This is a genomic window from Pseudomonas acericola (SeqCode), from assembly GCF_053456465.1.
This window is the reverse complement of sequence record NZ_JBRFJB010000010.1, coordinates 113786-168258: the sequence shown is the minus strand read 5'-3', so window position 1 is coordinate 168258 and position 54473 is coordinate 113786. Positions and strand designations below refer to the sequence as shown.

Here is a 54473-nt window from a genome sequence, read left to right as displayed (position 1 = left end):
CTTCAACAACTTCAACCACTTGCGCTTCAGATCTCTCATCAGCGGGAGGCGAATTCTACAGCGTTACACGCTGCTGTCAACACCTCTTTTTCAACTTCCTGATCACTTCGATAAACTGAAGCAACCCGCTGCCGAAACCTACATAACTCATTGTTTGCCAAAGAGTTTTCCGTTTCGACTGCGCCGGAAGTGGGGCGAATTATAGACAGTTACAATTCGCCGTCAACCTCTATTTTCACCTTTCTACGGGCCCCATCCCTGTAGCCCCGCAATTGCTGGCTCAGAACGTGTATTTAAAGCTGGTCATCACGTTACGGGGCGCACCGTAGACGCTCCAACTGTCCGCATAAGCGTAATAGCTGCGATCAAACACGTTGTTCACGTTCAACGTCGCGCTCAGATTACGGCTGATGTCATACCGCGCCATCAAGTTGGTCAACGCGTAGCTGCCCTGCTCGAACGTATGCAAGTCCATTCCGGTCTTGCTCTGCCAGTTCACCCCACCGCCCACGGTCACCTTGTCGAGCACGCCCGGCAGGCGATAGGTAGTGAAGGTCTTGAGGCTGTGACGCGGGCTGGTGGTGACGATGCGCTGATCATCGGCATTGGTACTCACGCTATAGGCGTAACCGGCGGACGCTTGCCAGCCATCACTCAACTCACCGTTGAACTCCAGCTCCACGCCCTTGGTGGTAGTGCCCTGCTCCGCACGGTAGATGTCCGGGTCACCCACAAACACCGGCAAGTTGTCCTGGTCAATCTTGAACAGCGCCAGGCTCGCGTTGAGTCTGTCGTCGTTGAAGCTGCCCTTCACCCCGACTTCATAGCCGGTGCCTTCCTGCGGGTCCAACGCCTTGTAACTCGCATCATGAATGCCGTAGGCCTGCGGGTTGAAGATCTTGGTATAGCTGGCATACAGCGACCAGGTGCTGTTCAAGTCATACACGATACCGGCATACGGCAGGAACACGCCGTTGCGGGTTTCCTTGCTCTCGGTGTTCTGGCTCGGGTCGGCATAGGTCACCACTTCATTGCTGCGTTTCCAGTCAGTTACCCGGCTGCCGAGGATCACCGCCGTATTGTCGGTCACATGCAAACGTGACGTCAGGTACGCCGCATACTGGTTCTCTTCTATATGTGTCTTACCCACAGGCGTGGTGTTCGGAACATGCGCGCCGCTGCCACTCCAATTGAAGATGTTCGGCACAGTACCGTCGTAACCAGTCCAACTGCCAAACCAGCCACCATGGCTTGGCGTGTTTTCGTGGTAGCGCGACATCGTCACGCCAGCGATCAACTCATGCTCACGCCCAAACAGGCTGAACGGCCCAGTCAGATACGCATCAAGGTTGTTCTGACGCGGCGTGCCCGACCAGCGATTGGGATAGAGATAAGCCCCCGACCCCGTATCCTGGTCGATGCTGCCATTCATATAGTTGATCAGCTCATCGAATTGGTTCTGCGTGTGGCTGACTTCAACCTTGCCGCTCCAACCACTATCGAACTGATGCTCGATCGAGCTGAACACATTGGTCTGCTTGCGATCGTTATAGGCCCAATCCGGCGCGCTGTTGGCCGAGCGGCTGAAGGTGGTGCGGTTGCCGTTGCTGTAGAACATCGGGAAACCGGTGCGCAACGGGTCATTCACCTGGTTGTTGATATAGCTGAAGCCCACCGTCAGCATCGTCGCATCGCTCAGGTCGAACTCGGAAATCCCGTACACCATCTGCGAATCGGTGTTGACGCGATCCACCCAGGAGTTCTGCTTCTTATAGTCCACCACCAAGCGCCCGCGGATATTGCCACTGTCCGTCAGCGGCCCGGACACATCGAACCCCGTACCATAACGATCCCAACTACCGGCCTCCCCCGTGATACTGGCCTGCGCCTCGGCCGTCGGGCGCTTGCGGATCAGGTTGATCGTCGCCGACGGCGTGCCCGACCCACTGATCAACCCCGTGGCACCGCGCACCACTTCAACACGGTCGTACATCGCGGTGTTCTGCGTGGTGTTATCCAGGCGCGCCGAGGTCGGCACGCCGTCGATCTCGAAGTTGTTGATCTGGAAACCACGGGACCAGTAAGTATCGTTCTCCGCACCAACGCCGACCCGCAGCACCGTAATCCCCGGCGTGGCCTCCAGCACTTCGGTGAGGTTGGTAAGTCGCTGGTCATCGAGACGCTGGCGGGTGATCACCGTCACCGATTGCGGCGTTTCTTTCTGAGTCAGGTTCAGCCGCGTCGAACTGCTCGACGAATAGGTGGTGTAAAGGCCAGTGCCTTCCGTGGTCGAACCCGGCGCCATGCCGGAAATCGAGATTGCGCTCAGTTGCACAGCGCCGCCCGCGCCCGGCTGCAATTGGTAGCGCCCGTCGCCGGTCGGCACCACCGTCAACTCGCTGCCCGCCAGCAGCACCTGCAACGCCTGGTCCACCGTGTAGCTGCCATGCAGCGCCGGGCCGGTCTTGCCGGCGGTGAGCGCAGCATTGCCCGCCAGATACACACCGCTTTGGGCGGCGAGCTGATTGAGCTGATCGGCCAAGGCGCCAGCGGGCAGGTCGAAGCGCTGGACGGCCTGTTCAGCGGCAGCCGCCAGGGGAGCAAAGCTCAGGCTGGCGGGCACGGCCAAGGCCAAGGCAATCGCCAGGGCCAAAGGTTGGGGGGCGTTACGCAGGAATAAAGGCATAAAACAGTTCCGGTCGAAGGAGGCATCAAGCCGTTGTCCTTCTCTAATTCGAATGAGAACGCAAAACCGGAAGCACAATTGAAAAAATCAGCGCGGCACCACGTTGACCCACCAGGCAAACGGCCGCTCGATGCGCACCGGCAATACCTGCTCAAGCATGGCCAGCGCCTGATCGGTGTCTCGCAACGGGTACGTGCCCATCACCCGAAGGTTGGCGACCTGAGGATCAATCCCCAAATGCCCATGACGATAGCTGGCCAACTCAGCGACAAAGTCCGCCAGGCGCATATCGTTGGCCATCAACACACCTTTCGCCCACGCCTCGCGCCCGGGTTGCGCAGGGTGCAGCGCCGACAGGCTCTGGCGGTCAAAGCCCACGCCCTGCCCCGCTGGCACGATGCGCGTCTGGCCGCTGTCGCCACACGCGGCTTGCACACGGCCTTCATACACATTGAGCTGCGTGCGGCCATCTTGTTCACGCACGCTGAACCGCGTCCCCAAAGGCCGTAGGCGACCTTGCGCGGTCTCCACCACAAACGGACGACTGTCGCTGCCGGTGTTGATCAGGATTTCACCGCTGTAAAGCCTCAACTCGCGCAGCCCGGCACTGAAGTTGACGTCCAGCGCCGTGCCGCTGTTGAGCCAGATACGCGTGCCGTCGGCCAACAACTGTTCGCCCAGCGGCACAACACTGGTGTGGAAGTCGCGGGTCCGGGCGCCCCGTTGCTGCCAACTGCCCCAGCCCAGCAGCGCGCCGCCCATGACAATCGACAGCCCACGCAACACTTGCCGCCGCGAGCGCTGCGAACCGCGCAGGTGTGCCAACGTCTGGTTAGCCCCCGGCACATCCTCCTGCAACGGCGCGAACCGCTGGCTCACCCGCGCGACATAACTCCAGGCCAACGGGTTGACCTCGTTGCGCCCATGCCACTGGCGCCACGCGTCATGCAAATGCCGCGCATCCGGCTCGGCACTCAGGCGCGCAAACCAGTCAGCGGCTTGTTGCAACGCGGCATAGTCCAGGCCACCAGAGCGAGTGCTCACGACAAGGCGCCGTCCAGCTCGGCTTCCAGCACCATGCACTGAAACATGGCCTGCCCGATGTACTTGGTCACCGTGCGCTCGCTCACGCCAATGCGCAGCGCGATCTCGCGGTAACTCAAGCCATCGATCTGCGCCAGGCAGAACGCCTCGGACACCTTCACCGGCAAGCGATCCAGCATCGCCTGCAAATGCACCAGTGCTTCCAGCACCAGCGCCCGGTGTTCTTCCGACGGTGCACAGTGCTCCGGCCGGCTCGCCAACACTTCAAGCCACGCCTGCTCCACCTGCTTGCGGCGGAAAAAATCCACACAGACGTTACGCGACAGCGTGCTCAAGTACGCCCGCGCGTGCCCGTCGCTGCCGAACTCTCGTGGATGGGTCAGCAAACGTACAAACACATCGTGGGCCAATTCAGCGGCGTCACTGACATTGCCGAGTTTTCGCGCCAGCCAGCGTTGAATCCAACCGTGATGGGCCGAATACAAGCTGCCAACGTTGAAGGGTGAGGGCTCGGGAAGCGGGGGCATGGGCAGCCCTACGAATAAGAATTGTTCCCAATGGTAATAAGAAAAGATAACCACCACAACGGGGAAAAGTTACCGACAGCCCGACTCAAGCGTTGTCCCGCTGCGTGCGCCCATCCGGCCCATACAACCGGTCACCGCCCACGCTGTTCAAAAACCCGACAATTTTCTGATTACACGCCATGCGCTGCTTGATCGCCCCACCATTCGCCAGGTTGAGCTGCCGCGCCCGTTGCGCCAACGCCTGCACCTGCCGCCACGCCGCCAGGCAGTCGGCATCTTCGGCTGCCTTGAATGCACCATGGCGGCCGCTGCCATAACCAAGCTTCGATTGCGCGCCGCTGCGGATCGCTTCCAGCTGCTCCAGCTTGAGCAACGCCGCCTGCTTGCTCGCCGTCAGTTCCTGCAAGCGTTCACCCTCGACCTTGGCCTGGGCCAACGCCAACCTTTCCTGCTCCAGCAACTGCACCAACTGCTCAATCGCCTGCTGCTGCAATTGCAGATGTTTGCCCAGGCTCATAGGCACCTGCACCTCATCGGCTCGCGCTCATTCGACGGTTTCACCCACGCTGGCGGCGAGGCCGTCGAAGATCGAATCGGCGCTGACCTGATACGTCCCACCGGCAATCGCCTGGCGCACGGCCGCGACTTTATCCATATCCACATCCGCCGAGCTCTCAACACGAGTTTCGGCACTGCTGCTGGAAACCTGCACGCCATCATCCACGGTCGCTTCCAGCGGCAGCAGTTCGATCCGCTGATTGCCGGCCGCCTGGCTGTCGACGGGCGCCGGGGTGTTGGTCAGGTTCGCACTTATGATTTTCACGTTAGAGGCTTCATCTGCTGTGGGGTTGGGTCAACTATCGGCAATCGCAAAGGCAAACTTTGACCGTTGATCGAAATAACTCAGTAACGCAGCCGCAACGCGTTCTGGCCCACCACTTGGGCGCTGAGCATTTTGCCGTCGCTGCCCATGACCCGCACGGTGCTGCCCAGGCTGCCATTGTCCAGCGCCTTGCCCTCGCGGCTGATGGTGAAACCCGCGCCTTCGGCCTGCAACGTCACCTGCTGGTTGCGCTCCACCAGCCAACGCTCGCGCACACTGTTCTGGGTCAGCACCACATTGCGACTGAGGTTACGGCTGGCCTGGCGTCCGATGATCTGCGCGGTATCGAACAGCACGCCCTTGGGTAACCGCTCCAACGGGCCGCGCTTGGTTTCCAGCATCGGCGCCTTGATCACCTCCCCCGCCGTGATGCGTTGGCGCGCAACTATATAGTTGCCCACCACCCGCACACTGACTTGCAGGTAACCCGCCACCTCACTGCCACAGCGCACGCCCATCGCCACCCGGCCGAACGCGTTTTGCTCGGGATGGACCAGATACGGTCGCGGCTCTGCGCACTCCACGATGCGCGCCGCCGGCTGGCCGAGGTCCATCGCCATCAGTTGCGCATGCGCCGGCAAACGTGGGCTGATCACCGCGCGCACCTTGTCCTCCAGGCCATCCGCCTGGGCCAGGGCGCTGCACAGCAAACACACCAAACCGCCTAATCGCCACGTCATCCGCCCTGCCCTCCGAACTGCCCAGCGCCGAATTCTAGTCGTCCTCCCCTCCGGGCAAGGCCGGAATTAGTCGCCAAATAGCCGCCTGTTTCGGCCTTTGCCCGGGCAGCCTTGGGACTAACCTGCGAGCCGTTCATTTATTTGATGCACAGGTCCGCAACCATGATCGACAAGCTCGACAACGAGCTGCGCTTTCAGCAGGACGCAATGAGTTTGCGGGCTGAGCGCCAGCAGGTATTGGCCAACAACATCGCCAACGCCGACACACCGAACTTCCGCGCGCGGGACTTCGACTTCTCCACCGAACTGGCCAGCTCCCTGCAAAAACAGCACATGGGCAGCGGCATGGCCCTGGCCACCACCTCGGACCGCCACCTGCAAGCCTCGTCCCAAAGCCTGTCCAGCCGCGAGTTGCTCTACCGCGTGCCCGACCAGCCCAGCCTGGACGGCAACACCGTGGACATGGACCGCGAACGCGCGCAGTTCACCGACAACGCCGTGCGCTACCAGGCCAGCCTCACGTTCCTGACCAGCCGCTTGCAGTCGCTCAAGACCGCCATGCAGTCCGAATAACCCAGGGAAAGCACCATGTCGATGTTCAGCATTTTCGATATCGCCGGCTCCGCGCTCAGCGCCCAGTCCCAGCGCATGAACGTAACCGCCAGCAACCTGGCCAACGCCGACACCACCAGCGGCCCGGACAACGCTGCCTACCGCGCGCGCCAAGTGGTCTTCGAATCCCAATACCAGGCCGGCAGCAACATCGGTGGCGTGCGCGTCAGCCAAGTGGTCGAGGACGGCTCGCCGATGCGCCAGGAATACCGCCCCGGCGACCCGCTCGCCGACGAATCCGGCTACGTGACCATGCCCAACGTCGAGCCCGTGGGCGAAATGGTCAACATGATTTCCGCCTCGCGCTCTTACCAGGCCAACGTCGAAGTCATGTCCACCAGCAAGGAAATGATGCTGAAAACTTTGACCTTAGGTGAGGCGTAAACCATGACCAGTACGATTGCCAGCTCGGTTCTGTCGAGCATGAACAGCACCAGCACCACCGCCGACAGCACCACCTCGGCGGCGGATGATTTGCAGGACCAGTTCCTAACCCTGCTCACCACCCAATTGCAAAACCAAGACCCCACCGACCCGATGGACAACAGCGAGATGGTCACCCAGCTCGCGCAGATCAGCACCATCAGCAGCATCGAAAACGTCACCTCGACGCTGGAAGGCATCTCCAGCCAGATCAGCGCCGCCGAAACCCTGCAAGCCTCGGCGCTGGTGGGCAACGGCGTGTTGATCGACGGCAACACCATCCAGGTCGGCGACGGCGTGGCCACCACGTTTGGCGTAACCCTCGACAGTGCCGCCGATGACGTCACCGTCACCATCAAGGACAGCACCGGCACCGTGGTGCGCACGATTGATGAAGGCAGCATGAGTGCCGGCACCCAGGCGCTGTCATGGGATGGCCTGAACGATGACGGCAGCACCGCCGCCGACGGCGCCTACACCTTCGCCATCAGCGCCACCGCCAGCGACGTCGCCGTCACCAGCACGGCGTTGAAATACGCCCTGGTCACCGGCGTCACCACCGACAGCAGCAACCAGGTCGCCCTGGACCTGGGCGGCGTCAACGACAACGTCGCGCTCAGCGACATCAGCCTCGTCCTCTGACTCGCCTACTTATATAAAGGAGAAACACCATGGCTTTTTCCCAAGCGCTCAGTGGCCTGTCAGCGGCGTCCACCGACCTCAACGTGGTCAGCAACAACATTTCCAACTCCCAGACCGTGGGCTTCAAAAGCTCCACCACGCAGTTCGCCGACGTGTATTCCGGCGCGGATGTGGGCCTGGGCACCCAGGTTTCGGGCGTGGTGCAGAACTTCGAATCCGGCAGCCTGACCACCACCGACAACTCCCTGGACCTGGCGATCAACGGCGACGGTTTCTTCACCTTCACCGACGGCACGCAAACCGTGTACTCGCGCAACGGCCAGTTGACCCTGACGGCCGAGGGCTACCTGGAAAACGCCGCCGGCGACCAACTGCTCGGCGTCAACGGCGTGATCCAGATCCCCACCACCGGCCTGCAAGCCAGCGCCAGCACCGAGCTGGATGCCGAGCTGAACCTGGACGCCAGCGAAGACACCATCACCGCCACCTTCGACCAGACCGATTCGTCCACCTACTCCTATTCCACCAGCGCCACGCTCTACGATTCCCTGGGCATCAGCCACACCAGCACCCTGTATTTCAGCAAGACCGCCGACAACACCTGGGAAGTGCACACCGCCATCGACGGCAACCTGCTCACCGAGACCCAGACCGTCGGCTTCAGCTCCAGCGGCCTGATCACCAGCGGCGAAACCGGCACCTACACCTACGACCCGGCCAACGGCGCCGCCGAGCTGTCGATCACCCTCGACCTCACCGGCACCACCCAGTTCGGCAATGACTCGGCGGTGTCCGATATCTCGCAGAACGGCTACACCTCCGGCAGCCTGGTGAGTTTCAGCATCGACGAAACCGGCACCGTGGTCGCCACCTACTCCAACGACCAGACCAAGAACATCGACCAGATCCAGCTCGCCACCTTCAGCAATGAAAACGGCCTGAAAGCCAATGGCGACAACACCTGGCTGGCCACCTCCTCGTCCGGCCAGGCCTTGCTCGGCGTGGCCGGCAGCGGCTCGTTGGGCTCGATCCTCAGCGGCACCACCGAAGATTCCAACGTCGACCTGACCGCCGAGTTGGTAAACCTGATCATTGCCCAGCGCAACTTCCAGGCCAACGCCAAGTCGGTGACGGCGCAAAGCGAAGTCTTGCAGCAAGCCGTGAACATCGGTTCCTGACCCTATGGACCGCATGCTTTTCACCGCCATGAGCGGCGCCAACCAGGCCCTCGAACAACAAGCCGTGGTCGCCAACAACCTGGCCAACATCGTCACGCCAGGGTTTCGTGCGCAACTGGTGGAGATGCAGTCTTCGCCCGTTACCGGCGAAGGTTTGCCGACCCGCGTTTCGGTGGCGGCCAACGGCATCGGTGTCGATTGGAGCCAAGGCCCGGTGGTGCACACCGACCGCGCACTGGACGTGGCCCTGGGCGAAAACGTCATGCTCGCGGTGCAGGCCGGCGACGGCAGCGAGGCCTATACCCGGCGCGGCGATTTGCAGGTGGACGGCACCGGCGCCATGAGCGTGGGCGGCCGCCCGGTGATCGGCGACGGCGGCCCGGTCACCGTGCCGCTGGGCAGCGAAGTCACCCTCGGCAGCGACGGCACCATCAGCGTGCGTGAACTGGGCATGAGCCCGCGCGGCTTGAGCCCGGTGGGCAAATTGAAGCTGGTCTCGGCCTTGCCCGGCACCTTGCAGCCCGGCACCGACGGCCTGTTCCGCACGGCCAACACACAACCGCTGCCCGCCGACGACACCCTTCGCGTCGCCCCCGGCGCCCTGGAAGGCAGCAACGTCAGCCCCACCAGCGCCATGGTCGCGATGATCGACAACTCGCGCCGCTACGACATGCAGATGAAAGCCATCAGCACCGCCGACGAAAACGCCAAGAGCGCCAACAGCCTGCTGTCCCTGAGCTGAGCGCACCGTTGCACCGACAAGGAACCAAACGATGATCCGCTCACTGTGGACGGCCAAGACCGGCCTCGAAGCCCAACAAGGGCAAATGGACGTGATCGCCAACAACCTGGCGAACGTCAGCACCAACGGCTTCAAGCGCTCGCGCGCGGTGTTCGAAGACCTGGTGTACCAGAACGTGCGCCAGCCCGGCGCGCAGAGCAGCACCGACACGCGCCTGCCGTCCGGCTTGCAGGTCGGCACCGGCGTGCGCGAGGTCGCTACCGAGCGCCTGCACACCCAAGGCAACCTGGAACAGACCAGCAGCTCCAAGGACTTGGCCATCAACGGCCTGGGCTTTTTCCAGGTGGACATGCCCGATGGCAGCACCGGCTACACCCGCGACGGCAGCTTCCAGCTCGACTCCAACGGCGAGATGGTCACCTCCAACGGCTACAAACTCTCGGCCGGCGTGACCATCCCGGCCAACGCCACCGCGATCACCATCAGCACCGACGGCATCGTCTCGGTGACCACGCCGAGTGCGTCCACCTCGACCCAGGTCGGCCAGCTCAACCTGGCGTTGTTCATCAACCCGGCCGGCCTGGAAAGCATCGGCCAGAACCTCTACCTGGAAACCGACGCCTCCGGTTCGCCCACCGAAACCACCCCAGGCCTGAACGGCGGCGGCACCTTGTCCCAGGGTTACGTAGAGACGTCCAACGTCAACGTGGTGGAAGAAATGGTCGGCATGATCCAGACCCAGCGCGCCTACGAAATCAACAGCAAGGCCGTCGAAAGCTCGGACGAGATGCTCCAGCGTCTGACCCAGCTCTGAGCGAGATCCCCACCATGGCTCACAAGTATCTACTCGCCTGCGTACTCGCCCTCGCCGGTTGCGATCAACTGCCGCACAAACCGGTGGTGCCCGAAGAAGACCTGCCGGCACCGGTCTACCCGTTGCGCCAGGCCAACGGTTCGATCTACCAAGGCAGCCTCGGCTCCCAGCCGCTGTTCGAAGACCGCCGCCCGCGCCGGGTCGGCGACACCCTGACCATCCAGCTGGAAGAACAGGTCAGCGCCAGCAAGAACTCTTCATCCAACGCCAGCCGCGCTGGCTCCATGGGCCTGAAGTTCGCCACCACCTCCGCGCGTGCATCCCAGATCGGCTCCTTTGGCATGGACGCCTCCACCACCCATGACTTCATTGGTGCCGGCGGCTCCCAGGCGAACAACTCGTTCACCGGGACCATCTCGGTGACGGTGATGCAAGTGATGCCCAACGGGCACCTGCGGGTGCGCGGCGACAAACAGATCGCGATCAACCAGGGTACCGAGTTCATCCGTTTCTCCGGGCTGGTCAACCCGCGCAGCATCACCGGCGAGAACACTGTGTCCTCGACCCAGGTGTCCCAGGCGCGCATCGAGTACGTGGGCGATGGCTATATCAACGAAGCGCAGCGCATGGGCTGGCTGCATCGCATCCTGCTGAACGTTTCACCATTTTGAGTGACCCTGCCATGTTCCTAAGAGCCGTCAGAATCCTGCTGCTGAGCTGCCCACTGTGGCTCTGCGCAACGGCGCACGCCGAGCAGATCCGCGACATCGCCGACTTCGCCGGCATCCGCCCCAACAGCCTGGTGGGCTACGGCCTGGTGGTGGGCCTGGACGGCAGCGGCGACCAGACCACCCAAAGCCCGTTCACCGAACAGGGCCTGACCAACATGCTCTCGCAACTGGGCGTGACCCTGCCCGCCGGGGCGAACATGCAAATGCGCAACATCGCTGCCGTGATCGTCACCGCCAACCTGCCCGCCCTGTCGCGCCCCGGCCAACAGATCGACGTGGTGGTGTCGTCCATCGGCAACGCGAAAAGCCTGCGCGGCGGCACGTTATTGATGACGCCGATGAAAGGCGCCGACGGCGAAGTCTACGCCGTGGCCCAAGGCAGCCTGCTGGTAGGCGGCGCCGGCGCGTCGGCCAACGGCAGCAGCGTGACGGTCAACCAGTTGGCGGGCGGGCGCATCCCCCGAGGCGCAATCATCGAACGCGCGGTGGCGCTGAACCTCAACAACGAACACGGCCTGCTCGGCCTGTCCCTGCATGAGCCAGACTCCGCCACCGCGCAACGCGTGGTCTACGCGATCAACCTGGACATGCGCCGCACCGTGGCCTCGGCCGTGGACGGCGGGCTGATCGAGATCCAGGGGCCGGTGTCGCCCAACGAACGCACCAACTTCATGGCGCGTATCGAAAGCATCGAAGTGCTGCCGATCCAGGCGCGGCCGAAAGTCATCCTTGATTCGCGCACCGGCTCCATCGTGCTCAACAGCTCGGTGAAGCTGTACCGCGCGGCCGTGGCCCACGGCAACTTGTCGGTGATCATCGACACCACCAACACCGTCAGCCAGCCCGGCGCGTTCAGTGGCGGGCAGACCGCCGTGACGTCCCAGAGCAATATTTCCATCGAATCCCAAGGCGGCTCCCTGCACCTGCTCGAAGGCACGGCCAACTTGATGGACGTGATCAAGGGCCTCAACGCCCTTGGCGCCACGCCACAGGACTTGATGGTCATTCTGCAAGCGCTCAAGGCCGCAGGCTCCCTGCGGGCTGAGCTGGAGATCATCTGATGAAAAGCAGCGATCACTTTGCCCTCGACGTGCAGGGCCTTGATCACCTGCGCAACCGCGCCCACCTGGACCCGCAGGCGGGGCTCAAGGAGGCCAGCAAGCAGTTCGAGGCGGTGTTTATCCAGATGATGCTTAAAAGCATGCGCGCGGCGGTGCCCAAGTCGGAGCTGTCGAGCAACTCGCAAACCGAGATGTACACCGAAATGCTCGACCAGCAATGGGCGCAGAGCCTGTCGGGCAAGGGCATCGGCCTGGCTGAACAGCTCACCCGGCAACTGAGCGGCTACGCCAGCCAACAAAACCCGGAACTGAGCGCCGCCACCACCGCATTTCTCGATCTGCCGACGCGCTCGCCCTTCGAAGCCTGGAAGCGCCGCGAAGTCAGCACCAGCAATAGCGACCAGCCCGAACACGTGCAGGCCTTCATCGCCCGCCTCAGCGGCCCGGCACAAACCGCCGCGCGCAACAGCGGCGTGCCCGCCGAATTGATCCTGGCCCAGGCCGCGCTGGAAACCGACTGGGGCCGACGCACCATCACCACCGCCCAGGGCGCCGACAGCCACAACCTGTTCGGCATCAAGGCCGGCAGCGCCTGGCAAGGCGCGACCACCCAAGTGCTCACCACCGAATACAGCGACGCCGCAGCGCAAAAGCAACTGGAAAGCTTCCGCGTGTACGCGAGCGACGAAGCCGCCTTCAGCGACTACGCCCGCCTGATGCGCAGCCGCCCCGGCTACGCCGCCGTGCGCACGGCCGGCGACGCACCGCAAGCCGCCGTCGCGCTGCAACAGGGCGGTTACGCCACCGATCCGCGTTATGCGCAAAAGCTGATTTCCGTCATGGCCACCATCGGCCCCTTGCACACCACACAAGCGCGCAACGATTTATAGGCCAGGGGTCAATTCACCCCTTCGCCGGGCCGATAGTGCCAAGCATGTAGCCCAGGAGCTTCTCGATGAGCATTATTTCCATTGGCGTCAGCGGCCTGTCCGCCGCGCAGATCGCCCTCAGCACCAGCAGCAGCAACACCACCAACGCCTACACGGCCGGCTACACCTTGCAGGTGGCGAACTTCTCCGAGTCCACCTCGGGCAGCGGCGTGCAAATCTCCAGTGTGGATCGCCAATACAACCAGTTCGTCACCACCCAGCTCAACAGCTCGATCAGCGCCGAAAGCGCGCTGTCCACCTACCAGACCGAAGTGGATCAGATCGACAGCCTGCTCGCCGACGGCGACGCCAGCCTCGACACGCTGATGCAGAGTTTCTTCTCGGCCCTGCAAACCCTGACCTCCGACGCCAGCGACACCGCCGCCCGCGAAGAAGTGATCGGCGCCGCGCAAACCCTGACCTCGCAGTTCACCCAGCTGGGCAGCTACCTCGACGACATGGCCAACGATGTGAACAGCCAGATCGACGACCAGGTCAGCCAGGTCAACGACCTCACCGAACAGATTGCCGGGCTCAACAAAAAGATCAGCCTGAGCGACGCCCTGGGTTCCACCTCCAACGCCCTGCTCGACCAGCGCGACTTGCTGGTCAGCCAACTCAGCGAGTTGGTGGATGTCGATGTCACCACCCAGGACAACGGCAGCTACACCGTGTCCCTGAGCAACGGCCTGGCGCTGGTGTCGGGCAACAGCAGCTTCGACCTGCAAACCGCCGTCTCGGCCAGCGACCCGACACAAACCGTGGTCACCTACGTGGACGCCGCCGGCCACACCACCACACTCGACGACTCGGTGTTTGAAGGCGGCTCCCTCGGCGGCCTGATGGACTTTCGCGACAACAGCCTGAGCGATGCGCAAAACCAGCTGGGCATCCTCGCCGTCAGCCTGACCCAAGCCTTCAACACCTTGCAGGCCTCCGGCATCGACCTCAATGGCGATACCGGCACGGCGCTGTTCTCGGTGGACGACCCGAGCGTCTACGGCAACACCAGCAACACCGGCGACGCGGTCTTGAGCGCCAGCTTCAGCGACGACGTCAGCGCCCTCGCCGCCACCGACTACACCGTCAGCTATTCCGACAGCGACGGATACAGCGTGACCCGCAACGACACCGGCGCCAGCGTCACCTCGGCCTATGACAGCGGCACGCTGACCTTCGCCGGCATGAGCGTGGCCATCAGCGGCACCGCCGACGACGGCGACAGTTTCCTGGTCTTGCCCACGCGCAACGCCGCCAGCAGCTTCACCACCCTGACCAGCGACGGCAGCCTGATCGCGGCGGGCACGTCCACCGGCAGCAGCGACAACAGCAACGCCCTGGCGATGCTCAACCTGCAAACCAGCAGCATCGTCGGCGGCAGCAAGACCCTCAGCCAGACCTATTCGGCACTGGTCAGCGATGTGGGCAGCACCGCGAGTAAAGTCGCCGGGCAACTGGAAACCCAGACCAGCCTCACCGAGCAACTGACCACGCTGCAACAGTCGGAATCGGGGGTCAACCTGGACGAAGAGGCGGCCAACCTGATCGTCTACCAGCAGTATTACCAGGCCTGCGCAAAGGTGGTTGAAGTGGGCACCAGCCTGCTCGACACCATCCTCGACATCAACTAAAGGAGCGCCGCCATGCGCCTGAGCAGTGCGACGATTTACAACCAGAGCCTCAATTCCATGCTGGCCCAGGAAAGTGCCTACCAGACCGCCGCCCAGCAAGTGGCCAGCGGCACGCGGGTGGTCACGCCGTCCGACGACTCACTGGCCGCCGCACAAGCCGTCAACGTGCGCCAGGCGATTGCCGCCAATGAGCAATACGCCGATGCGCGCAGCAGCATCAGCACGTCGTTGTCCCAGGAAGAAAGCACCCTGGACAGCATCAACGATGCCATCACCAGCGCGCGCTCGCTGATCGTGCAGGCCAACAACGGCACCTTGAGCGATGCTGATCGCGAGTCCATCGCCACCTCGCTGCAAGGCGTCTACGACACCCTCGTCACCTTGGCCAATGCCACCGACAGCAACGGCAACTACCTGTTTTCCGGCTACCAGAGCCAAAGCCCGGCGTTCGCGGCGGATGCCGACGGCAACATGGTTTACCAGGGCGACAGCAATGTGGTCACGCAACTGGTCAGCTCCACCCAAAGCATGGCCAGCGGCGACACCGGCGCGACGATTTTCCAATCGGTGAGCAGCTCCGCCGGTTTTATCGCCGAAGCCGGCGACAACAGCGGCAGCGTCACCTTCAGTGGCCCGACCATCACCGACACCACCGCCGCCAACTACGGCACCGGCTTCAGCCTGACCTTCAGCACCGCCGCCGACGGCACCGCGCAATACAGCCTCGACGGCGCCACCCCGGTCGCCTACACCTCGGGCGACACCCTGCAAGTCAACGGCTTGTCCCTGACCCTCAGCGGCACTCCGGTGGACGGCGACAGCATCAGCGTCAGCAAAGCCGCCGACGCCGACCCGGACCTGTTCGCCACCCTGAAAAACCTGATCTCCGTGCTGCAAACCCCGGTGGAAACCGACGCCGACAGAGCCAACCTGAACAACACCCTCTCCACCGCCAGCCGCCAGCTGAGCAATGCCCAGGACACGGTCCTGACGGTACAGACCTCGGTGGGTTCGCGGCTCAATCAACTGGACGTGCTCGACACCATCGGCGACGACCTGGCCTTGAGTTACACCGAACGCTTATCGGGGTTGGTGGATGCGGACTACACCGAATCGGTGACGCAATACACCTCGCTGCAAGTGGCGTTGCAGGCGGCACAGCAGACGTTTGTCAGCATTCAGAAGATGTCCCTGTTCGAATACATCTGACAGGTTGAACTGGGTAAAAACTGTGGGAGCGGGCTTGCCCGCGATAGCGGTGTGTCAGGCGAAAGAGGTGCTGGCTGACCCACCGCTATCGCAGGCAAGCCAGCTCCCACATAAGCCAGTTTCCACAGTTGGATCGCAGTAGCTTCAGGGGCCGGCCATGTTGTCCGTCAGGTACTGCATAAAGTGCAGGGTATTGGTCAGCAACGTCGCCAAAAACGGCCCCAGGTCGCCCATCACCACCATCAGCAGAATCAACCCCACCGATAACGTCAGCGGAAAGCCCACCGAAAACACCGTGAGCTGCGGCGACACGCGGTTGAGGATGCCCATGGCCAAGCTGATGATCAGCAACGTGCCCACCATCGGCAGCGCCAATAACAAGCCGGTCAGGTAGATCGTGCTGCCGTACCGCGCAATCAACTGCCAGGCATTCGGGTCGAAACGCAGGTTGCCAATCGGCAAGGTCTTGAACGTGCCGGCCAGCAACTCCAACACCATCAAGTGCCCGTCGAGCGCGAGGAACATCAGCACGGTGATCATTCCCAAATACCGCGACAGCACCAGGCTGTTGGTGCTGGTGTCAGCCGAGAAAAACGTGGCAAACGCCAAGCCCATCTGCATGCCGCAGATGTCGCCGGTCATTTCCACCACCGCCAGGGTCACGCGCATGACCATGCCCAGCGCCATGCCGATCAGCACTTGTTCCACGATCACGCCGAGGCCCGGCCAGGAGAACAGCGCGACCTGGGGCAACGGCGGCAGGTTCGGCGCGAGCAGGAACGCCAGCAGCATCGCCAGCCCGACCTTGACCTGGCTCGACACGTTCTTGTGCCCCAGGATCGGGTCGCTCATCAGGTACGCCAGCACTCGGCAGAACGGCCAGAAAAAACTGGTCAGCCACAGTTGCAGCTGCGCCGAGCTGACTTCGATCACCGCGCGTCAGCCGATCAGCGTGGGCAGGCTGGTGAACAGCGCACGGGTGTAGTCCACCAGCATTTCCATGATCAACGGCCCGGCGATCACCAGCACCACGCACACGCCGATGATCTTGGGGATAAACGACAGGGTGGATTCGTTGATCTGCGTGGCGGCCTGGAACAGGCTCACCAGCAGGCCGATAAACAGGGTCACGAACAACACGGGCGCGGCCACGATCATGCTCATGCGCATGCCTTTGTAAGCCAGGTCCATCACCATTTCCGGGGTCATCGGCAACGCCTCATCAGGTGTAAAAACTCTGCGCCAGTGAGCCCAGCAGCAATTGCCAGCCATCCACCAGCACAAACAGCATCAGCTTGAACGGCAGCGAGATCGTGGCCGGCGGCACCATCATCATGCCCAGCGCCATCAGCACGCTCGCCACCACCAGGTCGATGATCAGGAACGGGATAAAGATGGTGAAACCAGCCTGGAACGCGGTTTTCAGTTCGCTGGTGACAAACGACGGCAGCAGCACGCGCATGGGCACGTCGTCGGGACCTTGCAGGTCGTCGATCTGCGCCAGCCGCGCGAACAGTGCCAGATCGCCCTGGCGGGTCTGGGTCAGCATGAATTTGCGAAACGGCTGGCTGCCGTCCTTGAGGAATTGTTCCACCGAGATTTCATCGTGGGAGAACGGCAACCAGGCCTTTTCGTAGGCTTGATCAAGGGTCGGCGACATCACGAAAAACGTCAGGAACAACGCCAACCCCAACAGCACCTGGTTCGGCGGCGCCGAGGTGGTGCCGATGGCTGTACGCAGCAGGCCGAGCACAATGATGATGCGGGTGAAGCCGGTCATCATCAGCAGGATCGCCGGCAAGAACGCCATGGCGCTGAGCAGCAACAAGGTTTGCAGGCTCAGCGACCATTGCTGGCCACCCGCTTGCCCAGTGAAGGCGCTGAGGCCCTCCAGGCCGGTCATGAAGCACGCCCTTTGCCGGTCAACGCATTCGCCAAACGCTCGGCAAAACCGCCCGCGACCACCGCTTCAGGCTCCACTTCCGGCGCGTCCATCTGCGCCAGCGCGGTGACCTGCTGCGCCGTCACGCCCAGCACCAACCATTGCCCACGCACTTCCACAATCACCACTTTTTCGCGCTGGCCGAGGCCGGTGCTGCTGACCACGCGCAGTTGCTTGCCGGGCACCAACGCCCGCGTGCTCATGCGCCGGGCGAGCCAGCCAAACACCAGCACGCAGCCCAGCACCACGGCCAGGGCCAGGGCGGTTTTACCCAGCAGCGCCAGGTTCATCACGCTGTCCGTGGGCACGCCGAGCGGCGGGCTTGCGCTGTTCATCGGTTGAGCTTTTGCACGCGTTCGGACGGCGTGATGATTTCGGTGATACGGATCCCGTACTTGTCATCCACCACCACCACTTCGCCCTGGGCGATCAGGTAGCTGTTGATCAGGATGTCCATCGGCTCGCCCGCCAGGCCATCCAGTGCCAGCACCGAGCCTTGGGCCAGTTCCAGCAACTGCTTGATGGTGATGCGCGTGCGGCCCAGCTCCACGCTGAGCTTGACTGGAATATCCATGATCATTTCCAGCTCACGCGCAGCGGCAGTGGGCTGCGCCGGCGCCAGCGGCTTGAACACGCTGGAACCAACGCTTGGCGCCGGGCTTTCCAGCGCCGCATCGGCCGCCTCTTGTTCGGCCAGGGCAATCGCCCACGGGTCGTCCGCGCCTTCGGCGATGGTTTGTTCGGCCAGGGCGTCGGCCCATTCATCCGGCTCTTGGGGCTCGGTAACAGTTGGATCAGTCATGCTCGGAGTCCTTGGCTGTGGGGACGTGGCCCTTCACGAATCGGCTGGAGGAGGAGGAAGAAAGGCTCAGGGAATGATCGACCAGATCCTTCACCAACAAGGCGCGCAGGCCGTTCTGGCTGCCGTATTCACAGGTCATGACCGGTACGCCATCGACCCGCGCGCTGATGATGTCGGGCAGTTCGATGGGCAGCACGTCGCCGACTTTCAGCGCCATGACTTGGCCGACGCGCGCGTCCATTTCGACAAAGTCGGCGATCAGTTCAATCTCCGACTGCGCGATTTCGCCGGCCATGCGTTTGTTCCAATGGCGCTCTTCCTCGGGATTGGTGTCCGTCAGCGGGCCGTTGAGCAGCTGGCGCATCGGCTCGATCATCAGGTACGGAATCACGATATTGAAATCGCTGGAGAGGTTGCCGACCTCCAGGTGGAAAGTGGCATTCACCACGATTTCATTCGGCGAGCTGGTGATGTTGGCGAACTTGGCCTGCATCTCCGAACGCAGGTATTCGATTTCCAGGGGGTACACCGACTTCCACGCGCCCTTGTAGGCGTCCACCGACAGCCCCAGCAAACGCTGGATGATGCGCTGTTCGGTGCGGGTGAATTCGCGGCCTTCGGACTTGGTCACAAAGCGCCCGTCGCCGCCGAACAGGTTGTCCACCACCATGAACACCACCGCCGGCGGGAACACCACCAACGCGGTGCCGCGCAACGGTTTCATCGCCAGCAGGTTGATGTTGGTGGGCATCGGCATGTGCATCGAGAATTCGCTGTAGCTCTGGTAGCGCACGCTTTTGACGGTGATGTCGATGCTGCGCCGGATCAGGTTGAACAGGCTCATGCGGAAATAACGGGCGAAGCGCTCGTTGATGATGTCCAGCGCGTGCAAGCGCTCGTGGATCACCCGGTGCTGGGTCGCCGGGTCATACGGGCGGACCCGCGCGGCGTCGAGGGTGCCGGCTTCTTCGTGGGCGGCGTCGGTTTCGTCGCTGCCGCGCAGCAGCATGTCGATCTCGTCCTGGGAGAGCAAATCGTCGATGGCCATGGGTTACTGCACGATAAAGTCGGTGTACAGCACGCGCAGCAACGCGGGGGCGGGTTGCTGCGGCGCCAGCGGTTGCTTGAGGGCGTCGAGGATGCGCGCGGCCAGTGCGGCCTTGCCTTGGGGGGTGATCAACTGCGTACTGTTCTGGCCGCTGACCAGGGTCAGCAACTGGCTGCGCAGTTGCGGCATGTAGTCGGTCAGTTGGGCTTGGGTCGCGTCGTCGGCGACTTCCAGGGCGAACCCCACATACAGCAGGCTCGGTTCATCGCGCTCGTTGGACAGGTTCACCGTCATCGGCGCCACCGTGACCAAGCGTGGCGCCTGGGGTTTGCTCGCCACCGGCGCGGCCTTGGCGACGTCCACCTGGCTCAGGTAGAGGTAAGTACCACCGGCACTCGCGGCGACGACGGCCAGCGCCAGCAACACAATCAAGAGCCAGGGGGTTTTGCGGGTGGCGGTCATTGGCGGGAACCATGCAATGAAGGGAAACGATCAGGCAGGGCGCCAGTATGACCAGCGCCCTGCCCCGCCCATGGCGCGATAAGACACGGGTAACGGCGGTATCTCGCTGTTTTGATTTGGGATTCACACGTACAGGTCAATCGCCGAGCGAGCCAGCTGGACCTGTTGCACCACCACCGGCTCGCTCACTGGCGAGGTGTCGCTGCGGCTGAACGTTGACGCCTGCGGATCACGCTGCGCACTGCCGCGCGAGGACTGATCGCTGACCGACGCCTGCCCCAGCGCAATGCCCTGGCTCGCCAGCACCTCGCGCAATTGCGGCAACGCCTGCTCCACCGCCGCACGCACCGAGGCGTGCGCCACCTGGAACTGCGCCTGGGTGCCGCCGTCGTTCAGTTCGAGGCTGATGGACAGCGGGCCAAGGTCGGCGGGGTGCAAGTGCAGGTCGACTTGCCTGTCGCCACGGCTGACCATATCGACCATCTGCTGGCCGAGATCGGCGGCCCAGTCGGTGCTGCCGACGGCGGCGGCGACGACCAATTCGTTGTCGGCGACAGGGACGGCGACCTGGCTGGCCGGTGCCGGCGCCAGGCTGAACACGCTAGGCGAATCCTGGTTGTCGGGTTGGCTGTCATCGGCTTGCGGGCGTACCTGCGGCACCGCCTCCGCCACGGTGGCGACCAACGCGGGCATGGCGTCCGGCAGGTCCAGCGGTTCTGGCGTGTCGGGCTCATCCTCCGCCGCGACCGGCAGGCTCGGGGCCTGGGTTGGCGCGCGGCTGATCACAGGCTCGGGCGCGGACGGTGCGACGTTGACCGGTATCGGCAGGCTGACCGCAATCGGCGGCGCGACGATCACTGCCGAAGCGTCCAGTTGCCCGGCGCTTTCGATCAGGGCCATGCGCTGGCGGATATCGTCGAGGGTGCTGTCAGCCGCGGTCGTTGGCTTTGTCACTTCGGCTTCAGCCACCGGTTCATCCGGCAACACGGTCGGCAGCTCAACCTCGGGCTCTTCCACGGGCAGTGCTTGCACGACGACCGGCGCAACGGGCGCAACGAGCGCAGGGGCGACGGCCACAGGCAGCGGGACCGGAACCGGCGTCTGCACCACCGGCAACGCTTGCGGCACCGGCGCAACCACCTGGCTCAACACCGCCGAAAACGAATCCGCCAGCGCCACCGGCGCCTCGGCGACAACACTGTCCGCCACCGGCGCGGGCGCAGCAGTCGGCACTAACGTCGCGAGAATATCCATGCTGTTCCTTAAAGGCCGCTATCGATGGAAGAAGGAAACGCCGCAACCCGGCGCCGCAACTGGCTGGCCATTTCATCGGTGTGCCGCTGCTCCACACGCCCGGCAGTCACCTGCTCCTGCTGGGCCCGCCGCGCCAGCAGCGCTTCAATCGAGCTGACCTTGCGCCACTGCGCCATCCATGTGAGTTGGTGGTGGGCGACCTGCTTGCGATGCCGCTCCAGGCTCTTTTGCGCGCGCTCCACCGCCTCTTCCAGCGACTGCAAAAAGCCCCGGTAATTGGTCAACGCCGACGGGCTCATGCCGTCGCTGGCCAATTCCACTTGCAGGTTCTGGCGGTATTCCTGCTGGTACTGGTCGAGGGTGCGCAACTGGTTGATCACCTGCTGCTCGGCAGTGCGGCTCTGCGCCAGGGCGCGGGCCGCGACGTCGCGGGCCTTGGCGGCCATTTCGATCAGCAGGTGCAGCGATTGATTTGCCATCGATGATTACTCGAAAAAGTCAGTTGCCGGGGAACAACAAACTGAGGCCGTGCAGGGTCTCGTCGACGCTGGCACGGTCATCAATGCGTTGTTGCAGAAAGCGCTCGATATGCGGGTACAACCCCACGGCGCGGTCGAGTTGCACATCGTGGCCCTGGGCGTAGGCGCCGACGCTGATCAGGTCGCGGTTGCGCTGGTAACGCGAGAGCATCTGCTTGAGCTGGTTGGCCTTGCGCTGCTGGGCGTCGCTGGCGATGGCGGTCATGGCGCGGCTGATGGACGCTTCGATATCGATGGCCGGGTAATGCCCACTTTCGGCCAATTGGCGCGACAGCACGATATGCCCGTCGAGGATCGCCCGCGCCGAGTCGGCAATCGGGTCCTGCTGGTCATCGCCTTCGCTGAGCACCGTATAAAACGCGGTGATCGAACCGCCACCGGGCGGGCCGTTGCCGGTGCGTTCCACCAGCTTGGGCAATTTGGCGAACACCGACGGTGGATAACCTTTGGTGGCCGGCGGCTCGCCCACGGCCAGGGCGATTTCACGCTGGGCCATGGCGTAGCGGGTCAGCGAATCCATGATCAGCAGTACGTCTTTGCCCTGCTCGCGAAAATCCTCGGCGACCCGCGTCGCATACAGCGCGCCTTGCAGGCGTTGCAGCGGCGATGTGTCAGCGGGAGCCGCCACCACCACCGAACGACGCAAGCCCTCTTCACCGAGGATATTGTCGATAAAGTCCTGTACCTCGCGGCCCCGCTCGCCAATCAAACCGACCACGATCACATCGGCCTGGGTGTAGCGCGCCATCATGCCCAGCAGCACCGACTTGCCGACGCCGGAACCGGCAAACAAGCCCAGGCGCTGGCCACGGCCGACGCACAGCAAGGCATTGATCGCGCGAATGCCGACATCGATCTGCCGATCAATCGGCGCCCGCTTGAGCGGGTTCAGCGGCTGGGTATGCAAGCCAGCATGATGGGCGCCGAGCAACGGCCCGCGCCCGTCCAACGGCTGGCCGCCGCTGTCGAGCACGCGCCCGAGCAAGGCCATGCCCAATGGGAAACTGCGATTGCCACCGCCTTCGTCCGCCGCAAACACCCGTGCGCCGGGTTGCAGGCCGTGTATTTCCGCAAGCGGCATCAGGTACAGCGTGTCACCGGCAAACCCCACCACCTCGGCCTCGGCGAACACGCCTTCCAGCTCGATGCGACACGCCCCACCCAACGGCAGGCGCAGGCCCACCGCTTCCAGCACCATGCCGGTGGCGCGGGTGATGCGCCCGCTGCGCAGGTGCGGCGCGACCTGCAAGGCTTGGCCGTGCAGCGTATCGAGCACACCGCTCCAGCGCGCGAGGTGAGGATTCATGGCAACTCATCCAACACGCGCTCGACGTTGCGAGTGAGCAGCGCCAGGCGCGACGGCCGCGACGCATCCAGTTCTCCCCCTGCGCTGACCACCCGGCAACCGCCCGCCTGCATCGCCGCGTCGGCGTGCAACACCCAACCCGCCGCGTCGATCTGTTCGCCGAGGCTGTCCTGCACGCGCTGCAAATCTTCAGGGTTGAGCCACAGCTTGGGCTTGCCGGTGAGTTCCAGGTCGCTGTCGAGCAGGCGTTTGACCAACACCAGCACCTGTTCCGGCTGCGCGCAGAGGGCTTCGCCGGCCAATTGTTGCGCGGCGTCCAGGGCGATGCGCACCAGTTGCCGGGCGATCTGTGCGTCCATGGCTTTCAGCGCTTGATCAAAATTGCGGCACAGCTCCAGCAACGGTTGCAGGGTAACGACAACCTGCTGCTGCAACTCCACGGCAGCCGCCTGGCGACCTTCGTCCAGGCCCTGTGCATAACCTTGCTCCAAACCTTGGGCATGCCCGACCTGCTGGGCCTCGGCGATGGTTTTTTCGCGCAGCACCTGCATCTCCAGCTTGTGCTGGAAGGCTTGCTTGCGCAGGCGTTCGCGATGGCTGCTGTGGGGGTCGTCGCTGGCCGCCGCCGGGCTGCCCAGCGGGTCCATCTGCCAGGGTTGCCAACGGTCAGACATAAGTGTCGTTGCCGCGTGCGGTCACGATGTCGCCGCTGTCGGACAAGCGCCGCACTACGGCAAGAATGGCCTTCTGTTCGGATTCGATCTGCGACATGCGGATCGGCCCGCGCGCTTCCATGTCCTCGCGGAACAACTGCCCGGCACGCTGGGACATGTTGTGCAGGAAGCGTTCGAGCAGCGCCGGCGGCGAGCCCTTGAGGGCGATGGCCAGGGAGTTCTGATCGACCTGTTGCAACAGGGTCTGGATGCCACGGTCGTCCACGTCGATAAGGTTTTCGAACAGGAACATCTCGTCGAGGATCTTCTGCGCCAGGTCGTCGCTGTGTTCGCGCACAGTGCCGATGGCCAGTTCTTCGTGGGCCGAGCTCATCAGGTTGAGGATCTCCGCCGCCGTGCGCACGCCGCCCATTTTGCTGCGCTTGAGGCTTTGGCCATCGAGCATCACGCCGAGCACTTCGGTGAGTTCCTGCAACGCCACCGGCTGCACGCCGCTGAACGTGGCGATGCGCAGGATGATGTCGTTGCGCAGGCGGTCCGGCAGCAATTGCAAGATGTCCGAGGCCTGGTGACGCTCCAGGTGCACGAGGATAGTGGCGATGATCTGCGGGTGTTCGTCGCGGATCATCTCGGCCACCATCGAGGCTTCCATCAGGTTGAGCTTGTCGATGCCCGAACCGGTGTTGGTGCTTTCGAGGATGTCGTCGATCAGGCTGGCGGCACGTTCACTGCCCAGGGCCTTGGTCAGCACCGCGCGGATATGGTCGCTGGTCTGGATATTGATGGCGGCGTACTGGTCGGTCTCGTCCATGAATTCTTCGAGCACCTGGCGCATTTCTTCATGGGACACCTGGCTCAGGCGCGCCATTTCCATGCTGATGGCCTCGACGTCTTCGCTGGGCAAAAACTTGAACACTTCTGCCGCGCTGTCCGCATCCAGGGACAGTAAGAGGATGGCGCTGCGCCGCGAACCGCTGATCTTGCTAGTCATTTTTCTTCATCCATCCGCGCACGATCATGGCCACCAGTCGCGGGTCTTCGGCCGCGATCTGTTGCAGGCTCTGCATGTTCTGTTCGTACACCGCCGACTTGCGCGGCAAGGTATGTGGCGCGCTTTCCTGGCCGGCGACCACCAGGCTGGTGCCCGTGCTGGACGGCACCAAGGCCGTGCCCGGTTCGGCGTTGCTCGCCAACAGCGCCTGGGTGTGCGCCGCGTTGCGTCGCTGCATCGGGCGCAACACGATCCACCACAGGGCCAGCGCGGCAAACGCGACGGCGAGGTAGCGCAAGCCGGTGCTCAGCAGGTTGTAGGCCTCGGGGGTTTTCCACCACGGCTGTTCGTCGACGCTGGTGTCGGCCTCGACGAACGGGCTGTTGATCACTTGCAGCGCATCGCCACGGCTTTCGGTAAAGCCCATGGCCTGGCGCACCAGGTTGTTGATGCTGTCGAGTTCGTCCTTGCTCAGCGCTTCGCTGGTCGGCTTGCCGTCCTTGAGCACCGTGCGGTAGTTGACCACCACCGCCGTGGTCAGGCGCTGGAGCGTGCCCAGGCTGGATTTGACGTGCTCGACGTTGCGGTCCACCTCGTAATTGATCATGCGTTCGCTTTGGCTGGCGCTCTTCGCGGTTTTCGCCTCCGGCGCCGCAGCCGTGCCGCCGGCCGGGGTCGGCGCGTTGGCCTTGGTCGGCGCCGGCGTGTTGGGCGGTGAGTTGGTCAGCGCGCCGGGCACGCCACGGCCGGCATCGTCGCCGTCCTGCACATGCTCGGAGGTTTGCTTGCTACGCACGGCGGCGGCGTTGCTGTCCTGGTTCGGCGCGTAGCGTTCGGCAGTGCTTTCGCGGCTGGAAAAATCCACCTGGGCGACCACTTGGGCATGCACGTTCTGGCTGCCCAGCAGCGGCGTGAGGATGTCTTCGATGCGGCGCTGGTAGGAGCGCTCGATCTCATGCACATAGTCGAGTTGCGAGCCGTCGACGCCACTGTTGTCACCGTGGGTCTGGGACAGCAGGCGGCCGTTCTGGTCGACCACGGTGACTGCATCGACACTCAGCTCCGGCACGCTGGAGGTGACCAGATGCACAATCGCGCTGGTCTGGCTCGGCCCGACTTCGCGGCCGGGTTGCAGGGTCAGCACCACCGAGGCACGGGCGGCTTCGCGGTCGCGCACAAACACCGATTGCTTGGCCATCACCAGGTGCACCCGCGCCTTGGCCACAGGTCCCAGGGACTCGATGGTGCGCGCCAGCTCGCCTTCGAGGCCACGCTGGTAATTGAGGTGTTCGGCGAACTGGCTGACGCCGAAGGCTTGCTTGTCGAGCAATTCAAAGCCGACGCTGCCGCCCTTGGGCAAGCCTTGCTCGGCCAGTTGCAGGCGCAGCGCGCCCATCTTGTCGCTGGGCACCAGGATGGTGTTGCCGCCTTCGCTGAGGCGATAGGGCACGGCGCGCTTGTCCAGTTCGCTGATGATTTGCCCGCCGTCGGCTTCACTGAGGCCAGAAAACAGCACGCGGTATTCCGGCTGGCGCGCCCACAACAGCAAGGCGACCACCACCGCGATCACCGCTGCGGCGGCCATCAACAATGGCACCAGCGGTTGGCGGCGCATCAGCGTGGTCAACGCATCCAGGGGTTTGACAGGGACCGGGGTCGCCAGGTTTTTTTGCGCGCCTTTGGCCAGGACTGCGGTACTCACGAAGGTAGGGCCTGTGCGAAAGACATTGCAGCGTCCGGTAACAGTAGTAGGCGGCCATTCTGGCGAAAACGGCCAAAGCCAAAGGCCGGAAAAGCCACTGCTTTTGCGGTCAATTGGGCGAATGTGCCCGGGGCCAGGCTTGTTAACCTGCTGGCCAGATCGCCTGTGGAGCCAGCGCCATGAACCCGTCCGCCCTTACCAACGCCCTGCAACAACTGTCGCTGCTGGCCGAACAGGCCGAAGGCGCGAGCGCGCAACGCAGCGCGCCCGCCGGTGGGTTTGCCGGCGAATTGCAGTCGTCGCTGCAGCGCATCAACCAGTTGCAGCAGACCGCCACCCGCCAGTCCAACGCGTTCCAGGCCGGCAGCGAATCGGTGTCGCTGAGTGATGTGATGGCCGATTCGCAGAAAGCCAGCGTCGCGTTCCAGATGGGCGTACAGGTGCGCAACCGCCTGCTTACCGCTTACAAGGACGTGATGGCGATGCAGGTCTGAAAAAAATCGGCGCGCCCCTAAAGACGGGCCCGCGATTGGCCGATGTTGCGTTCAAACGCACCCCAGGACAGGCACACACATGGCAACCACGACCTCCACCACCTCGTCGACTGCAACCATTACCTCTCTCGGGGTCGGCTCCGGCCTTGACCTGGACAGCATCCTGACCAGCCTGGAAGAGTCCAAGGAAGCCAGCCTGCTGACGCCCATCACCAACCAGGAAACCTCGGTCAAAGCCGAGATTTCCGCCTACGGCACCCTGACCAGCGCCCTGACCAAACTGCAAACGGCGGCCGAAGCCCTGGCCGACTCCAGCCTGTACACCGCGCTGACCACCAGCCTGTCCGGCAGCGGCGTCACCGCCGCGACCACCAGCGACGCCGTCGCCGGCACGTACAAGTTGGAAGTGACTCAGTTGGCCCAGGCGCAAAGCCTCACCACCGATGGCGTTGCGAGCAAGACCACGGCCCTGGGCACCGGCACCCTGACCCTGCAAGTGGGCACGGCCGACGCGGTGTCGATCACCTTGAGTAGCAGCAACAACACCCTGGAAGGCATTCGCACGGCGATCAACGCGTCCGGCGCCGGCGTGACCGCGTCCATCGTCAACGACGGCACCGGCACGCCGTACCGCCTGGTCTTGACCTCCGACAGCACCGGCACCGAGTCGGCCATGACCGTGACCTACAGCGGCGACGACAGCAGCGATACCGCCTCCAGCCTGTTCGGCTACGACGGCAGCACGGGCAACATGACCCAGACCGTCGAAGCCCTGGACGCCGAGCTGACCATCAACGGCATCTCGGTCACCAGCCAAAGCAACACCGTCGAAGACGCGTTGCAAGGCGTCACGCTGAACCTGTCCGCCGTTGGCAGCTCGCAGACCCTGACGATTTCCCAGGACACCGACGCGATCTACGACGCCATCGAATCGTTCGTCAGTGCCTATAACAGCTACGTGTCCACCGTCGACACCCTCACCTCCTACGACGCCGATGCCGACACGGCGGGCGAATTGCTCGGCGACTCGACCACGCGGCGCATCAGCACCAAGCTCAGCAGCGACCTGTACAGCGCGGTGGGTAGCGGCACCTTCAGCTATTTGTCGCAGTTGGGCATTTCCCTGGAAGTCGACGGTACCTTGCTGATCGACGAAGACACCCTGACCAGCGCGATCACCGACAACATCGATGGCGTCTCCGAGTTCTTTGTCGGCACCGATGGCAAATCCGGCTTCATCGGCCAGATGACCACCGACCTCGACACGTACCTGGACGAAGACAACGGCCTGATCGTCGCGCGCACCGACAGCCTGGCGACCAAGCTGGAACAACTGGAAGACCGCTACGACGAAAAACAGGCGCTGATCGATTCCGAAATGGCGCGCTGGACCGAGCAGTTCACCCAACTCGACACCCTGATCGCGTCGCTCAGCTCGACTGCGGACTACCTCACCACCCAGTTCGACGCCCTGAACAGCGACAGCTGATGACCCACCCGGAGCACACGAGATGAACGCCTATCGAGACGCGAATGCCTACGCCAAGGTGGGCGTGGAAAGCGGCATTTTGGCGGCCTCACCCCACCAGCACATCGTGATGCTGTTCGACAGTTACCAGGCCACGCTGCGCATCGCGCGCCTGCATTTGCAGGCCGGCAATATCGCCCCCAAGGGCCAGGCCATCACCAAGGCGATCAACCTGGTGAGCCAGGGTTTGCGTGGCTCGCTGAACCTGGAACAAGGTGGCGAGATTGCCGCACAGCTGGACCAACTCTACGACTACGTGGTTCGCCTGCTGCTGCGCGCGAACTTGAACAATGACGATGCCGCGCTGAACACGGCCGCCGAGTTGCTGGAGAATGTCGCCGCAGCCTGGCGGGCGATTGGCACGCAGACCGAGGAAGCGCAGTAGACATGATGCAATCACAACTGATCGCGGCCTACGAGCAATTGCTCGAACAATCGCAGCGTTTGCTGGAGTGCGCCAAACACGCCGACTGGGACGGTATCTTCGCGTTAAAGTCCCAGGGATTGATTGACGCCGCTTACTTGCGCCGCGCGCAAGACCAAGTTGATCTTGATGCCAGCGGCCAGCAGTACAAACTTGAACTACTCAGCCAGATCCTCGCGCTCGAAGAGCAAGTTAACGGGTTCTTGCATGCGCGACAAAATGACCTCGGCGAGTTGATGCAAATCAATCGGCGCAAGAGCAATCTAAACAACGCCTACGGTGCATCCTCCAATCAAGTGATACCAATAAGCCATTATTTGTATCGAAAGAAATAACAAACACCTACACGCTGCATCTACGGGCGACACATAAGTGTGAAAATATCTTTGAGGTAGGCTAAAACACTGAAAACAGACAAGAAATATCATTCCTCAGTCTGTTATCGTACGGCGTACTTAATACTTTAGAAAAAATTAAAAAAACGGTATTCACGGCCAGCTAGCGGATGGTCGGGAGCATGAATAACCGAATAACGCTACACCCAGGCACTCGTTGTACAACTCAAAACGCCTGACTTTAGTACTTGTCGATTTGCAGCACTGTCTGCCAGAGGTCATGCCATTAGGCGTGCCGAACTGTAGTACCCAACGGGAGGGGTAGAAAGTTGCCAAATACCAACACTGAGCTTGAAGACATCCAGGACCTGAACCTGTCCTATTTATTACTTGCCCAAAACCTATTGCGCAAAGATCGCGAGATCGCGATTTTCCGCCTGAAACTCAGCGACCCCATGGCTGACCTGCTGACCAAACTCAGCAGCAAGCAAATGACCCAACTGGCGCGGGTCAACCAGTTGATCTGTCGCCCGGTGTTTGAAGAAACCGAGCGCTTGTCCAAGGTGCTGGGCAACGCCCGCGAACTGGGCATGGTCGAGATCCACTCCGCGCTGCTGATGGCGTCCGCCGAGCGCAGCGGCGATTTGCGCATCGGGGAAGGCTGACCCATGTCAGACAAAAGCCTGGTCACCGAAATGCAGCAAGTGCAACTGGCCATCGAACTGATTGAGCTAGGCGCACGGCTGCAGGTGCTGGAAACGGAGACCACGCTCAGCCGAGGCCGCCTGATCCGACTCTACAAGGAAGTACGAGGCGCCTCTCCCCCCAAGGGCATGCTGCCCTTCTCCACCGATTGGTTCGTGACGTGGCTGCCGAATATTCATTCGTCACTGTTCTACGGCATTTACCGCAGCCTCATGGAAATTGGCGGGCATCGCATCGATGCCTTCGTCAAAGCCTATCGCCTGTACCTTGAACAGGTCGGCGACCAGGAAGGCGAGCTGGTGCTGGGCCTGACCCGGGCCTGGACCCTCGTGCGATTCTTTGAAAGCGACATGCTGGAATTGATCCGTTGCTCGTGTTGCTCCGGTGAGTTTGTGGCGCACTCCCATGCGCCGGCGCAGCACTATGTGTGCGGCATCTGCCAGCCGCCGTCGCGGGCGGGCAAGACTTTGAAGCGCAGGGATATTGATGCGCAGCTGCTGGCGAATCTGCCGCCGATGCGCAAGGCCTGAGACCACCGCTGTTTTAAATGTGGGAGCTGGCTTGCCTGCGATGGCGGTGGGTCAGCCACCCAAATGCCAGCTGATACACCGCTATCGCAGGCAAGCCAGCTCCCACATTGGATTTTTGGTGTTCTTTGGATCGAAGAACCTCTCAATTCACCCATCCCCGTTGCCGATATTCAGCCAGTCACCCATTGCTTGAATATAAGGAAACGACCACGTGCTCATCGTATCCGGGCTTATCGCTGTACTGCTGTCGGTGTTCGGTGGCTTCGTCCTGTCCGGTGGCAGCCTCGGCCCGCTGTATCAGCCGATGGAACTGCTGATGATCGGCGGTGCCGGCGTCGGGGCGTTTATTGCGGCCAACAATGGCAAGGCGATCCGCGCCACGTTCGGCGCCATCGCGCGCTTCAAACGCAGCACCCGCTATGACAAACGCTTGTACCTGGAACTGATGGCGATGATGTACGGCCTGCTCAGCAAGGCGCGCCGCGAGGGCATGCTGTCCCTGGAGCGGGACATTGAAGACCCGGCGCAAAGCGCGGTGTTTGCGCCCTACCCGCGACTGGTCAGTGACCCGTTGATCATCCTGTTCCTCACCGACTACCTGCGCCTGCTGGTGAGCAGCGCGATGCAGGCCCACGAACTTGATGAGTTGATGCTGCACGAGATCGAGGCGTTCGAACACGAGTCCAGCCTGCCCTCGGATGCACTCTATAAAGTCAGCGACGCCCTGCCGGCGTTTGGCATCGTTGCGGCGGTGATGGGCGTGGTCAAGGCGTTGAGTTCAGTCAATGTCGGCCCGGACTTGATGGGCCAGATGATCGCCCACGCGCTGGTCGGCACCTTTCTCGGCATTTACCTGGCTTACGGCTTGGTCGCGCCCTTGGCCTGCCGCATCGAGCGCCAGGCCGCCGAGTCGGTGAAGATGCTGCAATGCATCCGCGTGACGCTGTTGGCTAGCGTGCAAGGCATGCCGCCGCAACTGGCCGTGGAATTCGGCCGCAAGGCGCTGCACAGCAGCGAACGCCCCGGCGCCCTGGAACTGGAAACCTACGTGCGCAGCGGCGGCGGCGCATGAGCGAGCGCCCGATCATCATCCGCCGCAAAAAAGCCGCGAAACACGGCCACCACGGCGGCGCCTGGAAAATCGCCTTCGCCGACTTCATGACCGCGCTGATGGCGCTGTTCCTGGTGCTGTGGGTGCTGTCCAACGCGAGCAAAAACGACAAGGAAGCCATCGCTGAATACTTCAGTACGCCGTTGCTGGTGGCGATCAGCAAAGGCGAGCGCAACGCCAACAGCGCCAGCGCGATCCCCGGCGGCGGCCCCGACCCGCGCAGTGTCGAAGGGGAAAAGCTGCGCCACACGCCGCGCTTGTCCGGCGAGGAGCGCCGCCATTTGGAATCCCTCAAGCACCGTCTAGACGCCGCCGTCGACCGCGACCCGCAACTGCGCGAACTCAAGCAACAGATCGCGATTGAACTGAGCCCCGAAGGCCTGCGCGTGCAACTGCTGGATACCGACAAACGCCCGATGTTCGAACTGGGCAGCGCCAACGTCGCGCCGTACCTGCGCAAACTGCTCAAGACCTTTGCCCCGGTGCTCAACGAACTGCCCAACCGCATCCAGATCAGCGGCCATACCGACAGCCACCCTTACCCCGGCGGCGATGCGGGCTACAACAACTGGGACTTGTCCGCCGACCGTGCCAAGGCTTCGCGCCAGGAACTGGTGGCGGGTGGGCTGGATTCCGACAAGCTGCTGCGGGTGTCGGGCATGGCTGATCGCATTCCGTTCAAGGGTGCCGGGCCTTTCGACGCGGCTAATCGGCGGATTGAAATCATCGTGCTGGATCGTCGGGTTGCGGAGCGGATCTTGTCCCAGGATGAGTTCGGCACGGAGCCCTCCTCCCCCTGAAGAACAGGTACAACCCTGTGGCGAGGGAGCTTGCTCCCGCTGGAGTGCGAAGCGCTCCCAAGATTTTGGGGCCGCTACGCAGCCCAGCGGGAGCAAGCTCCCTCGCCACAACAAGCGCGCTCGCCACAGAATAGTGGGGGATTGTGCACGGTATTCGCCTAATCACCCGCCCCCGCGCCCGCACACAATGGCGCCATGGCCGAGACCAGCAAAGAAGACAAGACCGAAGCGGCGTCACCGCGCCGCATCGAAAAGGCCCGCGAAGAAGGGCAAGTCCCGCGTTCCCGCGAAATGAACACCTTTGTCATGCTGCTGGCCGGCATCGGCGGGCTGTGGCTGATGGGTGGGCACCTGTATGACAGCCTCGGCCAGGTGATGGAACAGGCGCTGCTGTTTGATCGCGCGCAACTGTTCGACACCGCGCGCATGCTCACGGTGCTCTGGCAACTGAGCCAGAACACCTTGCTGGCGCTGGCGCCGTTTTTTGCCTTGATGACCTTTGCCGCCCTCGCTGCACCGGCCTTGCTCGGCGGCCTGGTGATTACCCTGGCGGCGGTGCGCCCGCAGTTCTCGCGGGTCAACCCGATCAGCGGGTTGGCGCGCTTGTTTTCGGTGCAGGTGCTGGTGGAGTTGGCCAAGGCCGTCGCCAAGGCCACGCTGATCGGCACCGTCGCGTACTGCTTCCTCAACAGCCATCTCGACCAATTGCTGACCTTGCCCAACATGCCCGCGCCCAAAGCCCTGGCCACGGTGATGAGCCTGACCGCCAGCGCCTGCGCGATGTGCGTGGCGGCGCTGATTATCGTGGTGGGCATGGACGCGCCGTACCAGCTGTGGACCTACGCCAAGAACCTGCGCATGTCCAAGGAAGAGCAACGCCAGGAACACAAGAACGCCGACGGCGACCCGCATATCAAGGCCAAGATCCGCCAGGTGCAGCAGGCCCGCGCGCGGCGGCGGATGATGAGCAAGGTGCCCAAGGCCGACGTGATCGTCACCAACCCCAGCCACTTCGCGGTGGCGCTGTCCTACCAGAAAGACAAGAACGGCGCGCCACGCGTGGTGGCCAAGGGCGCGGATGACGTGGCCCTGCGCATCCGCGAGATCGCCGCCGAGCATCACCTGCCGATGCTGGAAGCGCCGCCACTGGCGCGGGCCTTGTATTTCCACGTCGATCTGGACCGTGAGATTCCCATCGAGCTGTACACCGTAGTCGCCGAAGTCGTCGCCTGGGCGATCCGCCTCAAGCGCGTCAGCGAACACGGTGGCGACCTGCCGCCGACCCCGGCGAACCTGAGCGTACCGCCGGGCATGGACCAGCGCGGCCCGCGCAACCCGACACCTGAGGATGAACCGAACGCATGAAAGGCATCACCGAATTTTTCGGCCCCGACTCCTGGCTGGCCACCACCGACCTGAAAGTCATGACCGGCCCGGTGCTGATCGTACTGATCCTGTCGATGATGATCCTGCCGCTGCCCACCTTCATCCTCGACCTGTTGTTCACCTTCAACATCGCCCTGGCGATCATGGTGCTGATGGTCAGCATGCTCACCGAGAAGCCGCTGGATTTCTCGGCGTTTCCCTCGGTGCTGCTGTTCACCACACTGCTGCGGCTGTCGCTGAACGTGGCGTCGACGCGGGTGATTTTGATGGAAGGCCACACCGGCCCCGACGCGGCCGGCAAGGTGATCGAGGCGTTCGGCGAGTTCCTCGTGGGCGGCAACTTTGCCGTGGGCCTGGCGCTGTTTTTGATCCTGGTGACCATCAACTTCATGGTGATTACCAAGGGCGCCGGGCGTATCGCCGAAGTCGGTGCGCGCTTCACGTTGGACTCGATGCCCGGCAAACAAATGGCGATCGACGCCGACCTCAACGCCGGTTTGATCGGCGAACCGCAAGCCCGTCAACGGCGCAAGGAAGTCGCCCAGGAAGCCGACTTCTTCGGCTCCATGGACGGCGCCAGCAAGTTCGTGCGCGGTGACGCCGTGGCCGGCCTGGTGATCATGGGCGTGTGCATCATCGGCGGCCTGGCCATCGGCATCCTGCAACACGGCATGGCGTTTGCCGATGCGGCGCACACCTACACCATGCTGACCATCGGCGATGGCCTGGTGGCGCAGATCCCCGGCCTGGTGATTTCGATTGCGGCGGGTGTGACCGTGTCGCGGGTCAACACCGAGCAGGATGTGGGCCAGCAGATGATGGGCCAGCTGTTCAGCCGCCCCAAGGTGTTGATGATGACCGCCGGCGTCATGGGCTTGCTCGGCCTGGTGCCGGGCATGCCGAACCTGGTGTTCCTGATGTTGACCGGGCTGCTGGGCGGCTTGGGCTGGTGGTTTTCCAAACAAGAAGCGCTGGCGCCGGAAGGCTCGCCCACGCAGACGTTGCTGCCCAAATCCGCGTCCCAAGGCAGCGAAGCCTCGTGGGATGACGTGCAGTTGGTCGACACCCTGAGCCTGCGCGTCGGCCACCGCCTGATCCAACTGGTGGACGCCCGCCAGCAAGGCGAACTGATCACGCGCATCAAGAGCCTGCGCAAGAAGTTCGCCCAGGACGTGGGCTTTCTGCCGCCCGTGGTGCATGTGCGCGACAAGCTGGAACTGGCCGCCAACACCTACATCATCAGCCTCAAGGGCGTGGAAATCGGCCGTGGCGAAGTGTTCCCCGGCAAGTGGCTGGCGATCAACCCGGGCAAGGTCACCCACACATTGGAAGGCACGGCGGCGGTGGACCCGGCGTTTGGCCTGCCGGCGATCTGGATCGACGCCAACCTGCGCGAGCACGGGCAGATCTACGGCTACACCGTGGTCGATGCGAGCACCGTGACCGCCACCCACCTCAACCACCTGCTGCACCAGCACGCCAAGGACATGCTCGGCCGTGGCGAAGTGCAGAAGCTGCTGGACAAGCTCGGGCCCGACAGCAAGGGCCTGATCGACGAAGTGGTGCCCAAGCTGGTGACGCTGACGGTGCTGCAACGGGTGCTGCAAAACCTGCTGGAAGAGAACGTGTCGATCCGCGACATGCGCACCATCCTCGACGCCCTCGCCGAACACGGCGGCGTGCTGCAACCGCCAGACGTGCAGGAACTGACCGCCGTGGTGCGCATCGCCCTCGGCCGCTCCATCGTCAACCAGCTGTTTGGCAACCAGGCCGAGCTGAAAGTCATCGGCCTGGATTTCAACCTGGAGCAGGTGCTGATGCAGGCCGTGGGCAACGGCGGCGCGCTGGAACCGAGCCTGGCCGACAACCTGATGCAACAGACCAGCCTGACCCTCAAACGCCAGGAAAACAGCAGCGAACCACCGGTGCTGGTAGTGCCCAACAAATTGCGCCCGGTGCTGTCGCGCTTCCTGCGCCGGCGCTTGCGCCAACTGACGGTGATCGCCCTCAGCGAAATCCCCGACGACCGCACCCTGCGCATGACCCACGTGATCGGAGGCAAGCCTAAGTGAGTGCGCAACGTTTTATCGGCGCCAACAGCCGCGAGGCGATGAACCAGGTGCGCGCAGCCTTGGGGGAAGACGCGTTGATCTTGTCCAGCCGCATGACTGACGCGGGCGTGGAGATCATGGCCCAGGGCGAAGAAACCGCGAGCGCGCCGCCGTTGCTGGAATGGCTGCTGGAAGCGGGCTTCAGTGGCGGTTTCAGCGAAGACTTGCTGGGCCGCACGCCCGCGCACTTGCCCGATGCCACGCCGGCACGGCTCAAGGCCTGGCTGGTGCAACGCCTGCACAGTCAATTGAACCTGTTGGGCGACGAAGCCGAGCTGTTCAAGGCGCCCACGGTGATTGCCCTGGTCGGGCCTACCGGCGTGGGCAAGACCACCACTACGGCGAAGTTGGCGGCGCGGTATGTGATGCGCCATGGTCCAGGCGACGTGGCGCTGGTGACCACCGACAGTTTTCGGGTCGGCGCCCATGAGCAGCTGAATATCTATGCGCAATTGCTCGGCGTCGAACTGCACACGCTGGCGCCGCAGGCTGCGCTCGATCCGCTGCTGGGCCGCTTGGCCGGCAAGCGCCTGGTGATCATCGACACCGTGGGCATGAGCCAGCGCGATCAACGCTTGCTCGCGCACATCCAGCAACTGCGCGGCGTGCGCCTGATGCTGGTGCTCAATGCCGCCAGCCACGGCGACACCCTGGATGAAGTGGTGCACACCTACCGTGCTGCCGCGCAGGCGGCCGGGTGCCGGCTGGACGATTGCATCATCAGCAAGTGCGACGAGGCAGCGCGCCTGGGGCCAGTGCTGGAGACCGTGATGCGCCACCGTTTGCGCCTGAATTATTTATCGACAGGCCAACAGGTGCCGGAAGATTTGCAACTGCCCGGTGCGTCGGCGTTCTTGCAGCAGGCGCTGGATATTTCCCGGCCATCGCGGTTTGCCGCGTCCCCCGCCACCGCCCCCCGCCCGCACCTCGACGCCCTGGCGCGCAGCCTGTTGGGGCAACGCAAGGCGCTGCTGGCCTTGCGCGACAGCCTGATCACGCACGTCGAGGGCTTTGCCTTGCTGGCGCAGGTCTGGCCGTTGATGGCGCAGCCGCTGGCGTGTTGGGAGAGTTTTCTCGGTGAGCCCGCAGCGCCGTCGAGCGCGGCGTGGATCTCGTCGGGCAAGGCGAGCCAGCGGGCGGTGTTTGAAGCGCAGCGACATCCCCTGGGCACGCTCGCCAAACGCAGCGAATGCTTCGGCATCCGCACATTGCGCTACCGCAACCGCCAAGCGCGGGTGACCTTGAGCCATCTGCCGGTGGCCTTTAAAGGCACCGCTGTCCGCGCCTGGTTTGCCACCTTGCAAGACAGTCACAGCGGCCAACATCTGAGCCAGCGTTATTGGCTGGTCGAGGAACAGCACGATCTGAATGAACAGGCCGCCGAACTGCTGCACCAACTGAAACAGGACGAACTGGCCGACCTGACCGCACGCGGTTCCACGCGGCTGCTCGACCTGCACCCACACCTGCACGCCGAACCCCGCCACTACCTGGCCGCCGGCTTCGCCGCCAGCGCCCTGCGGCTGGTCCAGGCCCCGGATGACTGGGCGTTCCAGGCGCGTGCGCAACTGCTCGGCTTATTGCCGAAAAAGCCCCGTGGGCAGGCGCGGGAAATCCTTGAAGGGTTGCTGCACCTGGCCGCCGTCATGGACAGCTTCGAGCATGCATGACCAGGCCGCCGGGTTGCGCCAGTGGGCCCAGCTCAATCAGCGCACGTTGCTGCTGTTCGGTGCGGCGCCCGAAGCGCTGCTGGCGCAGCAGGCGTTGGCGCGTTGGCATCGGCAAGGCCAGCGCTGGGTCGGTGACCCGACGCGCTGGCGGGTGCGGGCTGTGGATAAGTATCACCCAGACTTGGCGCAGTCGCGTTGGGGGATTTGGGTGGGCAGCGACTTGGGCGCGTTTGAGCGGGCGTTCAACACCTTGAGTTTGTTGCATGACTACGGCGGGCCGGGGCAGGTGTTGGCGTTGCATGCGGGGTTACCCCAGGAGGGCTTGCTCAGCAACTTGCGCGAAGCCGCGCAGCGGTATCTCGCCGTGCGCCTACTACTGATCAATGAAACCTAACTGTGGGAGCTGGCTTGTGTGGGAGCTCCCACATTGGAATTGCGTTAAGCGGGGAATATGTGGCCTGCCGCCTACCTGTTCTGCGCTTAGCCCCCCCGCCCCAGCAGTAATAATCCCGTGGATTTTCTGTCTTTCGCAGGCGCACACGATGTATACGGCACAGGGCAAGATAAACCAGCAGGAAGTGCTCCAGCAGTACCTGCCCATGGTCCGGCGCCAGGCGCTTGGGCTGAAGACCCGGTTGCCGTCCAATATTGAACTGGACGACTTGATCCAGGCCGGCAGCATCGGCTTGCTCGATGCCATGACGCGTTATGACTTGAACGTCGGCGCGACCTTCGCCACCTTCGCCTCCCAGCGCATTCGCGGGGCGATGATCGACGAGTTGCGCACCCGCGACTGGGTGCCCCGCAGCGTGCGGCGCAATGCACGGGCGGTGGAAGAAGCGATGCACCGCGTCGAACAGAACCTCGGCCGCCCGGCCAAGGAGCGCGAAGTGGCCTCGGCCATGGGCCTGACGCTGGCCGAATACCAGAAGGTGCTCGACGACACCAACGGCAGCCAGATGCTGCCCTTCGACGATATCGATGAAGAACACAGCGAAGGCTCCAGCTCACGCCTGCAAACACCGTTTGCCGAACTGCTCAACGAGCGCAACCGCGCCGACCTGACCCGCGCCATCGACGCCCTGCCCGCGCGGGAACGACTGCTGCTTGCGCTGTGTCATCACGAGAAGCTCAACTTGCGTGAGATTGGGGTGGTGCTGGAGGTGAGTGAGTCGCGGGTGTGTCAGTTGCATGCTCAGGCGATTGCGCGGTTGCATGTGAGCATGAAGGGCTAGGGCCTCCACACTTTTAAGATCACCAGAGATCAAAATGTGGGAGCAGGCAAGCCAGCTCCCACATTTGGATTGCATTTCAAATCAGGCTTCGGCGTAGGCCACTTCGTTGAAGCTCGCCACCAACCAGGTCAACTCTTCACGCGGCAAATGGGTCAGCGGCTGCAAATCAAACCGCGCCATGCGCCCGACAAACTCGCTGGGTTTCACCAAACGTTCAACCACATGGTAGTGCGGCCGATCCAGGTAATCGTCGAACAGCACGATCATCGGTTGGGTCGCCCGCAGGTACGCCGTGACAAAACAGGCGATGCGAAAACGCCCGTCGATAAGGATCACATCTGGCTGTTCAAAGAACGGCTCATCCCAGACCTTCAAAGGGTAGGTGTGGAATTTCTTCCAGTGCCGGGCGTTTTTCGGGCGTGCCCATTTGCCGGTTTCGCCCACGTTCACCGGGTAGATCAATGGCCGTGAGGGCAGCGTGGCGTTGGCGATCCAGGTTTGCATGTCTGCGGCCCAATGGGCGTCGTTTTCCACCGAGATCACGGTTTTGTCCGGCAGGTTCGCCGCCAGCAGGGTCGAGCCGCCGCTGCCGTATTCGAGGATCACCGAGGCTTGGGTGTAGAGGGTTTTGACGTACGCGGCGACGTCTGCCGGGAACGTGACCTGGGGTTCCTGCATGGGCTCGCGGGGCAATTCCAGCGGCTGCGGGTTCTGGCAGTGTTTGAGGTACTGGGTGGCCAGATCGTCGTCGATGGCCTTGAGCAGTTCACCCGCCACATCGTGGGCGGCGTAGACCGTGTGCAACAGGAACGCCAGCTTCAAACGCTGGTTATCCGACAGCGCGGCCAGGCGCGTCGCATCCGGCAGAAACAGCGCGTCGGCGCACACCAGGTGGGAGGTCTGCGGTTGATGCTGCAAGTTGTTCAAGCGGTAAAAACTGAAGCCGCGCCGGGCCAGGCAGCGGCTGATCAAGCCCACATCGGCCTGCTGGTCATGGGTCGGCGCGAAGTTGACCCGGGCCTGCACCAGCAACGTCTCGGCGAGGCTGCGCTGGCCGTGCTCGATCACGGCGAGGCTGTCGTTGAGGTTGTCGAGCAAGAGCCAATCCACCGCAGGCAGGCCGTTGATCGCGTCCAGCTTGAGGGTCGGCAGCGCCAGTTTGGCCAGTACGTTTGCAGTCGCCAGCGGTGCCAGCGTGGCGCTCATGCTCGGATCGAGACAGGCATACAGCGTGGCCGGCTGACCACTGCCCAACGCAGCGTGAGGGTAGTAGTGCAACTCACCGAGCTGGGCCAGTTGCCGCGCATTGCTGATGCGGCTGGCGGGGTCGAAGGCGACGGTGGAAAACGCCGCCATTTTTTGCAGAGCCACGAACTGCGCCGACGCGATCAACATACCGCCGTGATCGAGGGTCACGACTTTGCCCTGGAAGGTGAAGCGGAAACCTGCATCCTCTGGCGGCGCGGCCGGGTGGTGCAGTTCGACGGCAGCGTCGTCGCCGTCGAAACGGGCCTGCCCTTGCGCGTCCAAGGTCAACGCGGCTCGCGGTGTGTTCTCGCAATAGCGCTGCCAGATGGCGCGCATGGCCGTGTCGAAGTGGTTGGCGAAGCGCTGGCTGTCGCACACCGGCGAGCCCATCAGCACCTCGCGCAGATGGCTGCGGATACGGGTGAGGCTGTCGAGGTCGCTGGCCAGTTCGATCACACGTTGCTGATAGTGCTCCCAACTGTGCACCACCAATTCCGGCAACCCGGCGTTGATCAGGTGCGTGGCCGAGTGGCGCCCGGCGAACGTCGGGCCGGGGAACGTCACCACCGGCACGCCCATCAGCAAGGCTTCGCAGGTAGTGAGGCCGCCGGAATACGGCCAGGGATCGAGGGCGATGTCGATGCGGTTATAGGTGTCGAGCAGGCTTTTGTGACCCACCGGGCCCTCGATCAGCACACGCTCTTCGGCAATGCCCTGGGCCGCCATAAAGCCGTGCACATGGCCGCGCAACTCGCGGTTGCCGAACGCGCCGCCCTTGAGCAACAGGCGTGAGCCCGGCGTGGCGCGCATCACCTCGGCCCAGCGCGCCAGCAACTGGTCGTTGATCTTGGTCGGGTTGTTGAAGCAGCCGTAGGTGATGTAACCGTTGGCCAGCGCGGGCAAGGGTTTTATGTCGGGCGTGTAGGGCGGCGGGTCGTAGCAGATATAGTCGTCGGGCAGGCGGATGAGTTTTTCGGTGTAGTAGGCGTCTTCGCCAACCGGGGATTCGATGCGGTCGGTGAGCAGGTAGTCGATGGCGTCCAGGCCGGTGGTGTTGATCAGGCCGCCGACCCACTTCACCAGCAACGGCGCCGGCTGCAAGGCCATGGCGCCCATGCGGTTGCCGGCGTTGTGGCCGCACAGGTCGATCAGGATATCGATACGATCCTCGCGGATACGCTGGGCCAGGGCCCCGTCGTCCATGTGCTTGATCGCCAGCCACTGCTGCACCCTGGCCTGGATGCGCCGGGTCAGGTGGTCGCAGACCTGGCTGGTGCTGTAGGCGAACAATTCGTAGCGGTGGCGCGGCAGCTTTTCCAGCACGCCGACGATCATATTGCCCACCGGGTGCTGGCGCAGGCCATCGGACACCAGGCCGATGCGCAGGCGGCGGTTGGCGGTCTTGTCCGTCTCGGGGCGTGGCGGCACGACTTTGGGGCCGAAGCGCGATTGCCATTCCTTGCACACGGCGAAGATGTAATCGCGGCTGCGCTCGGGGTCGTAGTGCAATGACGTCAGGCGATTGGAATACGGCAGCACGTCCTTGCGCTTGGCCAGGGCCACGGCCTTTTGGTAGTAGGTGTCGGCCTTACCCAATTGGCCGATGTCCTTGTACAGGTTGGCCGCGTTGTTCCAATGGCTGTAGTCGCCGGGTTCGCGTTCGATCAGTTTTTCGAACACCGCGATGGCCTCACCGTGGCGCTCCAGGCGGTTGAGGATCAAGCCTTGTCGCGACAGCATGCGGCAATCCTGCGGCGCCAGTTCCAGCGCCTGTTGCACATGCGCCAGCGCCAGGGCGAACTGGCCCTTCTCGAAGTACAGCGTGGCCAGCCGGTGATGGCCGATGGCGAAATCCGGGTCTATCGCCAACGCTTTCAGCACCAGCTCCAAGGCGCGATCGGCCTGGCCGAGCTTTTGTGCGGTCTTGGCCACCAGCTCCAGGGCCTCGGGCTCGTCTGGCAGCAGGCGCAAGGCTTGCTCGAAACTGGCCAGGGCTTGCTCGGGGGCGCTGTGCAATTGTTGGTTGCCGAGGTCTTTCCACCCTTGTGGGGTCTTGGGGCGCTGGGGTTTGGGCATGAACGGGCATTCGCCTTGTGGATAAATAGTCTGGGGCAAATGCTAGCGCGACAAGCCCGTCACCAAAGCCCGGATAAGCCTGCCTTGGCGGGGGGATTAGTGGGGATTGCGTTCAAAGATCAGACTGCGCAATACGCCAGTGAAAGCAAAACTCCTTCGTTTGAAAACACTTTCCCTAGACGAGGAAAGAATTTGTTGTTTAACGGCAACGATGCCTTGGTGTTTCTATGCAACTAGATATTACATCCACGTGTATAGCGCAGTAGCTTTATAAATCAAAGGTGGAGCAACACGTAGGAAAAGCCACCCAGAACTATCCGACAAATTATAGGAAGCACACACGAAACTTGAACTAAAAATAAAAAAATTGAAATTGACAATCACAACAGCCTCTCATTACGTTTGAAGCGCATCGCAAACCTGCGAAGGCATTAACTCAGATCATCAGTGGAGCTCTATATGAAACGAGTAATTATAGAACCGACGCTTAACAACCAATCAAACGATGCGTACCAGACCCCTCACTTCTCAATAAAGACGGTGACGGTAGCCCGCTACACATTCACTCCAAACCATCGTGATAGCGGTGTCCATACTGAGACCCCTAATCATCGAAAGTTAGCGCTTAAGCACTGACACGCAGCCTGGGCTCAGGCCCAGGCTACCACTTAAAAAACACCTAACTATAGGATGGTCGGGCGGCTATGTGTACGGCGAAAAAGAAATGGCTCTCGAACGACATATTTTTTGTGCTCAAAGAAGGCGCAGCTTATTTGTGGGACTATAGAAATCACGCTCAATACCAAATAAGCGTCAGCGAATTTGAGCGGCTAGTGAACTTTTCCGCAGGCGACGTTGTAAAAGACACCATCGACGACATATCCATAGATACATGTGGAATCTTACTTGAAGAAAAACCGACTGATGAATGGGGTTGGGACGAACTATCGAAAATATTCCACATTGGGACATCCCACCCAAACCCACCCACACCAGACAAACCAGAGCTGTACATTGAATATGCTAAAAGCTACTTAGATTTTTGCGAATCCATTCACAAAAGCGAACCAACTATTTCTTTGATAAAAGGCGGAACAAAAACATTTCTGCCACCTCCAAATATTTCAATCATTCAAAAATCTAGCCTTTGGGAGACCCTCTTGGCTCGTCACACCTGCAGAGACTTCTTCGATACGCCAGTATCGATTCTATCGCTCGCGACTATACTGTATGGAACTTTAGCAGATAAAAAAGAGACCGAATATGATGCACCGATTGGAGCCCAAAAATTCGGTTTCAGAAGAACGTCGCCTTCAGCCGGAGGCTTACAGGCTACAGAGGGTTATGTCTGGGTACGAAATGTCGAGGATCTGGCGCCAGGCATTTATCATTACATAAGTGAGCAACATGTTCTCGAAAAAGTACGCGAACTTCCGCCCGAAGTAATTTCCACTTACTTGTGCGGCCAGCACTGGGCAAATAATTTAGCATTTGCAATTTTCTTCACCTCTCGTTTTGACAAACTTTGGTGGAAATACCCCCACTCTCGTGCCTATCGGTCAATGCTGCTAGATGTCGGGCATCTGTCACAAACCGCTAATTTATTGATCACGGCTCTAGGTTTACATCCTTGGCTGACCGGATACTTCCATGACAAAGAGATAAATGAACTACTAGAGGTAAACCTTCCCTCGGAGCACGTTATTTTTCTGGTGGGCGCTGGACATAGAACGGGCAGTTCATACACCAAAGAAGTTAGAGAGCTCCTAGAGGGAACTTGACAGGAAAACTAAACATGACCAACTCGAAAAATAATGACATTGTAATTCTTGGAGTGAAAGATGGACATGACGGGGCGATAGCGCTAATCATTGGAGACCACCTGGAGTTCTCGATAGAAGCGGAAAAAGATAACGGCCTTCGATTTTCAAGTGTAACACCCGATACACTGCTGAAAGCTTTGCACATGATCAGTAAACCTGTAACTATAGTCGCTCAGGGAGGGTGGAGTAGAGGAATGAGCCCAGACTCAGAAAGAGATGCCATTGGTGCTGGCTATTCCGGTTTAAAAAAGATCATTTTTCAAAATCGTTCCATATTTGGTCACGACGTTGCATATTTTTCATCTTCCCATGAACGCTCGCACCTTTTATGTGGATATGGCCTTTCACCATTTCCACAGGGGCAGCCTTGCTACGCATTACTCTGGGAGGGTTATTTCGGAGCATTTTATCGAATCGATGAAAACGTCAACATCACTCACTTAGGCTGCGTAATTGAAAACCCTGGGGACAGATTTGCTTTTTTATACGCGCTCGCTGACCCAACCTTTAATAATTTTGGAGCGGGGCAAATTCGCTTAAGTGATGCAGGCAAGCTCATGGCATTGGCCGCTTATGGAGAAAACAGTAATATTGATGAGGAGGCCAGAAATTTAATAGCAACACTAATCGATAAAAATTTGGACTTCAGAACGATTCACAAGCGCGAATTCCGCAACAGTATCTATTACAATATTGGCCTTGACGACCCTCGACTCGCATCACTTGCCTATCACTACTCAAATGCAATTTTCGATCTATTCCATGAGTTCGCACGGAAAATAGTTTTTGATCATGCGCCTCTATTGATCGTCGGCGGGTGCGGACTAAATTGCGACTGGAACTCAAAATGGAAAGAAACAGAGCTATTTTCTGACGTCTTTATACCACCGTGCACGAACGACAGTGGGTCTGCAATTGGAACGGCAATTGATGCATTATTGCATACTAAGGGACTGGCTAAAATCAAGTGGTCACCCTATGCCGGCGAGCCATCACGCACTGACACAAATCGTACAGGCGCCTTCATTAGCGAGCCCTATAATGAGCAACGTGTCGCGCGACTGCTTCATGATGGTTGTATATTAGGCTGGGTGCAAGGCAGATATGAAATGGGCCCTAGAGCCTTGGGAAATCGCTCGATCTTAGCAGCGCCTTATCCTAGGGAAAACCTCAACAGATTGAATAGCATTAAGAAGCGCGAAGGATTTCGGCCTATCGCGCCGATATGCCTAGAAGAATGTATGGGCGACTACTTTTACCCGTCCACCCCATCACCCTTTATGCTGGAATTTCGCAAAGTCGTGTCAAGCAGAATACCGGCTGTAACGCATATCAATAACTCTGCGCGCCCTCAATCAGTCAACAAATTCCAAAATCTTAGACTACATCAGCTACTCAGTGCCTATCGCGACATATCAGGGGTCGGAGTGCTTTGTAATACATCTCTAAACTTTAATGGTCGCGGCTTTATAAATAGCCTGAGTGACCTATATCGTTTTGCCAGCAATCACGGGCTTGACGGATTCGTCTTTGAAGACACACTTTTTCTAAATTCAGATCGACAAAATGAACACGTCAAGTAAGCTTATTTGCGTGCAAGCGTTATCCAGCCTCTCACTATGGCTTGATGTTTTTTTGATCTTCACCGTACCTGTATATCTATGGCATGCCTCTCCTTCAGAGATAGCGATCCTGGCTTTTTGCCTCGGCGCCCCGATGTTATTTCTCGGACCTATCGTAGGAACACTAATAGATCGACACGACGTAAGGAAAACACTGACGTTTGGCGCCTTGCTGCGCGCTACGTCTACAGTGGCACTCGCCGTCTCTCCTGACCTCCAATCCTTTTTGCTCTTTGTGGTGTTGAAAGGCGTATCAAACTTAATTTACTTCCCTTCGATAGCCATTACGGTTCGCCAGTTGATCGTAGCCGAGGAGCGTAAATCTTTTTTTAGCCACGCCAGCCTCTTTGATCAATCTTCCAAACTGTTTGCCCCATTAGTTGCTGGCGCGCTAACGGCGATGCTGTCACCCCAAAATGTCTTTTTTATATCAGCCGTTGCTGTGTTTTTAACACTCCCCCTTCTACGATCTATTTGTTTAGCCATCCAAACGCAAACCGACGACTCACGGACAACAATCCTTGCGCTATACCGTGACATCGCAAGAGGGTTTTCAATATTTAATGCATTACCCTTTCAACTGCGCATAGGTTTCTTGTATTCCTTACTGACCTCGTTAGCCTTAGGCGTTTACGACCCGCATGTGGCATCTTTTCTAGCCTTTGAAGGCTTACCTCCCGTTGCTTTTTCAGTCGTCATCTCCGCCACTGCGGGTGGCGCAATAGGTGCTGCACTGTTAATAAAATTTAAACTGGGCGACATCGACGAAGTTCGCCTTCGACTTTATGCACTCGCTACTTTCTCCATAGCCTTAAGTATGACTGCCACCTTGGTATTTTTCCAAATCCCTGGAAGATCCTCACTCTACCCAGCTGTATGGTTTGTTAATGGGTTCGGCTATGAAATGCTCATCATATCTTCAAATATAATCCTTCAACAATTATGCCCCCCTGGCAATATCGGAAGAGTCTCTACCTCCTTTAGAAGCATTCAAATTTTATGCATCATCGCTGGCCCCTCCTTAGGAACATTACTAATAGCCGCAAGCGGCCGCCCCGCGCCTTTTATTGTGGCTGCATGCATGGCTTTTTTTACGGCATTAATGTCAATTGCGATCTACTTTCACATAGACAGAAGGCAGACAAAGCCCCTTTAAGCTAGTGCAACCAAAGAGCAGCGCTCAGAATCAATTAATTACCTAGCGAACCAACCTGCATTCAATGCCACCTAATCAAATTCCAGCCACAAAAAAAGGGGCTCAGCGTGCGCTGGCCCCTTCTCTACCTGCAGGTACTTATTGCAGCAGCGACAGCATCTGTTGCGGCATCGAGTTGGCCTGGGCCAATACCGACGTACCGGCTTGTTGCAGGATCTGCGCGCTGGTCATGGCCGACACTTCGGTGGCGTAGTCCACGTCCTGGATGCCCGAACGCGCGGACGTCAGGTTGGTGGTGGTGGTGGAAATGTTGGTGATCGCCGAGTCGAAGCGGTTTTGCACCGCACCCAGGTCCGAACGCATGGAGTCCACGGTGTTCAGGGCGTTGTCGAGGGTGGTCAGGGTGTTGGTGGACTTCTTGCTCACCGCGTTGTCGGTGTCGATGCTGATGCTCGCCGAGGTGGTGGTGCCGTCGGTGGTCAGGGTCACTTCGGCCGCGTAGGTCTTGCCGCCGACGGTCAGGAAGTAGTCGCCATCGGCGTCGGTGGACAGAGTGCCGCCGGTCACGGTGGTGCCGGACTTGTCGACATAGCTGGTGTTGGTCGAAGTGATCGCGGTGCCCGCGGAGTCCGACAGGGTGCTGGCGGTCAGGGTGGTGTCGTAGCCGTTCACGTTGAAGCTGCTCAGGCCGAGGGTGTCGGCGTTGATTTCGCTGAGCTTGATGTCGATGGTTTCGCCATCGTTGGCGCCGACCTGGATGGTGATGGTCTGGTCTTTGGACAGCACGTCCACGCCGTTGAATGCGGTTTGCGAGGAGATACGGTCGATCTCGTCGAGGCGCTGGGTGATCTCGTCCTGGATCGATTGCAGGTCGGACTGGGAGTTGGTGCCGTTGGCCGCTTGTACCGACAGCTCACGGATGCGCTGCAAGTTGTCGTTCACCTGGTCCAGCGCGCCTTCGGTGGTCTGCGCCAGGGAGATGCCGTCGCTGGCGTTGCTGCTGGCCTGGGACAGGCCGGTGATCTGCGAGGTCATGCGGTTGGCAATCGCCTGGCCGGCGGCGTCGTCGGAAGCGCTGTTGATTTTCAGGCCCGACGACAGGCGCTCGATCGAGGTGCTCAGGCTGCTCTCGGAGGAGTTCAGGTTTTGCTGGGCGATCATGGACGTGATGTTGGTATTGATGACTGACATGGTGCAGTTCCTTTCGTGGGTGAGCCGCTTGGGACAGAGTTCGGGCCCGGCGCCGAGGACATTCCACGCCGTTGCCGTACAGACAAAGCGAACATCGGCGAACCGATTAGCCGTCTTTAGGCAGCCGTTGAAAAAATTTGCGCAGCCCCCCGATTTCGCCAGTGAAAGTGCCTGTATTAGCTGATTTGAATCCGCACCCCGCGCGTTATAACTCCCGCCTTGGCCCACAACTGGAGTGCTGCATGAACCCCTCAACCCTGATCGGCCTGCTCGCCAGCCTGCTACTGCTGGCCGTGCTGCTGGTGTTCAGCGCGCAACAACCCGGCTTGTTTGTCGACCTGCCGGCGCTGGGCATTGTGGTGGTCGGCACCTTTGCCGCGACCTTCATCAGCTACCCGTTGCGCGAAGTGCTGCGCATCTTCAGCCTGATCAAGACCGTGGTGCGGCATGAGCGCGAGTACACCCAGGAAGACATTGACGAGTTGGTGAGCCTTTCGCGGCTGTGGATCGACGGCGACCTGCGTGCCGTGGAAGACGTGCTCGACGGCGTGAAAAATCCCTTCCTGCGTTCCGGCGTGCAGTTGGTCATCGACAAAACCCCGCTGGACGACATCCTCGACCTACTGCAATGGCGCATCGCCCGCCTGCGCGCCAAGGAACATGCCGAGGCGCAGCTGTTTCGCGTGATGGCCAGCTACGCCCCCGCGTTCGGCATGCTCGGCACGCTGGTGGGGTTGGTGAACCTGATGTTCGTGCTCGGCGACGGCGACATGGTGACCATCGGCCGGCAAATGGCGGTGGGCCTGATGACCACGCTGTACGGCGTATTGCTCGCCAACCTGCTGTGCAAACCGGTGGCGGTGAAGCTGGAACGCCGCACCGAACAGCGCGTGGTGGTGATGAACATGGTGCTGCAAGGCGTGGCGATGATGGCCAACAAACGCAGCCCGGGGTTGATGCGCGAGACGCTCAAATCCTTTGTGGCGCATTACCAGAATGAACTGCGAGATGAGCCTTTGCGGGTGCCGCTGCGGCTCAGTTGGAAACCGCGCACGTGAGGCCGGTGACGCGTATCCAGGCCGCAGCGATTGCCAGCGGCATGCCGCCGGTGGAAGACGCGGCGGGTGAGACGTGGATGATGACGTACCTGGACATGATGACGTTACTGCTGGTGGTGACCATGGCGATGCTAGCGTTGGCGGGCAAGGGGCATGAGCGTACGCGGCACAGTGCCGAGGTCAGTGGGCCGCCGGTGTTTTCCTTTAAGCGATTGGCCTCGGTGGAGGTGCCGGGAGCGTTGTTGTTGGTGCCTGTCGTGGCGCCTGAACCTGAGCCGGTTGCCGCGCCTGAGCCGGTTGTGGTCGTTGAACCTGAACCCGCGAAACCGACGACACAAGATCTGCTCAACGAACTGCCGCTGGATCAATTGGGCAACGACATCGAAGTGGTCACCAATGAAAGCAGCGTGAGTTTTCGCATCAGCAGCGAAATCCTATTCCCCTCCGGCCAATCCGACCTCAACCTCGGCGGCCTCGCCGTGTTGCACAAGCTCATCCCGGTGCTCGACAGCGTCCCGCATAAACTCATCGTCGCCGGCCACACCGACACCCAAGACATCCGCAGCGCCCGTTTCCCCTCCAACTGGGAACTCTCCAGCGCCCGCGCCGGCAGCGTGGTGCGCTACCTGCAAGCCAACGGCATCCAGCCCGGACGCCTCGCCGCCATCGGCTATGCCGACACCCGGCCGCTGGCGGATAACGCGACGGCTGAAGGCCGCGCGCGTAACCGTCGGGTGGAATTGATCCTGGAGCGGTGACGGCCGGGGTTGTTTTTTGCGCTGAAGAACAGTGATCATCGCCCTCCCCCGACTGTTGAGGAACCGAGACCATGGAATTGACGCTGGAAGCTGTGGCGCTTTTTGCACTTAAGCTGGTGCATGAGGTGGACGGTGGCAGCCCGGTTTTGCGTGATGATCCGGTGATGGGCGGGTATGACCGGGAGGTGTTTGGGTTGTTGGTGCGGCAGGGGGATTTGATTGGTGTTTTGGGGAAGGTGGATGAGTGTGTGGGGCAGGCGTTGGAGGCGGTGGGTGGGGCTGAGTCGGTGTTGGGGCGGGAGTTGCAGAGGCTGGCGGCTGATGTACAAAACGTCCATCAGCTCGATGAACTACCTGTGCCGCTAACGACCCTCAAGGATTACCTTAAAGACATCCAGTGAATCACTTATCAGCATACCGGCCAGGTACACCATCAACACCGCAACGCCTGCGTCCAGCCAACGCCACACCACGGGTGTGCGAAACAGGTGGGTCAACCGCTGACACCCCAACGCCAAGAGTACGAACCACAGCAGCGACGCGGTCATGGCCCCGGTCGCGAAGAGTGCTTGTTGGTTCAAGGGTTTTGCTGCGCCGATGGAGCCGATCAGCACGACGGTATCGAGCCAGGCGTAGGGATTAGCGAAACCCAAAACAACTGCCGTCCGCAACAGTCCTCGTTGCGATTGACCGTCTTGGGTATCCGGCATGGATTGGTCACGCAGGCAGGCCAACAGCCGCCGGGCGCCGAACCAAAGCAGGTAGGCCGCGCCGGAGATTAGCAACAGTGCGACCAGCGTTGGTCGACTTTCCAGCAGCGTCCCCAGACCAGCGATGCCCAGGGCAATCAGCAGAATATCGGCAACTACACAGATCGCGACCACTCCCCAGATAGGCCCGCGGCCGACACCTTGGCGAATGACCAAGGTGTCTTTGGGACCGGGGGCGGCGAACAGGCCGAGGCCCAGCACCAGGCCTTCGGTGAAGTAAGGTGTCATGGTGACTCTTCAAGGCAGATGTAAAGGAATGCAACACACGCCGTATTCGCAACGCTGTGGGAAACAACGAAACTGGCAGCGGTTTGCAGTCTGCACGGCCGGCTAACCGTGGCGGCATGCAGGCTGTCCTTTTTGACGAACAAAGATGGTCCATGAACATCACCCTCAGGGCGCTGATCGCCCGACGCAGCCGAGAGCTGGGCAAATCCATGACAACGTTAGCGAAAGAGTCGGGGATCTCTCGAACCTACCTCTACGGCCTGGCCGGTGGCGCCTCCCAAGACCCGTCGGTACGCACCCTGATCAAACTCGCAAAGGCACTCCAGGTTTCGCCACTGCTGCTGTTCCGCTACTTCGCCGACCTGGCAGGCGCGTCCGTTGATATCCATTCAATGGCAACCACCAACCGCGCCATCGGCCTGCATGACCCTAGCGACGTCGTTGTGTTCAACGCCGACGTCACCACCCCCGACCAAACCGTGGTGCTACCCGGCGAGACGTTCCAAAAAACCTGGGAAATTCAAAACCTCGGCAGCCGCCCCTGGCGCGGTCGCCGGCTGGTGCGGGTAGACAGCGAGTACGTCATAGCGCGCCGCACCGATGCTGGAGCCCCACTGGAAGTGGTGATGGACAGTCACCTACGCAGCCTCACCCACGAAATCCCCGTTGCGGACACCCTACCCGGCCAGCCGGTGCACCTCTCGGTGACCTTCGCCGCGCCCAAGGAAACCTGCACCGTCACGTCCATCTGGCGCATAGAAGATGAACACGGCCAGCCCTGTTATGGGCCCGCGTTTATCCTGCATGTCATCGTCAACGTCATGGCGCGCTGAGCGCTGCCCCACTAAAAGGATTGCCCTGTGATCGACTTCAATAACAAAGGCTTCTTCAAACTCAAACAAAACAACGAATACGCGGAACGCGTATCGGCCTTGCTGCTGGACGGCGAAACAGTAGTCGACGCTTACAAATCCATGCGCGACGGCGTGGTCTTCACTAACAAACGCATCATCGCCGTGAACGTGCAGGGGATTACCGGCAGCAAGAAGGACTTCACGTCGCTGCCGTACAAAAATATCGTCGCCTACTCGGTGGAAACGTCCGGGACGTTTGACCTGGATTCGGAGTTGGAGATTTACTTTTCATCGTTGGGAAAAGTGAAGTTTGAATTCACCGGCAAGACTTCGGTTGTGGAAATTTCCCGGTTGATTTCCAAACATCTGCTGGCCTGATCAGCGGGCAAAAAAAGACCTTGGCGCCCCAAGGTCTTTTTTACTGCCTACACAGTTAAACGGCCGTACCGCATCAAAATGTGGGAGCGGGCTTGCCCGCGAAGACGCCCGCCCCCACACCCTCAAACCACAGCCTTACACAACAACCCCATCCTCCCCGGCAACCCCATTCGGCAACATCCCATTCGCCAAATCATCCACCACCGCTTTCGCCATCTCCCCCAAATAATGCGCAGCCCAGGCATAGCGGTCGGCGCTGTTGTCCATCGCAGCATCCAGCGCCAGCAGCTTGGAACAGTGCAACAGCTCGGAGGCATGCTCCAGGGCTTCGCGGATGGGGACGCCAGAGTTGATACGGAACAGGTGGCGATGGTTGGGCGGTGTGCCGCAGGTGGAGAAGGTGATGATGTCCTGAAAGCTCCATCATGGACGCGTCGTATCTGCCGTATAAAAAGCGCACTTCGCCAAAGATGGCAAAACGCCACAACTAACGCTTGCCTACGATGTAGATAAAAGGAGAGGATGGGGTTCGCGGAACCTCATGAAAAGACTTAGACACACTCGAAAACCACACACAACAAAAAATACAAAACCTACCCCTTCCAAAGCAACAAACCGGCCTTCTTCAAAAAAGACAATAAAACCTATGAAACTAGACAAACTCACAGCACTTTATACAGAACTCCTAAAAGAATTTGCCAGTCATAACATAAAGTGCACCCTCCATTATAAAAATGAAAATCAATGGTTCGAACTGCATGGCATATCGATTAACACGTCAACAATTCAAAGCTTAGACAAATCCATAAAAGAACCAATCGCACAATACTCAACCAACAGCCTGACCGCAAGATACTATCTAAAAACATATGACGCGACAGTATCGCTAGCCTTCACAAAATCCCCACGAAAGGACACAAGGGCGCGTTACAGAGCCCTGATAGAGAAAACACAAGAAAGCTCGTCCAATGCATATAGGGTTTCCCACCACGCTCTGACACACCTGCTCGCAAAAGAAGCGTTTCGAGAAAAACTAGAGGCCTCAATTAACCTAGTCGACAAACAAGCCTCCCCCGACATTGAAACACAGGAAAGCGAGCATTCCGAAACGCTCGCAGTAATGGCGCTCGACATAGACTATTTCAAGCAAGTTAATGACACTTGGGGTCACCTATATGGGGATCAAGTTCTCAAAGCTTTCGGGAAACGTTTGGAGGACTGTGCTTCCGCAATAGAAAAATCTCCATTCCACCCGCTGGTATACCTAGGCCACCCGTCAGGTGAAGAATTCTTAGTTTTAATAACGGCAAGCGCGCCGCGAGAGCAGTTTTTCGCATGGGCAAATCAACTCAGATCTAGCATTTGTGACGTAATACTACCAAGCGATGATGAGTGGTGTTGGCTGTGCAAAAGCGACAATTTATCCGCATTAACGCCCCCCCCTCCCTCTGACAGAGGCATTTCCACTAGTATCGGGTTAGCTTTTCACACAGGCATGAACAAATCCGAATCTGGCTCAGATCAATCAGCAGGTTTACTCGACCTGGCGGATACAGCACTTTATAGAGCAAAAGCCGCTGGAAGAAATCAAGTAATACTTTATGATGAGATTCTATCTTCCTGCGGAAGAGTACTGGAGCAAGATACGAAAACAGGTGTAGTTGCATTAGATATTGGGTCTAATGTAGGCGTCCTGATAGGACAAGAATTCAAAGTCTACCATCCGACCTTCTCAGGAAAGACCAAATTTTCGGTCAACGATGGACGGACAACGAGAACACTAGGAATATATCCTCGTGTTGAGAGCTGTAGGATTGTAGTATTTAATTCCCAGCCTGAAATTTCATTTGCCTTTATAGACACGGCAGATAACTCAATAATTGAGTTGGCGGCCGGTTCGCATCTTGAGGCAATTCCGGCCGGAAGTATCGGGCATTTATTATCCAACTCTTCCAGATACTTCACGTCACCGTCCGATGGAATTCGGAGTGGTGATATAAAGCCTCTCCAAGAGTTTATAGCCTCATCTCAGGATACTCTCCCTTTCGCGATCGTTATACGATTCACAAAGGAAGCAGAATACTTAAAAAACTACGGCACCGCAGCCCTAAATAAAGCTCTAGCGAAACTATACAGCAGTGCCAAAACCGCACTTATAAACATAAATTTAATCGCAGTTCTAGACAGCGGCTCAATATGCTTAGTTGGTCCAAACGACAACTACAACGAAAACAACTTAAATTTGCTAATGAACGAAATCTCAGCAGAATTTCCTTCTCTTGAAGCTATTGCCGGCATATGCTGCAACGAGGACCTCTCTGCGCTAACAGACAAAGGGCACTTCAGTATAGACTCAAAAAGCATAATTGAGCTCGCAAGATTTTCTGCGTCTGGACTTATAAGCACCCCAAACACACACCTATACCACTTCGCTGTAGATACCCCTACAAAAACATTGCAAGCACTTCGA

General features: G+C 60.7%; 56 protein-coding genes (1 of these 56 cut by a window edge). 33 read left to right on the top strand and 23 right to left on the bottom strand.

Annotated features, from left to right (window positions below; genetic code table 11):
* Window positions 1–280: 280 nt before the first annotated feature.
* The 6 genes from ACU688_RS25895 to flgA form a co-directional block, all read right to left on the bottom strand.
* Window positions 281–2686: a TonB-dependent siderophore receptor gene (locus tag ACU688_RS25895; RefSeq protein WP_448186920.1), complete on the bottom strand. Its 2406-nt coding sequence runs from the start codon at window positions 2684–2686 to the stop codon at window positions 281–283.
* An 87-nt stretch (window positions 2687–2773) separates the two neighbouring features.
* Window positions 2774–3730, bottom strand: coding sequence for a FecR domain-containing protein (locus ACU688_RS25890; protein ID WP_448186919.1), 957 nt, complete (start codon window positions 3728–3730; stop codon window positions 2774–2776).
* Window positions 3727–4257, bottom strand: coding sequence for a sigma-70 family RNA polymerase sigma factor (locus tag ACU688_RS25885; protein ID WP_448186918.1), 531 nt, complete (start codon window positions 4255–4257; stop codon window positions 3727–3729). Before ACU688_RS25885 ends, ACU688_RS25890 begins: the two co-directional genes overlap by 4 nt.
* A gap of 85 nt (window positions 4258–4342) precedes the next feature.
* Complete coding sequence (locus tag ACU688_RS25880; RefSeq protein WP_448186917.1) at window positions 4343–4774, bottom strand: flagella synthesis protein FlgN; 432 nt, start codon at window positions 4772–4774, stop codon at window positions 4343–4345.
* 27 nt (window positions 4775–4801) lie between these two features.
* Window positions 4802–5080: a flagellar biosynthesis anti-sigma factor FlgM gene (gene flgM / locus ACU688_RS25875; RefSeq protein WP_448186916.1), complete on the bottom strand. Its 279-nt coding sequence runs from the start codon at window positions 5078–5080 to the stop codon at window positions 4802–4804.
* 80 nt (window positions 5081–5160) lie between these two features.
* Window positions 5161–5820 carry a flagellar basal body P-ring formation chaperone FlgA gene (flgA, locus tag ACU688_RS25870; protein ID WP_448186915.1) on the bottom strand — a complete coding sequence of 220 codons (660 nt, stop codon included), beginning with the start codon at window positions 5818–5820 and terminating at the stop codon, window positions 5161–5163.
* A 162-nt stretch (window positions 5821–5982) separates the two neighbouring features.
* Here flgA and flgB point away from each other — a divergent pair, with 162 nt between their 5' ends.
* From flgB to flgL, 11 genes are all read left to right on the top strand, one after another.
* Complete coding sequence (flgB, locus tag ACU688_RS25865) at window positions 5983–6393, top strand: flagellar basal body rod protein FlgB (RefSeq protein WP_448186914.1); 411 nt, start codon at window positions 5983–5985, stop codon at window positions 6391–6393.
* Between the two features lie 15 nt (window positions 6394–6408).
* Window positions 6409–6816 (top strand): flagellar basal body rod protein FlgC, encoded by a 408-nt coding sequence (flgC, locus tag ACU688_RS25860; RefSeq protein ID WP_207046709.1) that lies wholly within the window; start codon window positions 6409–6411, stop codon window positions 6814–6816.
* 3 nt (window positions 6817–6819) lie between these two features.
* Window positions 6820–7497: a flagellar hook assembly protein FlgD gene (locus tag ACU688_RS25855; RefSeq protein ID WP_017735832.1), complete on the top strand. Its 678-nt coding sequence runs from the start codon at window positions 6820–6822 to the stop codon at window positions 7495–7497.
* Between the two features lie 29 nt (window positions 7498–7526).
* Entirely contained in the window at window positions 7527–8675 is a 1149-nt protein-coding gene (flgE, locus tag ACU688_RS25850) for a flagellar hook protein FlgE (protein WP_448186913.1), read from the top strand.
* Between the two features lie 4 nt (window positions 8676–8679).
* Entirely contained in the window at window positions 8680–9417 is a 738-nt protein-coding gene (locus tag ACU688_RS25845; RefSeq protein ID WP_448186912.1) for a flagellar basal body rod protein FlgF, read from the top strand.
* A 31-nt stretch (window positions 9418–9448) separates the two neighbouring features.
* Window positions 9449–10231: a flagellar basal-body rod protein FlgG gene (gene flgG, locus ACU688_RS25840; RefSeq protein ID WP_017735835.1), complete on the top strand. Its 783-nt coding sequence runs from the start codon at window positions 9449–9451 to the stop codon at window positions 10229–10231.
* 14 nt (window positions 10232–10245) lie between these two features.
* Window positions 10246–10902 (top strand): flagellar basal body L-ring protein FlgH, encoded by a 657-nt coding sequence (locus ACU688_RS25835; protein WP_448186911.1) that lies wholly within the window; start codon window positions 10246–10248, stop codon window positions 10900–10902.
* An 11-nt stretch (window positions 10903–10913) separates the two neighbouring features.
* The gene (locus ACU688_RS25830) at window positions 10914–12023 is read left to right on the top strand and encodes a flagellar basal body P-ring protein FlgI (protein ID WP_017735837.1); all 1110 of its coding nucleotides are present in this window, start codon (window positions 10914–10916) and stop codon (window positions 12021–12023) included.
* Window positions 12023–12913: a flagellar assembly peptidoglycan hydrolase FlgJ gene (gene flgJ, locus ACU688_RS25825; RefSeq protein ID WP_448186910.1), complete on the top strand. Its 891-nt coding sequence runs from the start codon at window positions 12023–12025 to the stop codon at window positions 12911–12913. Before ACU688_RS25830 ends, flgJ begins: the two co-directional genes overlap by 1 nt.
* A 65-nt stretch (window positions 12914–12978) precedes the next feature.
* Window positions 12979–14583, top strand: a complete 1605-nt coding sequence (flgK, locus tag ACU688_RS25820; RefSeq protein ID WP_448186909.1) for a flagellar hook-associated protein FlgK — start codon at window positions 12979–12981, stop codon at window positions 14581–14583.
* 12 nt (window positions 14584–14595) lie between these two features.
* Window positions 14596–15792: a flagellar hook-associated protein FlgL gene (gene flgL, locus ACU688_RS25815; protein WP_448186908.1), complete on the top strand. Its 1197-nt coding sequence runs from the start codon at window positions 14596–14598 to the stop codon at window positions 15790–15792.
* A gap of 144 nt (window positions 15793–15936) precedes the next feature.
* On the opposite strand, the gene fliR is transcribed toward flgL, so the two are convergent.
* The 13 genes from fliR to fliF form a co-directional block, all read right to left on the bottom strand.
* Entirely contained in the window at window positions 15937–16725 is a 789-nt protein-coding gene (gene fliR / locus ACU688_RS25810) for a flagellar biosynthetic protein FliR (RefSeq protein WP_448186907.1), read from the bottom strand.
* A gap of 6 nt (window positions 16726–16731) precedes the next feature.
* A complete protein-coding gene (gene fliQ / locus ACU688_RS25805) occupies window positions 16732–17001 on the bottom strand; it encodes a flagellar biosynthesis protein FliQ (protein ID WP_017735842.1) in 270 nt (89 codons plus the stop codon).
* Between the two features lie 13 nt (window positions 17002–17014).
* Window positions 17015–17695 (bottom strand): flagellar type III secretion system pore protein FliP, encoded by a 681-nt coding sequence (fliP, locus tag ACU688_RS25800; protein ID WP_448186906.1) that lies wholly within the window; start codon window positions 17693–17695, stop codon window positions 17015–17017.
* Window positions 17692–18069: a flagellar biosynthetic protein FliO gene (gene fliO, locus ACU688_RS25795; RefSeq protein ID WP_448186905.1), complete on the bottom strand. Its 378-nt coding sequence runs from the start codon at window positions 18067–18069 to the stop codon at window positions 17692–17694. The genes fliP and fliO overlap by 4 nt, the downstream gene beginning before the upstream one ends.
* Window positions 18066–18536, bottom strand: coding sequence for a flagellar motor switch protein FliN (gene fliN, locus ACU688_RS25790; RefSeq protein WP_448186904.1), 471 nt, complete (start codon window positions 18534–18536; stop codon window positions 18066–18068). The genes fliO and fliN overlap by 4 nt, the downstream gene beginning before the upstream one ends.
* Window positions 18529–19584 carry a flagellar motor switch protein FliM gene (gene fliM, locus ACU688_RS25785; RefSeq protein WP_124526386.1) on the bottom strand — a complete coding sequence of 352 codons (1056 nt, stop codon included), beginning with the start codon at window positions 19582–19584 and terminating at the stop codon, window positions 18529–18531. Before fliM ends, fliN begins: the two co-directional genes overlap by 8 nt.
* A 3-nt stretch (window positions 19585–19587) precedes the next feature.
* Window positions 19588–20046: a flagellar basal body-associated FliL family protein gene (locus tag ACU688_RS25780; protein WP_448186903.1), complete on the bottom strand. Its 459-nt coding sequence runs from the start codon at window positions 20044–20046 to the stop codon at window positions 19588–19590.
* Between the two features lie 123 nt (window positions 20047–20169).
* The gene (locus tag ACU688_RS25775; protein ID WP_448186902.1) at window positions 20170–21300 is read right to left on the bottom strand and encodes a flagellar hook-length control protein FliK; all 1131 of its coding nucleotides are present in this window, start codon (window positions 21298–21300) and stop codon (window positions 20170–20172) included.
* An 8-nt stretch (window positions 21301–21308) separates the two neighbouring features.
* Window positions 21309–21779, bottom strand: coding sequence for a flagellar export protein FliJ (gene fliJ, locus ACU688_RS25770; RefSeq protein ID WP_448186901.1), 471 nt, complete (start codon window positions 21777–21779; stop codon window positions 21309–21311).
* A 19-nt stretch (window positions 21780–21798) separates the two neighbouring features.
* Entirely contained in the window at window positions 21799–23145 is a 1347-nt protein-coding gene (gene fliI, locus ACU688_RS25765) for a flagellar protein export ATPase FliI (protein WP_242551765.1), read from the bottom strand.
* The gene (locus tag ACU688_RS25760) at window positions 23142–23819 is read right to left on the bottom strand and encodes a FliH/SctL family protein (RefSeq protein WP_448186900.1); all 678 of its coding nucleotides are present in this window, start codon (window positions 23817–23819) and stop codon (window positions 23142–23144) included. The genes fliI and ACU688_RS25760 overlap by 4 nt, the downstream gene beginning before the upstream one ends.
* Window positions 23812–24810 carry a flagellar motor switch protein FliG gene (fliG, locus tag ACU688_RS25755; protein ID WP_017735852.1) on the bottom strand — a complete coding sequence of 333 codons (999 nt, stop codon included), beginning with the start codon at window positions 24808–24810 and terminating at the stop codon, window positions 23812–23814. Before fliG ends, ACU688_RS25760 begins: the two co-directional genes overlap by 8 nt.
* Complete coding sequence (gene fliF / locus ACU688_RS25750; RefSeq protein WP_448186899.1) at window positions 24803–26512, bottom strand: flagellar basal-body MS-ring/collar protein FliF; 1710 nt, start codon at window positions 26510–26512, stop codon at window positions 24803–24805. Before fliF ends, fliG begins: the two co-directional genes overlap by 8 nt.
* A 179-nt stretch (window positions 26513–26691) precedes the next feature.
* Between fliF and fliE the strand changes: the two genes are divergently transcribed.
* From fliE to ACU688_RS25685, 13 genes are all read left to right on the top strand, one after another.
* Entirely contained in the window at window positions 26692–27006 is a 315-nt protein-coding gene (gene fliE / locus ACU688_RS25745) for a flagellar hook-basal body complex protein FliE (protein WP_017735854.1), read from the top strand.
* 79 nt (window positions 27007–27085) lie between these two features.
* Window positions 27086–28495: a flagellar filament capping protein FliD gene (fliD, locus tag ACU688_RS25740; RefSeq protein WP_448186898.1), complete on the top strand. Its 1410-nt coding sequence runs from the start codon at window positions 27086–27088 to the stop codon at window positions 28493–28495.
* Between the two features lie 22 nt (window positions 28496–28517).
* On the top strand, window positions 28518–28919 hold the full coding sequence (fliS, locus tag ACU688_RS25735; protein ID WP_448186897.1) for a flagellar export chaperone FliS: 402 nt from the start codon (window positions 28518–28520) through the stop codon (window positions 28917–28919).
* Window positions 28920–28921: 2 nt separating this feature from the next.
* Entirely contained in the window at window positions 28922–29293 is a 372-nt protein-coding gene (fliT, locus tag ACU688_RS25730; RefSeq protein WP_017735857.1) for a flagellar protein FliT, read from the top strand.
* A gap of 329 nt (window positions 29294–29622) precedes the next feature.
* A complete protein-coding gene (gene flhD, locus ACU688_RS25725) occupies window positions 29623–29958 on the top strand; it encodes a flagellar transcriptional regulator FlhD (protein WP_257781402.1) in 336 nt (111 codons plus the stop codon).
* 3 nt (window positions 29959–29961) lie between these two features.
* Window positions 29962–30528, top strand: coding sequence for a flagellar transcriptional regulator FlhC (flhC, locus tag ACU688_RS25720; protein ID WP_017735859.1), 567 nt, complete (start codon window positions 29962–29964; stop codon window positions 30526–30528).
* Between the two features lie 211 nt (window positions 30529–30739).
* The gene (motA, locus tag ACU688_RS25715; protein ID WP_448186896.1) at window positions 30740–31600 is read left to right on the top strand and encodes a flagellar motor stator protein MotA; all 861 of its coding nucleotides are present in this window, start codon (window positions 30740–30742) and stop codon (window positions 31598–31600) included.
* Entirely contained in the window at window positions 31597–32439 is an 843-nt protein-coding gene (motB, locus tag ACU688_RS25710; RefSeq protein ID WP_448186895.1) for a flagellar motor protein MotB, read from the top strand. Before motA ends, motB begins: the two co-directional genes overlap by 4 nt.
* Window positions 32440–32634: 195 nt before the next feature.
* Window positions 32635–33804 (top strand): flagellar biosynthesis protein FlhB, encoded by a 1170-nt coding sequence (flhB, locus tag ACU688_RS25705; RefSeq protein ID WP_448186894.1) that lies wholly within the window; start codon window positions 32635–32637, stop codon window positions 33802–33804.
* On the top strand, window positions 33801–35897 hold the full coding sequence (gene flhA, locus ACU688_RS25700) for a flagellar biosynthesis protein FlhA (protein ID WP_207041681.1): 2097 nt from the start codon (window positions 33801–33803) through the stop codon (window positions 35895–35897). The genes flhB and flhA overlap by 4 nt, the downstream gene beginning before the upstream one ends.
* Window positions 35894–37606 (top strand): flagellar biosynthesis protein FlhF, encoded by a 1713-nt coding sequence (locus tag ACU688_RS25695; protein WP_448186893.1) that lies wholly within the window; start codon window positions 35894–35896, stop codon window positions 37604–37606. The genes flhA and ACU688_RS25695 overlap by 4 nt, the downstream gene beginning before the upstream one ends.
* On the top strand, window positions 37599–38000 hold the full coding sequence (locus tag ACU688_RS25690) for a hypothetical protein (RefSeq protein ID WP_448186892.1): 402 nt from the start codon (window positions 37599–37601) through the stop codon (window positions 37998–38000). Before ACU688_RS25695 ends, ACU688_RS25690 begins: the two co-directional genes overlap by 8 nt.
* Window positions 38001–38148: 148 nt before the next feature.
* Window positions 38149–38841 (top strand): RNA polymerase sigma factor FliA, encoded by a 693-nt coding sequence (locus tag ACU688_RS25685; protein WP_124526401.1) that lies wholly within the window; start codon window positions 38149–38151, stop codon window positions 38839–38841.
* Between the two features lie 81 nt (window positions 38842–38922).
* Here the strand turns inward: ACU688_RS25685 and ACU688_RS25680 are convergent, their stop codons facing one another.
* On the bottom strand, window positions 38923–42165 hold the full coding sequence (locus ACU688_RS25680) for an O-linked N-acetylglucosamine transferase, SPINDLY family protein (RefSeq protein WP_448186891.1): 3243 nt from the start codon (window positions 42163–42165) through the stop codon (window positions 38923–38925).
* A 704-nt stretch (window positions 42166–42869) separates the two neighbouring features.
* Here ACU688_RS25680 and ACU688_RS25675 point away from each other — a divergent pair.
* The 3 genes from ACU688_RS25675 to ACU688_RS25665 are packed head-to-tail and all read left to right on the top strand — an operon-like array spanning window position 42870 to window position 46766.
* A complete protein-coding gene (locus ACU688_RS25675; RefSeq protein WP_448186890.1) occupies window positions 42870–43946 on the top strand; it encodes a SagB family peptide dehydrogenase in 1077 nt (358 codons plus the stop codon).
* A 14-nt stretch (window positions 43947–43960) separates the two neighbouring features.
* Window positions 43961–45571 carry a carbamoyltransferase C-terminal domain-containing protein gene (locus ACU688_RS25670; protein WP_448186889.1) on the top strand — a complete coding sequence of 537 codons (1611 nt, stop codon included), beginning with the start codon at window positions 43961–43963 and terminating at the stop codon, window positions 45569–45571.
* Window positions 45555–46766, top strand: a complete 1212-nt coding sequence (locus tag ACU688_RS25665; RefSeq protein ID WP_448186888.1) for an MFS transporter — start codon at window positions 45555–45557, stop codon at window positions 46764–46766. Before ACU688_RS25670 ends, ACU688_RS25665 begins: the two co-directional genes overlap by 17 nt.
* A gap of 138 nt (window positions 46767–46904) precedes the next feature.
* Here ACU688_RS25665 and ACU688_RS25660 read toward each other — a convergent pair whose 3' ends face one another.
* Window positions 46905–47957, bottom strand: a complete 1053-nt coding sequence (locus ACU688_RS25660; protein ID WP_017736843.1) for a flagellin N-terminal helical domain-containing protein — start codon at window positions 47955–47957, stop codon at window positions 46905–46907.
* Between the two features lie 242 nt (window positions 47958–48199).
* Between ACU688_RS25660 and ACU688_RS25655 the strand changes: the two genes are divergently transcribed.
* The 3 genes from ACU688_RS25655 (at window position 48200) to ACU688_RS25645 (ending at window position 50174) form a co-directional block, all read left to right on the top strand.
* Window positions 48200–49015, top strand: coding sequence for a motility protein A (locus ACU688_RS25655; protein ID WP_448186887.1), 816 nt, complete (start codon window positions 48200–48202; stop codon window positions 49013–49015).
* Window positions 49012–49773: an OmpA/MotB family protein gene (locus ACU688_RS25650; RefSeq protein ID WP_448186886.1), complete on the top strand. Its 762-nt coding sequence runs from the start codon at window positions 49012–49014 to the stop codon at window positions 49771–49773. The genes ACU688_RS25655 and ACU688_RS25650 overlap by 4 nt, the downstream gene beginning before the upstream one ends.
* A gap of 71 nt (window positions 49774–49844) precedes the next feature.
* Window positions 49845–50174: a hypothetical protein gene (locus tag ACU688_RS25645; protein WP_448186885.1), complete on the top strand. Its 330-nt coding sequence runs from the start codon at window positions 49845–49847 to the stop codon at window positions 50172–50174.
* Here ACU688_RS25645 and ACU688_RS25640 read toward each other — a convergent pair.
* Window positions 50136–50771: a LysE/ArgO family amino acid transporter gene (locus tag ACU688_RS25640; RefSeq protein ID WP_448186884.1), complete on the bottom strand. Its 636-nt coding sequence runs from the start codon at window positions 50769–50771 to the stop codon at window positions 50136–50138. The genes ACU688_RS25645 and ACU688_RS25640 overlap by 39 nt on opposite strands.
* Window positions 50772–50923: 152 nt before the next feature.
* Here ACU688_RS25640 and ACU688_RS25635 point away from each other — a divergent pair, with 152 nt between their 5' ends.
* The gene (locus ACU688_RS25635; RefSeq protein ID WP_448186883.1) at window positions 50924–51604 is read left to right on the top strand and encodes an NBR1-Ig-like domain-containing protein; all 681 of its coding nucleotides are present in this window, start codon (window positions 50924–50926) and stop codon (window positions 51602–51604) included.
* A 27-nt stretch (window positions 51605–51631) separates the two neighbouring features.
* Window positions 51632–52003, top strand: coding sequence for a PH domain-containing protein (locus ACU688_RS25630; protein ID WP_448186882.1), 372 nt, complete (start codon window positions 51632–51634; stop codon window positions 52001–52003).
* A 135-nt stretch (window positions 52004–52138) separates the two neighbouring features.
* Here ACU688_RS25630 and ACU688_RS25625 read toward each other — a convergent pair whose 3' ends face one another.
* Window positions 52139–52411 carry a DUF3077 domain-containing protein gene (locus tag ACU688_RS25625; RefSeq protein WP_448186922.1) on the bottom strand — a complete coding sequence of 91 codons (273 nt, stop codon included), beginning with the start codon at window positions 52409–52411 and terminating at the stop codon, window positions 52139–52141.
* A gap of 133 nt (window positions 52412–52544) precedes the next feature.
* On the opposite strand from ACU688_RS25625, the gene ACU688_RS25620 reads away from it, so the two are divergent.
* Window positions 52545–54473, top strand: the 5' portion of a protein-coding gene (locus tag ACU688_RS25620; protein WP_448186881.1) for a diguanylate cyclase domain-containing protein. 459 nt of this gene lie beyond the right edge of the window; the window shows 1929 of its 2388 coding nt (coding positions 1–1929); it begins with the start codon at window positions 52545–52547; its stop codon lies off the right edge, out of view.

What these genes read in the sequence shown, in the direction of transcription:
- fliE (WP_017735854.1), top strand. Translation starts at nt 26,692, where the DNA reads ATGAACCCGTCCGCCCTTACCAACGCCCTGCAACAACTGTCGCTGCTG.
- ACU688_RS25645 (WP_448186885.1), top strand. Translation starts at nt 49,845, where the DNA reads ATGGAATTGACGCTGGAAGCTGTGGCGCTTTTTGCACTTAAGCTGGTG.
- fliT (WP_017735857.1), top strand. Translation starts at nt 28,922, where the DNA reads ATGATGCAATCACAACTGATCGCGGCCTACGAGCAATTGCTCGAACAA.
- fliS (WP_448186897.1), top strand. Translation starts at nt 28,518, where the DNA reads ATGAACGCCTATCGAGACGCGAATGCCTACGCCAAGGTGGGCGTGGAA.
- ACU688_RS25635 (WP_448186883.1), top strand. Translation starts at nt 50,924, where the DNA reads ATGAACATCACCCTCAGGGCGCTGATCGCCCGACGCAGCCGAGAGCTG.
- ACU688_RS25665 (WP_448186888.1), top strand. Translation starts at nt 45,555, where the DNA reads ATGAACACGTCAAGTAAGCTTATTTGCGTGCAAGCGTTATCCAGCCTC.
- flgL (WP_448186908.1), top strand. Translation starts at nt 14,596, where the DNA reads ATGCGCCTGAGCAGTGCGACGATTTACAACCAGAGCCTCAATTCCATG.
- ACU688_RS25835 (WP_448186911.1), top strand. Translation starts at nt 10,246, where the DNA reads ATGGCTCACAAGTATCTACTCGCCTGCGTACTCGCCCTCGCCGGTTGC.
- flhA (WP_207041681.1), top strand. Translation starts at nt 33,801, where the DNA reads ATGAAAGGCATCACCGAATTTTTCGGCCCCGACTCCTGGCTGGCCACC.
- motB (WP_448186895.1), top strand. Translation starts at nt 31,597, where the DNA reads ATGAGCGAGCGCCCGATCATCATCCGCCGCAAAAAAGCCGCGAAACAC.
- ACU688_RS25780 (WP_448186903.1), bottom strand. Translation starts at nt 20,046, where the DNA reads ATGACCGCCACCCGCAAAACCCCCTGGCTCTTGATTGTGTTGCTGGCG.
- ACU688_RS25845 (WP_448186912.1), top strand. Translation starts at nt 8,680, where the DNA reads ATGGACCGCATGCTTTTCACCGCCATGAGCGGCGCCAACCAGGCCCTC.
- flhB (WP_448186894.1), top strand. Translation starts at nt 32,635, where the DNA reads ATGGCCGAGACCAGCAAAGAAGACAAGACCGAAGCGGCGTCACCGCGC.
- ACU688_RS25660 (WP_017736843.1), bottom strand. Translation starts at nt 47,957, where the DNA reads ATGTCAGTCATCAATACCAACATCACGTCCATGATCGCCCAGCAAAAC.
- ACU688_RS25690 (WP_448186892.1), top strand. Translation starts at nt 37,599, where the DNA reads ATGCATGACCAGGCCGCCGGGTTGCGCCAGTGGGCCCAGCTCAATCAG.
- ACU688_RS25680 (WP_448186891.1), bottom strand. Translation starts at nt 42,165, where the DNA reads ATGCCCAAACCCCAGCGCCCCAAGACCCCACAAGGGTGGAAAGACCTC.
- ACU688_RS25685 (WP_124526401.1), top strand. Translation starts at nt 38,149, where the DNA reads ATGTATACGGCACAGGGCAAGATAAACCAGCAGGAAGTGCTCCAGCAG.
- ACU688_RS25655 (WP_448186887.1), top strand. Translation starts at nt 48,200, where the DNA reads ATGAACCCCTCAACCCTGATCGGCCTGCTCGCCAGCCTGCTACTGCTG.
- fliO (WP_448186905.1), bottom strand. Translation starts at nt 18,069, where the DNA reads ATGAACAGCGCAAGCCCGCCGCTCGGCGTGCCCACGGACAGCGTGATG.
- ACU688_RS25885 (WP_448186918.1), bottom strand. Translation starts at nt 4,257, where the DNA reads ATGCCCCCGCTTCCCGAGCCCTCACCCTTCAACGTTGGCAGCTTGTAT.
- flgA (WP_448186915.1), bottom strand. Translation starts at nt 5,820, where the DNA reads ATGACGTGGCGATTAGGCGGTTTGGTGTGTTTGCTGTGCAGCGCCCTG.
- ACU688_RS25830 (WP_017735837.1), top strand. Translation starts at nt 10,914, where the DNA reads ATGTTCCTAAGAGCCGTCAGAATCCTGCTGCTGAGCTGCCCACTGTGG.
- ACU688_RS25670 (WP_448186889.1), top strand. Translation starts at nt 43,961, where the DNA reads ATGACCAACTCGAAAAATAATGACATTGTAATTCTTGGAGTGAAAGAT.
- fliI (WP_242551765.1), bottom strand. Translation starts at nt 23,145, where the DNA reads ATGAATCCTCACCTCGCGCGCTGGAGCGGTGTGCTCGATACGCTGCAC.
- fliQ (WP_017735842.1), bottom strand. Translation starts at nt 17,001, where the DNA reads ATGACCCCGGAAATGGTGATGGACCTGGCTTACAAAGGCATGCGCATG.
- ACU688_RS25855 (WP_017735832.1), top strand. Translation starts at nt 6,820, where the DNA reads ATGACCAGTACGATTGCCAGCTCGGTTCTGTCGAGCATGAACAGCACC.
- fliP (WP_448186906.1), bottom strand. Translation starts at nt 17,695, where the DNA reads ATGACCGGCCTGGAGGGCCTCAGCGCCTTCACTGGGCAAGCGGGTGGC.
- fliM (WP_124526386.1), bottom strand. Translation starts at nt 19,584, where the DNA reads ATGGCCATCGACGATTTGCTCTCCCAGGACGAGATCGACATGCTGCTG.
- fliG (WP_017735852.1), bottom strand. Translation starts at nt 24,810, where the DNA reads ATGACTAGCAAGATCAGCGGTTCGCGGCGCAGCGCCATCCTCTTACTG.
- ACU688_RS25895 (WP_448186920.1), bottom strand. Translation starts at nt 2,686, where the DNA reads ATGCCTTTATTCCTGCGTAACGCCCCCCAACCTTTGGCCCTGGCGATT.
- ACU688_RS25775 (WP_448186902.1), bottom strand. Translation starts at nt 21,300, where the DNA reads ATGGATATTCTCGCGACGTTAGTGCCGACTGCTGCGCCCGCGCCGGTG.
- ACU688_RS25760 (WP_448186900.1), bottom strand. Translation starts at nt 23,819, where the DNA reads ATGTCTGACCGTTGGCAACCCTGGCAGATGGACCCGCTGGGCAGCCCG.
- fliJ (WP_448186901.1), bottom strand. Translation starts at nt 21,779, where the DNA reads ATGGCAAATCAATCGCTGCACCTGCTGATCGAAATGGCCGCCAAGGCC.
- flgE (WP_448186913.1), top strand. Translation starts at nt 7,527, where the DNA reads ATGGCTTTTTCCCAAGCGCTCAGTGGCCTGTCAGCGGCGTCCACCGAC.
- ACU688_RS25640 (WP_448186884.1), bottom strand. Translation starts at nt 50,771, where the DNA reads ATGACACCTTACTTCACCGAAGGCCTGGTGCTGGGCCTCGGCCTGTTC.
- flgC (WP_207046709.1), top strand. Translation starts at nt 6,409, where the DNA reads ATGTCGATGTTCAGCATTTTCGATATCGCCGGCTCCGCGCTCAGCGCC.
- flgB (WP_448186914.1), top strand. Translation starts at nt 5,983, where the DNA reads ATGATCGACAAGCTCGACAACGAGCTGCGCTTTCAGCAGGACGCAATG.
- flhC (WP_017735859.1), top strand. Translation starts at nt 29,962, where the DNA reads ATGTCAGACAAAAGCCTGGTCACCGAAATGCAGCAAGTGCAACTGGCC.
- fliN (WP_448186904.1), bottom strand. Translation starts at nt 18,536, where the DNA reads ATGACTGATCCAACTGTTACCGAGCCCCAAGAGCCGGATGAATGGGCC.
- ACU688_RS25675 (WP_448186890.1), top strand. Translation starts at nt 42,870, where the DNA reads ATGTGTACGGCGAAAAAGAAATGGCTCTCGAACGACATATTTTTTGTG.
- flgJ (WP_448186910.1), top strand. Translation starts at nt 12,023, where the DNA reads ATGAAAAGCAGCGATCACTTTGCCCTCGACGTGCAGGGCCTTGATCAC.
- ACU688_RS25880 (WP_448186917.1), bottom strand. Translation starts at nt 4,774, where the DNA reads ATGAGCCTGGGCAAACATCTGCAATTGCAGCAGCAGGCGATTGAGCAG.
- flgK (WP_448186909.1), top strand. Translation starts at nt 12,979, where the DNA reads ATGAGCATTATTTCCATTGGCGTCAGCGGCCTGTCCGCCGCGCAGATC.
- flgG (WP_017735835.1), top strand. Translation starts at nt 9,449, where the DNA reads ATGATCCGCTCACTGTGGACGGCCAAGACCGGCCTCGAAGCCCAACAA.
- fliD (WP_448186898.1), top strand. Translation starts at nt 27,086, where the DNA reads ATGGCAACCACGACCTCCACCACCTCGTCGACTGCAACCATTACCTCT.